49 protein-coding genes (1 of these 49 running past the window's edge) are annotated in these 57,671 nt (G+C 71.5%); 36 read left to right on the top strand and 13 right to left on the bottom strand.

Going from position 1 to position 57,671, the window contains the following annotated elements; translation table 11 throughout:
- Nucleotides 1–469, bottom strand: partial view of a hypothetical protein gene (locus ABZ956_RS27335; protein WP_361899028.1) — the start only. It extends 689 nt beyond the left edge of the window; 469 of the gene's 1,158 nt are visible here — the first part of the coding sequence; it begins with the start codon at nucleotides 467–469; the stop codon falls past the left edge of the window.
- 156 nt (nucleotides 470–625) lie between these two features.
- On the opposite strand from ABZ956_RS27335, the gene ABZ956_RS27330 reads away from it, so the two are divergent.
- Nucleotides 626–1,318: a UbiX family flavin prenyltransferase gene (locus ABZ956_RS27330; RefSeq protein WP_361899025.1), complete on the top strand. Its 693-nt coding sequence runs from the start codon at nucleotides 626–628 to the stop codon at nucleotides 1,316–1,318.
- Here the strand turns inward: ABZ956_RS27330 and ABZ956_RS27325 are convergent.
- Entirely contained in the window at nucleotides 1,315–1,449 is a 135-nt protein-coding gene (locus ABZ956_RS27325; RefSeq protein ID WP_360916677.1) for a hypothetical protein, read from the bottom strand. The two genes, ABZ956_RS27330 and ABZ956_RS27325, sit on opposite strands and share 4 nt — an antisense overlap.
- A gap of 139 nt (nucleotides 1,450–1,588) precedes the next feature.
- Here ABZ956_RS27325 and ABZ956_RS27320 point away from each other — a divergent pair, with 139 nt between their 5' ends.
- From ABZ956_RS27320 to ABZ956_RS27295, 6 genes are all read left to right on the top strand, one after another.
- Nucleotides 1,589–2,044: an Lrp/AsnC family transcriptional regulator gene (locus ABZ956_RS27320; RefSeq protein WP_099199332.1), complete on the top strand. Its 456-nt coding sequence runs from the start codon at nucleotides 1,589–1,591 to the stop codon at nucleotides 2,042–2,044.
- A gap of 58 nt (nucleotides 2,045–2,102) precedes the next feature.
- On the top strand, nucleotides 2,103–3,266 hold the full coding sequence (mqnE, locus tag ABZ956_RS27315; protein ID WP_361899021.1) for an aminofutalosine synthase MqnE: 1,164 nt from the start codon (nucleotides 2,103–2,105) through the stop codon (nucleotides 3,264–3,266).
- Between the two features lie 67 nt (nucleotides 3,267–3,333).
- Nucleotides 3,334–3,621, top strand: coding sequence for a DUF4229 domain-containing protein (locus ABZ956_RS27310; protein WP_071965545.1), 288 nt, complete (start codon nucleotides 3,334–3,336; stop codon nucleotides 3,619–3,621).
- A gap of 173 nt (nucleotides 3,622–3,794) precedes the next feature.
- The gene (locus ABZ956_RS27305) at nucleotides 3,795–5,114 is read left to right on the top strand and encodes a dicarboxylate/amino acid:cation symporter (RefSeq protein ID WP_361899018.1); all 1,320 of its coding nucleotides are present in this window, start codon (nucleotides 3,795–3,797) and stop codon (nucleotides 5,112–5,114) included.
- A 201-nt stretch (nucleotides 5,115–5,315) separates the two neighbouring features.
- Nucleotides 5,316–5,945 carry a TetR/AcrR family transcriptional regulator gene (locus ABZ956_RS27300; protein ID WP_361899144.1) on the top strand — a complete coding sequence of 210 codons (630 nt, stop codon included), beginning with the start codon at nucleotides 5,316–5,318 and terminating at the stop codon, nucleotides 5,943–5,945.
- Between the two features lie 330 nt (nucleotides 5,946–6,275).
- Complete coding sequence (locus ABZ956_RS27295) at nucleotides 6,276–8,105, top strand: AMP-dependent synthetase/ligase (protein ID WP_361899142.1); 1,830 nt, start codon at nucleotides 6,276–6,278, stop codon at nucleotides 8,103–8,105.
- Between the two features lie 47 nt (nucleotides 8,106–8,152).
- On the opposite strand, the gene ABZ956_RS27290 is transcribed toward ABZ956_RS27295, so the two are convergent.
- Complete coding sequence (locus ABZ956_RS27290; RefSeq protein ID WP_361899015.1) at nucleotides 8,153–9,304, bottom strand: lipase family protein; 1,152 nt, start codon at nucleotides 9,302–9,304, stop codon at nucleotides 8,153–8,155.
- Nucleotides 9,305–9,399: 95 nt separating this feature from the next.
- A complete protein-coding gene (locus ABZ956_RS27285; protein WP_361899012.1) occupies nucleotides 9,400–10,461 on the bottom strand; it encodes an AraC family transcriptional regulator in 1,062 nt (353 codons plus the stop codon).
- Between the two features lie 135 nt (nucleotides 10,462–10,596).
- Here ABZ956_RS27285 and ABZ956_RS27280 point away from each other — a divergent pair, with 135 nt between their 5' ends.
- Nucleotides 10,597–12,402, top strand: coding sequence for a long-chain fatty acid--CoA ligase (locus tag ABZ956_RS27280; protein ID WP_361899010.1), 1,806 nt, complete (start codon nucleotides 10,597–10,599; stop codon nucleotides 12,400–12,402).
- A gap of 196 nt (nucleotides 12,403–12,598) precedes the next feature.
- Here the strand turns inward: ABZ956_RS27280 and ABZ956_RS27275 are convergent, their stop codons facing one another.
- Nucleotides 12,599–12,802, bottom strand: a complete 204-nt coding sequence (locus tag ABZ956_RS27275; protein ID WP_003984261.1) for a cold-shock protein — start codon at nucleotides 12,800–12,802, stop codon at nucleotides 12,599–12,601.
- A 284-nt stretch (nucleotides 12,803–13,086) separates the two neighbouring features.
- On the opposite strand from ABZ956_RS27275, the gene ABZ956_RS27270 reads away from it, so the two are divergent.
- A complete protein-coding gene (locus tag ABZ956_RS27270; protein ID WP_361899007.1) occupies nucleotides 13,087–13,977 on the top strand; it encodes a menaquinone biosynthesis protein in 891 nt (296 codons plus the stop codon).
- Between the two features lie 86 nt (nucleotides 13,978–14,063).
- On the opposite strand, the gene ABZ956_RS27265 is transcribed toward ABZ956_RS27270, so the two are convergent.
- Nucleotides 14,064–15,089 carry an alpha/beta hydrolase-fold protein gene (locus ABZ956_RS27265; RefSeq protein WP_361899139.1) on the bottom strand — a complete coding sequence of 342 codons (1,026 nt, stop codon included), beginning with the start codon at nucleotides 15,087–15,089 and terminating at the stop codon, nucleotides 14,064–14,066.
- Between the two features lie 362 nt (nucleotides 15,090–15,451).
- Here ABZ956_RS27265 and ABZ956_RS27260 point away from each other — a divergent pair, with 362 nt between their 5' ends.
- From ABZ956_RS27260 to ABZ956_RS27230, 7 genes are all read left to right on the top strand, one after another.
- Nucleotides 15,452–17,029: a serine/threonine-protein kinase gene (locus ABZ956_RS27260; protein ID WP_361899004.1), complete on the top strand. Its 1,578-nt coding sequence runs from the start codon at nucleotides 15,452–15,454 to the stop codon at nucleotides 17,027–17,029.
- A gap of 80 nt (nucleotides 17,030–17,109) precedes the next feature.
- Nucleotides 17,110–18,306 carry a cyclic dehypoxanthinyl futalosine synthase gene (gene mqnC / locus ABZ956_RS27255; protein WP_361899001.1) on the top strand — a complete coding sequence of 399 codons (1,197 nt, stop codon included), beginning with the start codon at nucleotides 17,110–17,112 and terminating at the stop codon, nucleotides 18,304–18,306.
- Nucleotides 18,307–18,325: 19 nt separating this feature from the next.
- Nucleotides 18,326–18,886, top strand: a complete 561-nt coding sequence (locus tag ABZ956_RS27250) for a hypothetical protein (protein WP_361898998.1) — start codon at nucleotides 18,326–18,328, stop codon at nucleotides 18,884–18,886.
- Between the two features lie 87 nt (nucleotides 18,887–18,973).
- Entirely contained in the window at nucleotides 18,974–19,588 is a 615-nt protein-coding gene (locus ABZ956_RS27245) for a Uma2 family endonuclease (RefSeq protein ID WP_361898995.1), read from the top strand.
- A gap of 365 nt (nucleotides 19,589–19,953) precedes the next feature.
- Nucleotides 19,954–20,649: a demethylmenaquinone methyltransferase gene (locus ABZ956_RS27240; protein WP_361898992.1), complete on the top strand. Its 696-nt coding sequence runs from the start codon at nucleotides 19,954–19,956 to the stop codon at nucleotides 20,647–20,649.
- Nucleotides 20,650–20,779: 130 nt separating this feature from the next.
- Nucleotides 20,780–23,530 carry a zinc ribbon domain-containing protein gene (locus tag ABZ956_RS27235; RefSeq protein ID WP_361898989.1) on the top strand — a complete coding sequence of 917 codons (2,751 nt, stop codon included), beginning with the start codon at nucleotides 20,780–20,782 and terminating at the stop codon, nucleotides 23,528–23,530.
- A 101-nt stretch (nucleotides 23,531–23,631) separates the two neighbouring features.
- Nucleotides 23,632–24,918 (top strand): geranylgeranyl reductase family protein, encoded by a 1,287-nt coding sequence (locus tag ABZ956_RS27230; protein ID WP_361898986.1) that lies wholly within the window; start codon nucleotides 23,632–23,634, stop codon nucleotides 24,916–24,918.
- 495 nt (nucleotides 24,919–25,413) lie between these two features.
- On the opposite strand, the gene ABZ956_RS27225 is transcribed toward ABZ956_RS27230, so the two are convergent.
- Nucleotides 25,414–26,241: an NlpC/P60 family protein gene (locus tag ABZ956_RS27225; protein ID WP_361898983.1), complete on the bottom strand. Its 828-nt coding sequence runs from the start codon at nucleotides 26,239–26,241 to the stop codon at nucleotides 25,414–25,416.
- Between the two features lie 738 nt (nucleotides 26,242–26,979).
- Here ABZ956_RS27225 and ABZ956_RS27220 point away from each other — a divergent pair.
- The 14 genes from ABZ956_RS27220 to nuoN are packed head-to-tail and all read left to right on the top strand — an operon-like array spanning nucleotide 26,980 to nucleotide 42,943.
- Entirely contained in the window at nucleotides 26,980–27,339 is a 360-nt protein-coding gene (locus ABZ956_RS27220; RefSeq protein ID WP_071964090.1) for an NADH-quinone oxidoreductase subunit A, read from the top strand.
- A gap of 15 nt (nucleotides 27,340–27,354) precedes the next feature.
- The gene (locus tag ABZ956_RS27215; RefSeq protein WP_361898980.1) at nucleotides 27,355–27,909 is read left to right on the top strand and encodes an NADH-quinone oxidoreductase subunit B family protein; all 555 of its coding nucleotides are present in this window, start codon (nucleotides 27,355–27,357) and stop codon (nucleotides 27,907–27,909) included.
- Entirely contained in the window at nucleotides 27,906–28,655 is a 750-nt protein-coding gene (locus ABZ956_RS27210; RefSeq protein WP_361898977.1) for an NADH-quinone oxidoreductase subunit C, read from the top strand. The genes ABZ956_RS27215 and ABZ956_RS27210 overlap by 4 nt, the downstream gene beginning before the upstream one ends.
- Nucleotides 28,655–29,980 (top strand): NADH-quinone oxidoreductase subunit D, encoded by a 1,326-nt coding sequence (locus tag ABZ956_RS27205; protein WP_361898975.1) that lies wholly within the window; start codon nucleotides 28,655–28,657, stop codon nucleotides 29,978–29,980. Before ABZ956_RS27210 ends, ABZ956_RS27205 begins: the two co-directional genes overlap by 1 nt.
- A 17-nt stretch (nucleotides 29,981–29,997) precedes the next feature.
- Entirely contained in the window at nucleotides 29,998–30,807 is an 810-nt protein-coding gene (gene nuoE / locus ABZ956_RS27200) for an NADH-quinone oxidoreductase subunit NuoE (protein WP_361899136.1), read from the top strand.
- Nucleotides 30,804–32,174: an NADH-quinone oxidoreductase subunit NuoF gene (gene nuoF / locus ABZ956_RS27195; protein WP_361898972.1), complete on the top strand. Its 1,371-nt coding sequence runs from the start codon at nucleotides 30,804–30,806 to the stop codon at nucleotides 32,172–32,174. Before nuoE ends, nuoF begins: the two co-directional genes overlap by 4 nt.
- Nucleotides 32,171–34,681, top strand: a complete 2,511-nt coding sequence (locus ABZ956_RS27190) for an NADH-quinone oxidoreductase subunit G (protein WP_361898969.1) — start codon at nucleotides 32,171–32,173, stop codon at nucleotides 34,679–34,681. Before nuoF ends, ABZ956_RS27190 begins: the two co-directional genes overlap by 4 nt.
- Before the next feature lie 38 nt (nucleotides 34,682–34,719).
- Nucleotides 34,720–36,045, top strand: a complete 1,326-nt coding sequence (gene nuoH, locus ABZ956_RS27185; protein WP_361899133.1) for an NADH-quinone oxidoreductase subunit NuoH — start codon at nucleotides 34,720–34,722, stop codon at nucleotides 36,043–36,045.
- Entirely contained in the window at nucleotides 36,038–36,658 is a 621-nt protein-coding gene (nuoI, locus tag ABZ956_RS27180) for an NADH-quinone oxidoreductase subunit NuoI (RefSeq protein WP_361898966.1), read from the top strand. Before nuoH ends, nuoI begins: the two co-directional genes overlap by 8 nt.
- Nucleotides 36,655–37,476 (top strand): NADH-quinone oxidoreductase subunit J, encoded by an 822-nt coding sequence (locus tag ABZ956_RS27175; protein ID WP_361898963.1) that lies wholly within the window; start codon nucleotides 36,655–36,657, stop codon nucleotides 37,474–37,476. The genes nuoI and ABZ956_RS27175 overlap by 4 nt, the downstream gene beginning before the upstream one ends.
- Nucleotides 37,473–37,772 (top strand): NADH-quinone oxidoreductase subunit NuoK, encoded by a 300-nt coding sequence (gene nuoK / locus ABZ956_RS27170; protein WP_071964083.1) that lies wholly within the window; start codon nucleotides 37,473–37,475, stop codon nucleotides 37,770–37,772. The genes ABZ956_RS27175 and nuoK overlap by 4 nt, the downstream gene beginning before the upstream one ends.
- Nucleotides 37,773–37,785: 13 nt before the next feature.
- Complete coding sequence (gene nuoL / locus ABZ956_RS27165) at nucleotides 37,786–39,681, top strand: NADH-quinone oxidoreductase subunit L (protein ID WP_361898960.1); 1,896 nt, start codon at nucleotides 37,786–37,788, stop codon at nucleotides 39,679–39,681.
- Between the two features lie 2 nt (nucleotides 39,682–39,683).
- Nucleotides 39,684–41,291 carry an NADH-quinone oxidoreductase subunit M gene (locus tag ABZ956_RS27160; protein ID WP_361898957.1) on the top strand — a complete coding sequence of 536 codons (1,608 nt, stop codon included), beginning with the start codon at nucleotides 39,684–39,686 and terminating at the stop codon, nucleotides 41,289–41,291.
- Nucleotides 41,288–42,943 carry an NADH-quinone oxidoreductase subunit NuoN gene (gene nuoN / locus ABZ956_RS27155; RefSeq protein WP_361898953.1) on the top strand — a complete coding sequence of 552 codons (1,656 nt, stop codon included), beginning with the start codon at nucleotides 41,288–41,290 and terminating at the stop codon, nucleotides 42,941–42,943. The genes ABZ956_RS27160 and nuoN overlap by 4 nt, the downstream gene beginning before the upstream one ends.
- 91 nt (nucleotides 42,944–43,034) lie before the next feature.
- On the opposite strand, the gene ABZ956_RS27150 is transcribed toward nuoN, so the two are convergent.
- The 3 genes from ABZ956_RS27150 to fahA all read right to left on the bottom strand — a co-directional run bounded on the left by ABZ956_RS27150 (nucleotide 43,035) and on the right by fahA (nucleotide 45,517).
- A complete protein-coding gene (locus ABZ956_RS27150) occupies nucleotides 43,035–43,550 on the bottom strand; it encodes a hypothetical protein (protein WP_361898950.1) in 516 nt (171 codons plus the stop codon).
- A 63-nt stretch (nucleotides 43,551–43,613) separates the two neighbouring features.
- The gene (locus tag ABZ956_RS27145; RefSeq protein WP_361898947.1) at nucleotides 43,614–44,330 is read right to left on the bottom strand and encodes a GPP34 family phosphoprotein; all 717 of its coding nucleotides are present in this window, start codon (nucleotides 44,328–44,330) and stop codon (nucleotides 43,614–43,616) included.
- A 5-nt stretch (nucleotides 44,331–44,335) separates the two neighbouring features.
- Complete coding sequence (gene fahA / locus ABZ956_RS27140; RefSeq protein ID WP_361898944.1) at nucleotides 44,336–45,517, bottom strand: fumarylacetoacetase; 1,182 nt, start codon at nucleotides 45,515–45,517, stop codon at nucleotides 44,336–44,338.
- Nucleotides 45,518–45,749: 232 nt separating this feature from the next.
- On the opposite strand from fahA, the gene ABZ956_RS27135 reads away from it, so the two are divergent.
- The 6 genes from ABZ956_RS27135 to ABZ956_RS27110 all read left to right on the top strand — a co-directional run bounded on the left by ABZ956_RS27135 (nucleotide 45,750) and on the right by ABZ956_RS27110 (nucleotide 52,908).
- The gene (locus tag ABZ956_RS27135) at nucleotides 45,750–47,015 is read left to right on the top strand and encodes an ATP-grasp domain-containing protein (protein WP_361898941.1); all 1,266 of its coding nucleotides are present in this window, start codon (nucleotides 45,750–45,752) and stop codon (nucleotides 47,013–47,015) included.
- 57 nt (nucleotides 47,016–47,072) lie between these two features.
- Complete coding sequence (locus tag ABZ956_RS27130) at nucleotides 47,073–48,278, top strand: FAD-dependent oxidoreductase (RefSeq protein WP_361898938.1); 1,206 nt, start codon at nucleotides 47,073–47,075, stop codon at nucleotides 48,276–48,278.
- Between the two features lie 215 nt (nucleotides 48,279–48,493).
- Nucleotides 48,494–49,504: a polyprenyl synthetase family protein gene (locus ABZ956_RS27125; RefSeq protein WP_361898935.1), complete on the top strand. Its 1,011-nt coding sequence runs from the start codon at nucleotides 48,494–48,496 to the stop codon at nucleotides 49,502–49,504.
- A 241-nt stretch (nucleotides 49,505–49,745) separates the two neighbouring features.
- Complete coding sequence (locus tag ABZ956_RS27120) at nucleotides 49,746–51,041, top strand: DUF2092 domain-containing protein (protein ID WP_361898932.1); 1,296 nt, start codon at nucleotides 49,746–49,748, stop codon at nucleotides 51,039–51,041.
- Between the two features lie 36 nt (nucleotides 51,042–51,077).
- Nucleotides 51,078–52,040, top strand: a complete 963-nt coding sequence (locus ABZ956_RS27115; RefSeq protein ID WP_361898929.1) for an ABC transporter ATP-binding protein — start codon at nucleotides 51,078–51,080, stop codon at nucleotides 52,038–52,040.
- On the top strand, nucleotides 52,027–52,908 hold the full coding sequence (locus tag ABZ956_RS27110; protein WP_361898926.1) for an ABC transporter permease: 882 nt from the start codon (nucleotides 52,027–52,029) through the stop codon (nucleotides 52,906–52,908). Before ABZ956_RS27115 ends, ABZ956_RS27110 begins: the two co-directional genes overlap by 14 nt.
- Before the next feature lie 84 nt (nucleotides 52,909–52,992).
- Here ABZ956_RS27110 and ABZ956_RS27105 read toward each other — a convergent pair whose 3' ends face one another.
- The 3 genes from ABZ956_RS27105 to ABZ956_RS27095 all read right to left on the bottom strand — a co-directional run bounded on the left by ABZ956_RS27105 (nucleotide 52,993) and on the right by ABZ956_RS27095 (nucleotide 57,543).
- Entirely contained in the window at nucleotides 52,993–54,351 is a 1,359-nt protein-coding gene (locus tag ABZ956_RS27105; RefSeq protein WP_361898923.1) for a M20/M25/M40 family metallo-hydrolase, read from the bottom strand.
- Nucleotides 54,352–54,462: 111 nt separating this feature from the next.
- Nucleotides 54,463–55,455, bottom strand: a complete 993-nt coding sequence (gene rarD, locus ABZ956_RS27100; protein ID WP_361898921.1) for an EamA family transporter RarD — start codon at nucleotides 55,453–55,455, stop codon at nucleotides 54,463–54,465.
- Between the two features lie 108 nt (nucleotides 55,456–55,563).
- Complete coding sequence (locus ABZ956_RS27095) at nucleotides 55,564–57,543, bottom strand: APC family permease (protein ID WP_361898918.1); 1,980 nt, start codon at nucleotides 57,541–57,543, stop codon at nucleotides 55,564–55,566.
- Nucleotides 57,544–57,671: the final 128 nt, after the last annotated feature.

Below are 57,671 nucleotides of genomic sequence, written 5' to 3'. Positions count from 1 at the left end.
GCTCGTCGGCCTGCTTGAGCAGCTTCTCCATGGCCTCCGGGCCACGGGACTTGCTCTTGCCCTTGTCCTTGCCGTGCCGCTCGGCGAAGTCGGTGACCGACTTGAGGTCGAGGCGCACATAGCTCTTGCCGTCGACCTGGCGGGCCTCGAACACCGGCTTGGTGTCCTTGCGGGCCAGCCGGACGTCGTAGGTGAACGCCTTGTCGTCGGCCTTGGCGTCCTTGAGCGGCTTGTCGGCGCCGAAGGCGTAGGTCAGGCGCAGGGCGGCGAGCATGTCCGCGTCCTGGCGGGTGAAGTCGTCCGCGTCCTTCATGGCCGCGAATATCTGATCGGCGCCGCCGGTGAAGCCGATCTCCGTGGTGAGCGACTTCTGCTCGCCGAGCTTGTCGAACGCCTGCTTGACCTTGGCGGCCGTGCTGAGCTTGTTGCTCGGGTCGCAGGCGGTGGAACCCGCGGCGACGAGCGCCACGACACCGGCGGCGGCAAGAGCTTTTCGGGTGGTGTGGATGATGCGCTCCCCGTTTGACGGTCCTTGACAAAAGATCACTTAAATGCAAGCCGGTCGAACATGTCAAAGGGCTTTCACGACATCTTGCCGGGGAATGCCTGCGGATAGGCTCGGGGGGTGGAGCCGTACGAAGACAGAGCCCCTCGCCGACCCTGGGTGGTCGGTGTCTCCGGTGCGTCCGGGACGCCGTACGCGGCCGCCGTGGTGCGCGGACTGCTGGCGGCCGGTGAGGCGGTGGACCTCGTCGTCAGCCGGGCCGCGCGGCTGACGCTGCTGGACGAGACCGGGATCCGCTTCCGGGACGCGCACTGGCGGGAGGACCTGCGTGCCTGGCTGAGGCTGGGGGCGGACGGGAAGCCGCACTTCGACCCCGACATCTCGGGGGTGCGGTACTGGCCGGCGGGTGATCTGGCGGCGGGCCCGTCGTCGGGCTCGTACCCCGTGCGGGGGATGCTGATCGTGCCGGCGAGCACGGCGAGTGTGGCCGGAGTGGCCCTCGGCCTGTCGAAAGATCTGTTGCAGCGCGTGGCGAGCGTGACGCTCAAGGAGCGTCGGCCGTTGATCGTCGCGGTGCGGGAGACGCCGCTCAGCGGCCAGACGCTCAAGCAGCTCGTGGCGCTCGACGAAGCGGGAGCCGTGGTGCTGCCCGCCTCGCCGGCGTTCTACGCGGGGGCGACGCACATCCAGGATCTGGTGGACTTCGTCGCCGGGCGGGTGCTGGACGCGGCAGGGGTGCCGCACCGGCTGTACCGCCGTTGGGAAGGAGAGCTCGGTGGAGCGAGTGCGAGCGGGGCTCGCGATGCGGTCTAGCGCTTCTTCGCGCGCGGCAGGCGGAGCTTGGCCAGGGCGGCGCGCGGGTCGGGGGACTGGTGGGCACGCGAGCGGTTGGCCAGGTCCTGCAGCTCGCGCATACGGGCGTAGGCCATCTCGATCGAGTACACGGGGGCTTCACTCCTGAGGATCGAAGGATCGTCGTTGATTCACTGATCTGGTGAAAGATTTGCGGGGTACCAGGCCCCGTATGCCTTAGATTCTACACGCAAAACGGCGAGTTCGCTGATTATTGAAAGGTGCCAGGCAATGGACGCGGTGGACAGGCAGCTCATCCAGGCCCTGCGGGAGAACGGCCGGGCCTCGTACGCGGAGCTGGGCAGGCTGGTCGGCCTGTCCGGGCCGAGCGTCACGGACCGGATCAACCGCCTGGAAGCGGCGGGCGTCATCACCGGTTACCGGGCGACCGTCAACTCCGCGTCGCTCGGCCTCGGGGTCACGGCCCTGATCGGCATCCAGCTCTCGGACGCCGCCGACCACGAGGACGTGGCGCGCCGGCTGCGCGACCTGGAGGAGATCGAGGACTGCTGGTTCATCGCCGGCGACGACTCGTACATGCTCAAGGTCCGCGTGGGCGACGTCGACGGGCTGGAGCGCACCATCCGCCGCCTGTCCGGCACCAAGGGCGTCAGCCGCACCCGCACCACGATCGTGCTCTCCACCAAGTGGGAGAACCGGGTGGGTGAGCTGCCCGAGGACGTGTAAAAGCGGGGGAGTACGCTCGAAGCGGTCATCTGGAGCATCAGGAGAGGCGGGCGCACCCATGGACGCTGGGCTCAAGCGCGAGCTGGAGGAGAAGGTCTTCGCCGGGGAGCGGCTCACCCGTGAGGACGGCATCGCGCTCTACGAGTCCGACGACCTGGCCTGGCTGGGCGGGCTCGCGCACCACGTGCGCACCCGCAAGAACGGTGACGTCGTCCACTTCAACGTCAACCGGCACCTGAACATGACCAACGTGTGCACGGCGTCGTGCGCGTACTGCTCGTTCCAGCGCAAGCCGGGCGAGAAGGACGCGTACACGATGCGCATCGAGGAGGCCGTCCGCCTCGCCAAGGCGATGGAGAACGAGAACCTCACCGAGCTGCACATCGTCAACGGCCTGCACCCCACCCTGCCCTGGCGCTACTACCCGCGGTCGCTGAGGGCGCTCAAGGAGGCGCTGCCGAACGTCTCCCTGAAGGCCTTCACCGCCACCGAGATCCAGCACTTCGAGAAGATCTCCGGGCTGAGCGCCGACGAGATCCTCGACGAGCTGATCGACGCCGGTCTGGAGTCGCTGACCGGCGGTGGCGCGGAGATCTTCGACTGGGAGGTCCGCCAGCACATCGTCGACCACGACACCCACTGGGAGGACTGGTCGCGCATCCACCGCCTGGCGCACTCCAAGGGCCTCAAGGGTCCGTGCACGATGCTCTACGGGCACATCGAGGAGCCGCGTCACCGGGTGGACCACGTGCTGCGCCTGCGTGAGCTGCAGGACGAGACCGGCGGTTTCCATGTCTTCATCCCGCTGCGCTACCAGCACGACTTCGTGGACATGAAGGACGGCAAGGTCCGTAACCGCCTCCAGGCCCGGACCAGCATGGCCACCGGGGCCGAGGCGCTGAAGACCTTCGCCGTCTCGCGGCTGCTGTTCGACAACGTGCCGCACGTGAAGGTGTTCTGGGTCATGCACGGCGTCCAGACCGCCCAGCTCGCGCTGCAGCACGGCGCGGACGACATGGACGGCTCGGTCGTCGAGTACAAGATCACGCACGATGCCGACAACTACGGCACGCCGAACAAGCTGACCCGTGACGACCTGCTGGAGCTCATCCGCGAGGCGGGCTTCCGGCCGGTCGAGCGCAACACGCGCTACGAGATCATCCGTGAGTACCCGGGCCCGGACGCCTCGCTGCGCGAGTCGCCGCAGCCGATGCGCCTCTGAGATCCACTTCGGGTCGTGCTGTACTGAACAGACCCCCTTGGCCGCCGTTGAGAAGAAGGTCTTGTCCGTGAGTAGCCAGAAGTACGCCTCGCTCCGCTACACCGCTTCGCGTGTCGGACTGCTCATCGCCTGCTTCGCCTTCGTCTGGGTGCTCTGCTACGCGCGGATCATCCCGCTCGGTGTGGGCAGCTCGAACCTGGTGTGGATGGTGCTGCTCGCGCTCATCCTCTCCGCGCCGCTCAGCTGGGTGCTGCTGCGCAAGCAGCGCGACGCCATGTCCGAGCAGATCGTGGAGCGCGTGGACCGGGCGAAGGCGCGGATCAACGCGAACGCCGGCCAGGAGGACGGGGTGTAAATCACCCCAATCACGAGCAAGGCGTGTAAGTCTCCTCACACTCTCCTCACAGCTTCCCGACGCCCTGTGGCGGAACACCCGTTCCGCCGCAGGGCGTCGGCGCGTTTCGGGGCCGCGTGCGCCTCAAAGATTTCCTTTGAGTGCCCCAAAGCATGGGTGTTACCGTGTTCGGCATGTCGACGCCCCCGTCCAACCCGGCGTCCGCTCAGCGCGGGCGCATATCGCGCATCCTCAATGTCCCCTTCTGGGCCCAGATCCTGCTCGGCCTCGTGCTGGGCGCCCTGCTGGGCTGGGCCGCCAAGAGCGGTGACATCGGCTGGCTGCAGACCACCCTCGACAAGATCGGTGGCATCTTCGTCCAGCTGCTGATGGTCGTGGTCGCCCCCCTGGTCTTCTTCGCCATCCTGGTCTCGATCACCAACCTGCGGAACGTCTCCAACGCCGCCCGGCTGGCCACCCGGACCCTGCTCTGGTTCATGATCACGTCGCTGATCGCGGTCGTCATCGGCCTCGCCATCGGCCTGCTCACCGACCCGGGCTCCGGCACCGGCCTCACCGCCGCCGACGGCGCCGAGCCCAAGAAGCACGGCTCCTGGCTGGACTTCCTCACCGGGATCGTCCCCAAGGACGTCATCACGCCGTTCACCGAGCTGAACGTGCTGCAGATCGTCTTCATGGCCGCCGTCGCCGGCATCGCCGTCCTCCAGGTCGGCGAGAAGGCCCAGCCGCTGCTCGCCTTCAGCGAGTCCGTGCTGGAGCTGCTGCAGAAGGTCCTGTGGTGGGTCATCCGGCTCGCCCCGCTGGGCAGCCTCGGCCTGGTCGGCAAGGCCATCTACACCTACGGCTGGGGCCTGATCAGCAAGTACGCCACGTTCACGGCCGACATCTACGTGGGCTGCGCCATCGTGCTGTTCGGCGTCTACCCGCTGCTGCTGGCCACGGTCGCCAAGGTCAACCCGCTGCGCTTCTTCAAGGGCGCCTGGCCCGCGATCCAGCTGGCCTTCGTCTCCCGCTCCTCCGTCGGCACGATGCCGCTGACGCAGAAGGTCACCGAGCGGCTCGGCGTGCCCAAGGAGTACGCCTCCTTCGCGGTGCCGTTCGGCTCGACGACGAAGATGGACGGCTGCGCCTCGATCTACCCGGCCATCGCCGCGATCTTCGTGGCCCAGGTCTTCGACGTGCCGCTGGAGATCAAGGACTACGTCCTGATCGCCTTCGTCTCGGTGATCGGCTCGGCCGCGACCGCCGGTCTGACCGGCGCGACCGTGATGCTGACCCTGACGCTGTCGACGCTGGGCCTGCCGATGGCGGGTGTGGGTCTGCTGCTGGCCATAGACCCGATCGTCGACATGATGCGTACCGCCACCAATGTGGCCGGGCAGTCGGTCGTGCCGATCCTCGTGGCCGCCCGGGAGAACATCCTCGACCGGAAGGCCTACGAGAGCGCGGACGGCTCGCACCTGGAGCCGCAGCCGCAGCCCGCCGCCGCGTGACGGCTTGATCGGTACCCTTGACGTCCCTCCTCCCCGTGATATTACCTGCCGGTAATGTGACGGGGGGGAGGGATTTTTGTGGTGAATGTCGTAGATGACGCACAGGTGATACCGACCATGGGCCTCGCACCGGCCGGAGCCGGGCCCACCGCGCCGGAGCCCAAGGCGAAGCGGAGGGGCGGCAGCGGCAAGATCAGGCGCATGCCGCGGGAGGTACGCGAGCGGCAGATGCTCGACGCCGCCGTGGAGGTCTTCGCCCGGCGCGGCTACAGCGCGGCGTCCATGGACGAGATCGCGGAGCTTGCCGGGGCGTCGAAGCCGCTGGTCTACCTCTATCTGAACTCCAAGGAAGACCTCTTCAGCGCCTGCATCCGGCGCGAGGCCGAGGCGCTGATGGCGGCGGTCAAGGCCGCGAGCGAGCCGGACGCCCCCGCCGACGCCCGGCTGTGGAACGGGCTGCGCGCCTTCTTCGCGCACACCGCCGAGCACCCCTCGGGCTGGGCCGTGCTCAGCTGCCAGGCCCGTACGCACGGGGAGCCGTTCGCGGTCGTGGTGGCCGAGCTGCGGCAGGAGATCGTCCGGCTCGTCACCGCCCTCATCGCGGCCACGGCGGCCGCGGCCGGTTGCACCGCCCCGCCGGCCGGGCACGAGGTCTCCGGCCTGGCACACGCCCTCGTGGGCGCCGCCGAATCGCTCGCCTGCTGGGCCAATACGCGCGGGGACGCCGTCTCCTCGGCGCGGGAGACGGCCGAGACGCTGATGAACATCGCCTGGATGGGGCTGGAGAACCTCATGAACGGGCGCCGGTGGGTACCCGACGCCCGTTCATGACTCCCCTCCTGCCGCGGCGGCGGGCCGCCGCGGCCCGCCGCCCGGCTCCCGCCGCCCCGGCGGCGGGCCCTTCCGGTGCGCATCACCCTATTCCGGGCGCGAGGCGGCCTGTATCGGCCGAACGGGCAGGGCCGGACCGGCCGTGAGGACGAGGAGGCGCTCTGGTCGGAGGGGGCCCGGAGGCGTACCTTTACGGCCATAGTTTTACCGCTGAGTAAGGTTACTTATCGGTCTCTTGTGGGTCTGGAACAGGAGCCGCACGTGTCCGTACCGCGCAGCGAAGCCCTCGCCTTTCTCGTCCCGCCCCGCACGACGGCCGTCGCCGGCGTCGTGCGCGAGGCGTCCGTGCCCCCGCTGGCACCGCCCGTCCACGACGGCTCCCTCGGCGACCTGCCGTTCCACAACGCCGCCGTCGCCCCCGCCGACATCGTCCTGGGCCGCAAGCAGACCGACGGCCTCTGGCGCGACGTCAGCGCCGCCCGCTTCGCCGCCGAGGTGCTGGCCGTCGCCAAGGGCCTGATCGCCCACGGCCTGCGCCCCGGTGAACGGCTCGCCATCATGGCCCGCACCCGCTACGAGTGGACGCTGCTGGACTTCGCGGCCTGGGCGGCCGGCCTGGTCACCGTCCCCGTCTACCCCACCTCCTCCGCCGTGCAGGTCCGCTGGATCCTCGCCGACTCCCGGGCGGCCGCCTGCGTCGTCGAGAGCGCCGGGCAGATGAAGCTCGTCGGCGCCGAGCGCGCGGCGTTACCCGGCCTCGCCCACGTCTGGCAGATGGACGCCGGGGCGGTCGCTCTGCTCGCCGCCGCCGGCCGGTCCCTGCCGGACGACGCGGTCGCCGAACGCCGCGCCGCCCGCACCCCCGACGACATCGCCACCCTCATCTACACCTCCGGCACCACCGGCCGCCCCAAGGGCTGCGTCCTCACGCACGCCAACTTCTTCACCGAAGTCGACAACGCCACCGAACTGCTGCACCCCGTCTTCCGGGCCGTCAGCAAGGAACCCGCCGCCACACTCCTGTTCCTGCCGCTCGCGCACGTCTTCGGCCGCATGGTCGCGGTCGGCTGCCTGCGGGCGCGCGTACGGCTCGGCCACGCGCCGTCCCTCAGCGGCGACGAACTCCGCGCGGACCTCGCCGGCTTCCGGCCCACGTTCCTGCTGGCCATCCCCTACGTCCTGGAGCGGATCTACAACACCGGCCGGGCCACCGCCGAACAGCTCGGCCGCGCCGGTGCCTTCGACCGCGCCGCCCTCGTCGCCCGCCGCTACGCCGAGGCGAGCGCCGCCCGCGAGCACGGCACCGGCCCCGGCCCCGACCCACGCCTGCGGGCCGCCCGGGCCCTGTACGACGCGCTCGTCTACCGGCACATCCGCGCCGCCCTCGGGGGCAGGGTCCGCTACGTCATCAGCGGCGGCTCCCCGCTCGGCAGGCGGCTCGCCGCCTTCTACACGGGCGCCGGCGTCGAGGTCTTCGAGGGCTATGGCCTGACGGAGACCACGGCCGCCAGCACCCTCACCCCGCCGCTGCGCCCCCGGCCCGGCACGGTCGGCTGGCCGCTGCCCGGCAGCGCGGTGCGCATCGCCGGGGACGGGGAGGTGCTGCTGCGCGGCGGCCACGTCTTCGCCGGCTACTGGGACGCCGGCCGGCAGGAGGCCGTGCCGCCGGCGCCGGGGGAGTGGTTCGCCACCGGTGACCTGGGCACCCTCGACGAGGACGGCTACCTCACCATCACCGGCCGCAAGAAGGAGCTCATCGTCACCTCCAGCGGCAAGAACGTCGCCCCCGCCCCGCTGGAGGACCGGCTGCGCGCCCACCCCCTCGTCGAGCAGTGCGCGGTCGTCGGCGACAACCGCCCCTACCTCACCGCCCTGATCACCCTCGACCCCGAAGGGCTCGCGCACTGGCAGGGCATGCACGGCATGGAGGACGTGCCGGTCCACGAACTCGTCGGCGACAAGGCGCTGCTGGCCTTGCTGGGGGAGGCGGTGGAGGAGGTCAACAGGACCGTGTCGCGGGCGGAGGCGATCCGCCGGTTCGCGGTGCTGGCGGTGCGGTTCACCGAGGAGAGCGGGCATCTGACGCCGTCGATGAAGCTCAAGCGCGCCGTCGTCGAGCGGGACTTCGCGGCGGAGATCGAGGACCTGTACCGGTCGTGAGCGCGGGCCCCGGACGGTCCCGGGGCCCGCCTCCGGCGCGGTGTGGCCTAGCAGTTGCCGCCCGTCGCCCTGCCCGCGAAGCGGTCCGCGAGCCAGTTCGCGGCCGGCACCGATTCGCTGATCACGCCCAGGACGTGTTCCCCCAGCGGCAGCGACTTCCACTGCACCGAGGCCCCCTTGGCACACCAGTCCGCGCGCAGCTGCTTGCCGACCGCGTAGGGGACCAGCTCGTCGATGACCCCGTGGTAGAGGTACACGGGGCGGTCCGGGGCGCGCGTGCCCAGGCGCGAGGAGCGCAGTACGCGCTGCCAGTCGCTCTCGTACAGCGGGTTCTTGACCGTCACGTCCTCGATGCGTTTGAAGAGCCCGGCGACGGTGTCGACGACCACGCAGTGCTTCTTGAGGAAGTCGACGTAGGCGCGGCCCTTGTCGTTGAGGTAGCTGTCGAGCTTCAGCTCGGGGTAGGCCGCGTTCTGCCCGGTGGCGGCCATGAGGACCAGGCCCGCCCCGATGCCGCCGTTGTTGTAGTCGGCGGTCTTCAGCAGGTCGGCGGGTACGCCGCCGGTGGCCGTGCCGCGCAGGTCCAGTTCGGGGGCGTACGAGTCGTGGAGCTCGGCGGCCCAGCTGCTCGCCTGGCCGCCCTGGGAGTAGCCCATGATGCCGACCGGGGACTTCTTCCCCAGTCCGGCCGCGGGCAGCCGCTGGGCGGCGCGGGCGGCGTCGAGGACGGCGTGCCCCTCGGCGCGCCCGACGGCGTAGGTGTGCTCGCCCGGGGTGCCCAGGCCCTCGTAGTCGGTGACCGCCACGGCCCAGCCGCGCGCGGTCAGCAGCTGGATGAGGTTGGCCTCCATGGTGGTGCCGCGCGGGAAGCCGGCCGAGGGGGCGCAGTGGTCGGCGATGCCGACGGTGCCGACGGCGTAGCTGACCAGGGGGCGCGGGCCCGTCCGGCCGTCCTGGGGGACGATCACCGTGCCGGAGACGACGTTGGGGGCGCCCCTGGCGGTGGTGGAGCGGTAGGTGATGTGCCAGGCCTTGGTGTTGGTGGGCTGGCCCGGCAGGGGGTGGAAGGAGGTGGGGGCTGAGCTGACGATGTCGCCGGGTGCCCCGGCCCGTTCGTCGGCCGAGGCGGTGCCGCCCGCCAGGCCGAACGAGACGGCCAGCGCGGCGACGGCGGCGAGGGCTCTGGTGCGCAGGTGCATGCGGCTCTCCCAGCTGTTCCGGATGAAGCAGGTGGAGGTGAAGCACTGGAGCCGACCGTAGTGACGCGCCGGTAAGGCGGCGTTGGCCGGGACGCTCAGCTTTCCTGACCGCGAACGTCGCCGCCACAGGGCCCGCTCAGGCCGAGCCGGTAGGCACCCGGTGTGGTGCCCGTCCAACGGCGGAACGCCCGGTGGAAGGCGGTGTCCTCGGAGAACCCCAGCCGGGCCGCCAGCTGGGCGATCGGCTCCCGCCCCTCCGTGAGCCCGGTGAGCGCCGCCTCCCGCCGCACCTGGTCCTTGAGCCGCTGGTAGGAGGTGCCCTCCTCCTGCAGCCGGCGGCGCAGCGTCGCCGGGCTCACCGCCAGCCGCGCCGCCAGCTGCGCCGCCTCCGGCAGGCGTGCCGGCCGGCCCTCGCCCAGCGCCCGCAGGAAGGCGCGCCGCACCTGCTCGGCCACCGTCGTGCCGTACTCGTGCCGGCTCAGCAGCTCCGCCGGGGCCCGGCGCAGCAGCTCCCGCAGGCCGTCCTCGTCGCGCACCACGGGCGCCGCCAGCCACCGCGCGTCGAACCCGGCGGCGGCCATCGGGGCGGGCCCCGCCCCGAACCGCACGGGGCAGCCGAACATCAGCCCGTACTCGGCGGCGTAGGGCGGGGCGGAGTAGGCGAAGCCGGCCCAGCGCAGCGGGATGCGGCGGCCGATGAGCCAGCTCGCCAGCCGGTGCCAGATGAGCATCATGCATTCGGCGAGGAACCGGCCCTCCGCATGGCCGTGCAGGTCGTTGCGGACGGCGAACACCGCCTCGCGGTCGCGCTGTTCGAGGGCGAGGTCCGGGCCGCCGGGGAAGAGGCCGTAGAAGCGCGCCGCCCGTTCGAGCACCGCGCCCAGGTCGCGGCAGCCGACGCAGGCGTAGCACATCATCGCGAACGTCCCCGGCCTGCTGGGCGAGGGGCTCAGCCCCATGAACTCGTCCTGTGTCGCCCGGTGCAGCTCCCGCACCAGATGGGCGAACTGTTCGGGCGTCACCCTCGCCCGGTCGTCGCCGAGCAGCAGCGGGGGGATGCCCGCCCGTTGCAGCAGCGGCACGGTGTCGATGCCGAGCCCGCGCGCGCCGGCGAGCGCGGCCCGTACGTAGTGCACGGTGATCGTCCGCCTGCCCATGCCCTGCACGGTAACTCCGGTTGAGCGTCCGGGTCAGTGGTGCTGACGATTCCGGTCATCCCCGTGGGACGGGTGGGCTTCATAGCGTCGGCGTGTACGTCATCCGTACGTCCGTGCACCGACCAGGGAGGCGTCGTGGAGCAGCGGGAACCGCAACGGCCGGACACGCTCGCGCAATTCATCGAATGGGCGGCCGAACGGTACGGGGATCTGCCCGCGCTGCGCCACCGCCCACGGGCCGGTGACGGCCCCGGCGACGGCTGGACGGAGACCGGCTACGACCGGCTGCGGGAGATCGTACGGACCGTCGGGCGCGGCCTGCTCACCCTTGGGGTGCGCCCGGACGACCGGGTGGCGATCCTGTCGGAGACGCGGCCGGAGTGGACCCACGCCCACTTCGCGGTGCTGGCCGCCGGGGCGGTCGTGGTGCCGGTCTACCCGACGGCCAGTGAGGGCGAACTGGCCTGGGTGCTGGGGGACTCGGGCGTCTCGGTCGTCATCTGCGAGAACGCCGCCCAGGCGGCGCGCGTGGAGGCGGTCCGGGCGAAGCTGCCCCAGCTGCGGCAGGTGGTGCTCATCGACGGGGACGGGAGCGACGCCCCGGTGCTGGGGCGGTTGCCGGTGCGGGCGTCGCTCGCGGAATTCCTCGCGCGCGGCGCGGCCCGCCGGAGCGAGGACCTGTGCACCATCATCTACACCTCCGGCACCACCGGCCTGCCCAAGGGGTGCCGGCTCACGCACGGCAACATCGTCGCCAACCAGGACGCGACCGCCCACCTCTCCGAGGGCGGGCCGGGCGACACCACCTACCTCTACCTCCCGCTCGCCCACGTCTTCGGCCAGCTCGTCGAGCTGACGTCGCTGCGCCGTGGCGGCGCGCTGTGCTACTTCGGTGGCCGGGTCGAGAACGTCGTCGCCGAGCTGGCCGAGGTCAGGCCCACGCATCTGCCGTCCGTGCCCCGCCTGTTCGAGAAGGTGCACGCGGGCGTCGTCTCCCTGGCCGAGGCCCGGGGAGCGGAGGGAGCGGACCGTCTGGCGGCGGCGGTGCGGACCGGGCTGGCGGTGGCCGGGGCGCGCGAGAGGGGCGAGGGGATCACCGGGGAGCTGCGGGCGGCGTGGGAGGCGGCGGAGGAGAGCGTGTTCGCGCCGGTCCGGGCGGTCTTCGGCGGCCGGCTGCGCTGGGCCCTGACCGGGGCCGCGCCCATCGCGCCGCAGACCCTGGACTTCCTGCGTGCCTGCGGCATCGACGTCTACGAGGGCTACGGCATGACCGAGAGCTCGGGCGTGCTCACCCTCAACCGCCGGGGCGCGGTGCGCTACGGAACGGTCGGGCAGGCGGTGGAGGGGTGCGAGGTGCGGATCGCGGCGGACGGGGAGGTCCTGGCCCGGGGGCCGGGCGTCTTCCCCGGCTACCACGGCGACCCGGCGGCGAGCGCCGAGGCCGTCGACGCCGACGGCTGGCTGCACACCGGGGACATCGGCACGCTGGACGCGGACGGCTACCTCACCATCACCGGCCGCAAGAAGGACCTGATCATCACCTCGAGCGGCAAGAACCTCACGCCCTCGCTGGTGGAGTTCGCCCTCCAGCAGTCCCGCTGGATATCCCGCGCCGTCATGATCGGCGACCGTCGCCCGTACCCGGTGGCGCTGCTCACCCTCGACGCGGAGGAGATCGCGGCCTGGGCCGCCCGCGCGGGCGTGGACCTCGGGGACGGCCCCGCCGCCCGGCACCCGGCCGTGCGCGGGCTCTGCCAGGAGGCGGTGGACGCGGCCAACGAGCAGGTCTCCCGGCCGTCGCGGATCCGTGCGTTCACGGTCCTGGACGAGGACTTCACCGTCGCGAGCGGGGAGCTGACGCCCACCCTCAAAGTCCGGCGCGCGGCGATCTGCGAGCGCTATGCGGCGGAAATCGACGCGATGTACGAACGGGAGGAGTAAAGGGGCCCGTGTGAAAGAAGTGGCCCGAGTGACCTGAGTTGCCTCAGTGAAAGGGGTTAAGAATCCGGGTCCCGGGAACGGAAAGGGCCGGGAAAAGGCAGGAGCCCTGCCTTCCGCCGGAGCGGGAGGCAGGGCACCTTGGGTACAGCACGTCGACCGCGATCGGTCGAGCCGTCGTACCGGAAGGATCCGAGGATCAGACCGGGGTGACGTTCTCCGCCTGCGGACCCTTCGGGCCCTGCGTGACGTCGAAGTTGACCTGCTGGTTCTCCTCGAGGGAGCGGAAGCCAGAGGCGTTGATCGCGGAGTAGTGAACGAAGACGTCGGGGCCCCCGCCGTCCTGGGCGATGAAGCCAAAGCCCTTTTCAGCGTTGAACCACTTCACGGTTCCGGTAGCCATAAAGCCCTCCTTGGGCCCAAAGGGTTGCCCTGCTCCAGAACCTGCGAGAAGTCTGAAAACTACAAAAGCCTGCGGGTCACATGCTCCGCAGGCTCTGTACTGCAAGGGAAACCAAACTGCAACTTGCGGCGAGCCTAGCACGCGATGTTCTCGCGCGGAAGGAGTCGAAGATCACGCTCAAGGCGGGTTTTCGGGCCCTTCGCGACGGAAAAGATCGCTGGTCGGGCACCGGTCGGGCGGACCCCGGCCCGGCGGCCCCGACCGCCCGGGGCTAGCCTCCGGATGTGGACAATTCAGCCTCAGACGTAGCGATCGCCGACGACGTGCCGCAGCCGCTCCGCGCCCGCCCGCGCGTCGGCCACATCCAGTTCCTCAACTGCCTGCCCCTCTACTGGGGCCTGGCCCGGACCGGCACGCTGCTCGATCTGGATCTGACCAAGGACACCCCCGAGAAGCTCAGCGAGCAGCTCGTACGGGGCGAGCTCGACATCGCCCCCGTCACCCTGGTCGAGTTCCTGAAGAACGCCGACGAGCTCGTCGCGCTGCCCGACATCGCGGTCGGCTGCGACGGCCCCGTCATGTCGTGCGTGATCGTCTCGCAGCTGCCGCTGGACAGGCTGGACGGCGCCAGGGTCGCCCTCGGCTCCACCTCCCGCACCTCCGTGCGGCTGGCGCAGCTGCTGCTCGCCGAGCGCTACGGCGTGCGACCCGACTACTACAGCTGCCCGCCCGACCTCGCCGCGATGATGCAGGAGGCGGACGCCGCCGTCCTCATCGGTGACGCCGCCCTGCGGGCCTCGCTGCACGACGCGCCCCGGCTGGGCCTGGAGGTCCACGACCTCGGGCAGATGTGGAAGGACTGGACGGGCCTGCCGTTCGTCTTCGCCGTGTGGGCCGCCCGCCGCGACTACCTGGCCCGTGAGCCGCGCATCGTCGCCAAGGTGCACGAGGCGTTCCTGGCCTCCCGCGACCTGTCCCTGCAGGAGGTCGGCAAGGTCGCCGAGCAGGCCGCGCGCTGGGAGTCGTTCGACGCGGAGCTGCTGGAGCGCTACTTCACGACGCTGGACTTCCGCTTCGGCCCCGAGCAGCTGGCCGGAGTGGCGGAGTTCGCCCGCCGCACCGGGCCGACGACCGGCTTCCCCGCCGATGTGCGGGTGGAACTGCTGAAGCCCTGACCCCTCCGGGGAGGGATCAGGGCTTCAGCCGTGCGAGAGGTGCGGCGCCGGGCTCCCGTGGAACCACCGGGGCCCGGCGGCGCGGGTCAGGAGGAGGGCGTGGGGCCTTCCATGTGCTGACTGATGTACTGGATCAGGCCTTCGCCCATGTTCGGCACATAGGTCTTGGCGTTGTGCTTACCGCCGGGGATCTCCCGCAGCATGGTGTGCACCGGGCCCTTGCCGTACTGCGCCTGGAACTTCTTGACCTGGCTCATCACGATGGGCGGCTCCGCCGTGCCCACCTGGAAGGCGACGTAGACGTCCGGGCCCTTGGTGTCGATCAGGCGCTTGGCCAGGACCTCGGGGTTGTTCTCCGCCATCTCCTTCTCGTGGCCCTTCCACAGCGGGGAGTCGGGCACGATGTCGGGGCCGGAGGCGATGACGGCCTTGAACTTGTCCGGGTGCTTCAGCACGGCCTTGAAGCCGGCGAAGCCACCGGAGGAGGAGCCCATGAAGGCCCAGCCGTCACGCGACTTCAGGGTGCGGAAGTTCTGCTTCACCAGCTCCGGGACGTCCTCCGTCAGCCAGGTGCCCATCTTGGCCTGGCCGGGGATGTCACTGCCGTCGTAGTAGTACTTGTCGTCCGGGTTCAGGACCGGCATGGCAAGGATGAAGGGCAGGCTCTTGCCCTCCTGCGACCACTTGCTGATGCTCGACTGGAGGCCCAGGTCGGTGCCCATCCAGTAGTTGTTCGGGTAGCCGGGGCCACCGGGCAGCGCGATCATGACCGGGAAGCCGCTCTTGGCGTACTTCGGGTCGTCGTACTGCTTGGGCGCCCAGACCCAGACCTTGCCCTTGAAGCCGGACTTCTTGCCGTCCAGCGTCACGACGCCGATCTTCGTGCCGTCGCCCAGGGTGTTGGCGACGCGGAAGTCGGCCTTGGGGCCGGTCGGCATGAGCGTCTTGGAGTCGGCCGGCTTCGCACCGCCGGTGCCGCCCGCCTGGCCGCCCTTGTCGTCCTGGCCGAAGCTGACCGGCTTGCCCTTCTCGGAGAAGGGGCCGATCTCGAAGTACTTCAGGACGCCGCCCGCTATCAGACCGAGGGCGGCTATGGACGCCACCACGATCATCCACTTCTTGGCGCGCGAAGCACGCTGGCGGCCCTGGGACTGGTACGAGCCGTTGGGCGGGTAGTCCTGGTAGTCCCCCTGGTTGCCGTAGCCGCCACCCTGGGGGGGCTGCTGGTAACCGTTGGGGGGCGGCGGGTAGCCGCCCGGCTGCTGGTATCCCCCGTTGGGCTGGTAGCCCCCGTTGGGTGAGTGCGTCATCGCGTCGCTCCGGATGATGCTGCTGCCCCGAAGGACATGACGGTTTGTTCCGTCCTAGGGGATGGGCAAAGCAGGGGTCAGGGTTCCTGGGACGTCCCGTGAATTGAGTCATAGGCTCGAATACGGGGTCACAGGGCCCCTTCCAGGGGGAGGCGAAGGGCCCGATGCAAGCGTTGTCGGTCGAAGATCCGCAGGTCATAGGCGCATACCGGCTGCTGGGCAGGCTGGGCGCGGGCGGCATGGGCCGGGTGTATCTCGGGCGCAGCGCGGGCGGCCGCACGGTCGCCGTCAAGGTCGTCCATCCCCATTTCGCCCTCGATGAGCAGTTCCGCGCGCGCTTCCGCAGGGAGGTCGAGTCCGCCCGGCGGGTGGGCGGGGCCTGGACGGCTCCCGTGCTGGACGCCGATCCGGACGCCGCGGTGCCGTGGGTGGCGACGGGCTATGTGGCCGGGCCCTCGCTGACCCAGGCCGTCGCCGAGGTGGGGCCGCTGCCGCCGCACACGGTACGGGCGCTGGGCGCGGGCCTGGCGGAGGCGCTGGCGGCGGTGCACGGCCTGGGGCTGGTGCACCGGGACGTCAAGCCGTCGAACGTGCTGCTGGCCCTCGACGGCCCCCGCCTGATCGACTTCGGCATCGCCCGCGCCGTCGAGGGCACGGCCTCCCTGACCTCCACCGGTGTCTCGATCGGCTCCCCGGGCTACATGGCGCCCGAACAGATCCTGGGCAGGACGGTCACCGGGGCGGCGGACGTCTTCTCCCTGGGCGCGGTCCTGGCGTACGCGGCCACGGGCGAGCCGCCCTTCCCCGGCGACAGCTCGGCCGTGCTGCTCTACAAGGTCGTGCACGAGGACCCGGTGCTGGGCCCCGCCCTCACGGGCGCCCTGCGCGAGCTGGTGGCCGCCTGCCTGGCCAAGGCCCCGGAGGCCAGACCGGCCCCGGCGGAGGTGGCCCACCGCCTCGCCGCGGCGGGCGGTGCGAGCGCGCTGCTGGGCCAGGGGTGGCTGCCGGGGTCGCTGGTGGAGCGGGTGAGCCGGCAGGCGGTGGAACTGCTGGACCTGGAGGCCGCGGTGGCGCCGCCACAGGACGCGCCCGGGCCACCGCCGGCCGGAGCACCCCTCCGGCAGGGGCACGATCCGGCGCGGCTGCCCACCGAGACCGCCCCCGACGGCAAGCGGATCGGGCTGTCGGCCACCGCCGGCACCGGCAAGCGCCGCATCGGCTGCACCCTCGTCCTGAGCATCGCCGGCGTCCTGGCCGCGGCCACCACCGCCCTGTTCGTCTTCGACGTCCTGCCCGGCGACGGCGGCGACGGCGGCAACGCGGCCCGCCCGCCCGCCGCCAGCGGCGCCCCGAAGCCGGACACCGGCGCCCCGAAGCCGGCGGCCGGCACCGTCCCGAAGGAGTTCATCGGCACCTGGACCGGCTCCGTCATCCAGTCCGACGGCACCCCCAACGGCACCATGACCAGCACCGTCACCGCCGGCGGCACCGGCGCCTACGTCGTGCGGACGAGCTATTCCGTGCTCGGCGTCCTGGAGTGCCGCAGCAAGGCGAAGCTGACGTCCGCCACCAGCGGCAAAATCACGCTGGAGGAGGTCACCGACGGGGAGAAGAAGGCCCTGTGCACGGGCAATACGTCGACCGTGACGTACAGCCTCACCGAAGGCGGCAAGCTGGCCTTCACCTCCGACGACCCCCGCGGCGGCCGTCCCACCGCGACACTCACCAGGACCGGTGGCTGAACCGGCCCGGTCTCGGGCCCGCCACGGCCCCTCGCGTAGGCTGGCCCGGTATTCGCATACCCCCTCCGAAGGGACGCCCGGTGACCGAGAACGCCGACCTTCAGTTGGTCCTCGACCGTGCCGCAGCAGGTGGCCGGATCACCCCGGAGGAGGCGCTCGAGCTCTACCGGTCCGCGCCGCTGCACGCCCTGGGGCAGGCGGCCGACGCCGTGCGCCGCCGCCGCTACGCGGGCACCGAGCACATCGCGACGTACATCATCGAGCGGAACATCAACTACACGAACTCGTGCGTCACCGCGTGCAAGTTCTGCGCCTTCTACGCCCCGCCGAAGAGCGACAAGGTCTGGACCCGCCCCCTCGACGACATCCTGCGCCGCTGCGCGGAGACCGTGGAACTGGGCGGCACGCAGATCATGTTCCAGGGCGGCCACCACCCCGACTACGGCGTGGAGTACTACGAGGAGCACTTCTCGGCGATCAAGAAGGCGTTCCCGCAGCTGGTCATCCACTCCCTCGGCGCCTCCGAGATCGAGCACATGTCGCGGATCTCGGGCGTCAGCGCCGAGGAGGCCATCCGCCGTATCCACGCCGCCGGCCTCGACTCCTTCGCCGGCGCCGGTGCCGAGCTGCTGCCCGCGCGGCCGCGCAAGGCCATCGCGCCGCTGAAGGAGTCCGGCGAGCGCTGGCTGGAGATCATGGAGATCGCCCACAACCTGGGCGTCGAGTCGACCTCCACCATGCTGATGGGCACCGGCGAGACCAACGCCGAGCGGATCGAGCACCTGCGCATGATCCGCGACGTACAGGACCGTACGGGCGGCTTCCGCGCCTTCATCCCGTACACCTACCAGGCCGAGAACAACCACTTGAAGGGCCGCACGCAGGCCACCATCTTCGAGTACCTGCGGATGATCGCCATCGCCCGGCTCTTCCTCGACAACGTCGCCCACATCCAGGGCTCGTGGCTGACCACGGGCAAGGAGGTCGGCCAGCTCTCCCTGCACTACGGCGCCGACGACCTGGGCTCGATCATGCTGGAGGAGAACGTGGTCTCCTCGGCCGGTGCCAAGCACCGCTCCAACCGCATGGAGATCATCGACCTCATCCGCAAGGCCGGCCGCGTCCCCGCGCAGCGCGCCACCACCTACGAGCACCTGCTCGTGCACGACGACCCGGCGAACGACCCGGTCGACGACCGCGTCGTCTCGCACCTGTCCTCCACGGCCATCGAGGGCGGCACGGCCCACCCCGAGCTGAAGATCGTCCAGGCGAGCTGACGGGCGGTACGGGCGGACGATGTCCACGCTCCACCGCGTCCGCGCGGTCCGGCTGACGGAGGACGGTGAACTCCTCGAGGCCCCCGGCGGCTACGCCGTCGCCGTCTCCGGCGGCCGGATCGCCGCCATCGGCCCGTACGAGCTGGTACGCGCGGAAGCCGGCGAGCACGCGCGCGTGCGCGAGTGGGACGGCGTCCTGACGCCGGGCCGCTACGAGCCGGACGCCGCCGCGTACCTGGAAGCCATGTACCACCCGGACCCCCGCGAGGCGGACGAACTGGGCACGGAGCCCCTGACCGGGCCCGCACTGGCGGCCCTGGAGATGACGGACACCCGCTGGGGCCACAGCGCCCGCCGGGGCGTCCAGCGGCTGCTGGCGGCGGGGACGACGGCCCTGTCGGGCCCGTTCGCACGGCCGGCGGCGCGCACCGCCGTCGAACGCTCGGGCATCCGCGTGCTGCCCGGCCCCCGGCCCAGGGCCCTGGTGCTGTCCGGCGCGGCCGACTTCGCGGTGTTCGCGGACGACGGCACGGCGCTGGTGACGGTGCTGGACGGACGGCTGGTGTACCGGCGCCGCTGATGCGGCGTGGAGGCCCGTTCATTACTTCGGGTGACGCTACCGTCGTATATGGGACCGCGATCCGCACCCGCGTCCACACTCGCGTCCATGGGAGCAGTGATGATCGCAGAACGGCTGGAGAAGGCCACTCCTGAGAACTGGATGTTCCCGCCTGCGGAAGGCTGGACGGTTGACCAGGTGGAGGACCTGGAACTTCCGTTCGACTGGGAACTCGTGGACGGAGTGGTCGTGGTTCGGGGGAGGACGGTGCTGTGGCACAACCACGTGCGGAGCAGGATTGAGAGGCGCCTGGCGGAATGCCTGCAGGAGCCGTACGACGTTGTCGCTGAACAGTGTGTCCTGATCGACAAGTACAACCCGCCGGTACCTGACGTCGTCGTTTACGACAAGCGTGGCATCGATCTGTTCGAGGCGAAGTACATCCCCGTGGAGAAAGCCGTCCTAGTGGTGGAGGTGGTCTCTCCGGGTTCGCGTCAGGACGACCGGGTGCGTAAGCCGGCCATGTACGCGGCCGCGGGTGTGAAGAACTACTGGCGCGTGGAGCGGGGTGAGGACGGCCTTCCTGAGGTGCACGAGTTCTGGCTCCACAGCGAGACAGGTCAGTACATCTCCGCGTTCGACCGTCCCGTGCACACCCGGAAGCTGGAGACCGACCGCCCGTTCTCCGTCGTGATCGACCTGGCGAGCCTGGTCGGGTTCTGACCCGACCTCCGTTGTCTGTCAGCGATCCGTCAGGACCCCCGCCCCCCGCGTCAGGTCGGCATCAAGGGGAGCCGTCCGTACCCCTTCCACCCGGCAGGATGAGCGGCGCGGGGACGGCCGCTTCGGTTCGTCCCGCGGTGCGAAATGTAGGGCCCAGTCGTACAGGCGGGCCGTGAGGACGCGCGCTGCCGGCAGGTAGCCATGTTGCCGAGGGGGCGACGGGCAGGGGGCCGGCAGTCCTCGGGGTGGGGGCCCACAGGAGCGAGCGCAATCGGCACCGCGGGACGGCCGGTCCTTCCCGGGCGCGCCGTCCCCGTCCAGTCCCCGTCCGATGTCCCGCGAGGTCCGTGGTGAACAATGGCTTCGTGACCCGAGCATCCCTGGACAAGCAGCCGCACGAAGTCGCCGCGATGTTCGACGACGTGGCGGCGAAGTACGACCTGACCAACGACGTCATCTCGCTCGGCCAGGCCCGCCAGTGGCGCAAGGCCGTGGCGCAGGCCGTCGCCGCCCGCCCCGGCGAGAAGGTCCTGGACCTCGCGGCCGGCACCGGCACCTCCTCCCTCCCCTTCGTCGCCGACGGCGCGTACGTCGTGCCGTGCGACTTCTCGATCGGGATGCTGCGCGAGGGCAAGAAGCGCAACCCCTGGCTGCCGCTGACCGCCGGGGACGCGACGAAGCTGCCCTTCGCGGACGGGGTCTTCGACGCCGTCACGATCTCCTTCGGGCTGCGCAACGTCCAGGACACCGACGCCGCGCTGCGTGAGCTGCTGCGGGTGACGAAGCCCGGCGGGCGCGTGGTGATCTGCGAGTTCAGCCATCCCACGTGGGCGCCGTTCCGCACCGTCTACAGCGAGTACCTGATGCGCGCGCTGCCGCCGATCGCGCGGACGGTGTGCAGCAGCCCGGACGCCTACGTCTACCTCGCCGAGTCGATCCGCGAGTGGCCCGACCAGCCGCGGCTCGCGGCCCGTCTGCAGCAGGCCGGCTGGTCGAAGGTGGCCTGGCGCAACCTCACCGGCGGAGTCGTCGCGCTGCACCGGGGCACCAAGCTCGCGTAGGGCCGCGGAACGGGCAATTACCGGGCAGGGCGCGCTTATCGCGCGTCCTGTTCGTTGTCATGGCCAGGCGGTCCGTGATCGGTACGATCTTGACCTTCCCCGGTCGTGATCACCGAATCCCGGAGGCCCTATGCCCTCGTTCTGTCCCGCCTGTGGTTCCGGGTTCGTACCGGACGCGCGCTTCTGCATGAAGTGCGGCAAGGAACGGCCGGAGGCGGAGAGGGCGGCGGCCGGGGCAGCCGCCGCCGGCACGGCCACCGCTCCCGCCATGCCGCCGGCACCCCCGCCTCCGGCCGTGCCCCCGCCGCTGCCCGGTGGCCCGCCGTCGTACGCCCCCTACGCCCCGCCCTCGCGCGGGGCGCTGTTCCTGCGCCGGACCTTCACCGGCGACTGGGCGGGCTCCGCGAAGGCGGCGGCGTGGCCGTCGGCCCTGCTGCTCGTCCTCGCGCTCGCCGTCTCGCTGCCGTCCCCCGGCGACTACGAGGCACTGGGCCTCGGCAATTGGTCCGACCGCTTCCCGGCCGCCATCGCCCTGCTGCTGCAGGGGCTGGGCGCGGGCCTGGAGGTCGAGTCGCGCAGCGGCGGCGGTCTGCTGTCGATGTTCATACGGGGCAGCGGCTCGGTGTCCGTATGGCCGCTGACCATCACCGCCCTGTGGGCCGGCGCGACGGCCCTCGGCGCCAGGCGACTGCGCCGTACGCCGCCGGCCGGCCCCGGCGGCGGCGCGGAGGCCACCGTGCGCATCGCCCTGATCTGCGCGGCGGTCGTGCTCGTCCTCGGCCTCTACGGACAACCGGACCTTGCCCTCTTCTCCGTCTCCACCACTCCCGTGCTCGCCGCGCTGTTCTCGGGCGCGCTCGCGGGCGTGGTGAGCGGCGCGGTGCTGTGCCGCGACGAGGCGGCCGCACGCCTCGGCGCCGGCGCACAGATGGCCGTACGGGCGTGGGGCACGGCCCTGCGCGCCCTTGGCCTGTCGGTGGCGCTGTGCGGGCTGATCGTGTTCTTCGTCATCGCCTCCCACCCGGACGAGGCGGGCGACTGGGCCTGGGCCGGTTCCCTGCCCGTCCTGGCCAACCTCGGCCTCATGGCGCTCGGGCTGTCCTGGGGCGCGGGCGTGGAGAGCTCCTCCACCGAGCGCGGGCGCCACACCGGTGACACCCTCGGCCTCTCCGAGATCGGTGACCTGGCGGGCGGCTGGGCCCAGGCCGGTGCCGTGGCGGTGGGCCTGGCCTGCGCGGTGATCCTGGCCGTGACGGCGGCGAGGCGCTCGGCGGACCGTACCGAGCAGGTGCTCTCCGGGGTCTTCTTCCTGGCCACGCTGTGGCTGCTGTCGTTCGTCTCCGGCGGCGCGATGGAGATGACGACGGGCACGTCCTTCTCGTCCCGCCCCCGGGGCACGGACGCCTCGATCGCCACGAACGCCGGCGAACTACTGCTCTTCGGCCTCCTGTGGACCGCCGGCGCGATCCTTCTGGCCGGAGCCCTGGGCCACACCCGAGGCCCGGCTTTCATGAGCCGACCCAACCCGCTCGGGCCGCCACTGCCGACTCCGGCGCCCCCGATGCCGACGGCACCCCACCGTGCCGATCAGCCGCCCGCTGCCGCCGCACCGGGCGCCGCCTCGGCGGCGGGCTCGGCGGGTGCGCAGCCTGCGTCGCCGGCCGGCGGCCGGCCGACTGCGGAGGCGTCCGGTGCTGCCGTGCCGGGCACCCCCTCTGTAGCGCCTGCGGCGGGCTCGGCTGCCGCGCAGCCCGCGGCTCATCCCGCGCCTGCGGCTGCGCCGCAGCCCATGGCGGCCGCCCCTTCCGTGGCGCCTGTGGCGACCCCGGCTGCCGCGCAGCCTGCGGCTGAGCCCGCGTCTGCGGCTGCGCCGCAGTCGACGGCGGCTGCCTTCTCGGTCGCGCCTGCGGCGACCCCGGCTGCCGCGCAGCCCGCGGCTGAGCCCGCGCCTGCTGAGTCGGCGGCCGGCCCCGCTGTCGCTCAACCCGCCGCCCCCGCAGGCGCACGGGCCGCCGCTCACTCCGCCCCGCACCTCACCGCGCCCGCGGCGGGTCCCGCGTCCCACACCGGCACGCAGCCGCTCGCCTACGCCGCGCAACACGCCCCGTTCGCCCCTGCCCCCGCCCACTTCACCGCGACCGCCACCACCACCGGCGCCCTCCCGCCCGCGCGCTCCGTGCGGCGGCCGCTTGTGTGGGGGGCCATCGGGCTGGCGGCCTTTCTGGTCGGCGGGGCCGCTATGGCGGGGGTGATGCTCGTCGGCAACAGCAAGAGTGGTGGCGACGGCGGCGAGGACGCCAAGGGGCCCGCCGCTCGCAGTCAGGCGCCGTCCGGTGCTCCCACCGGAGGGGGCGACGCCCCCACCGTTGCGCCCTCGGCATCGGCCTCCGCGACTCCCGGCCCCCGGCCCCAGCCTCCCAAGGGTGAAGTGCCCAAGGGCTTCCAGCGGATGACCTCCCCCGAGGGCTTCTCGCTCGCCGTGCCCGAGTACTGGCGGCGCGAGAACCGGGGCAGCAACCAGATCGACTACGCCGGCCCCACCGGCCCCGGCCACATCCGGGTCGGCATCGTGCCGAGCGGAGGCACGTCGGCGTACGACCACTTCCGGGAGATGGAGAAGACGGTCGGCAGGCAGGAGGGCTACACGCGGGTCCAGATGACCGCGAACACCTTCCTGGGCAGGCCCGGCGCGCTGTGGGAGTGGACCTGGAAGGAGAAGAACGGCGAGGTCATGCGCGCCCTGAACCAGGCGTACGTGGACGAGAAGGGCACCGAGTACGCGATCATGTACACCGAGCGCGAGCGCTTCCACCCCGACGCGCGGAAGGTCTTCGACACCGCCCTGCGGTTCTGGTGGGTCGGCCCCTACGACGTCCGCTGACGCCTGCCGCCCGCGGCGGGAACGGGCGGTCGCCGACCTGCCGTTCCCGCCCGGCTCATAGACTCGACAGCGACCCTTCCCTCGCCGAACGGAGAGCCGCCGTGACCGAGTCCCCAACCGAACACAGCGCTGATGTGATCGTCGTCGGGGCCGGCCCGTCCGGCTCCACGACCGCGTACCACCTCGCCAAGGCCGGCCTGGACGTCCTCCTCCTGGAGAAGACGGCCTTCCCGCGCGAGAAGGTGTGCGGCGACGGCCTGACGCCGCGCGCCACCAAGCAGCTCGTGTCGATGGGCATCGACATCTCCGAGGAGGCGGGCTGGCTGCGCAACAAGGGCCTGCGCATCATCGGCGGCGGCGTCCGGCTCGAGCTCGACTGGCCGGACCTGGCCTCGTTCCCCGACTACGGACTGGTCCGCAAGCGCGACGACTTCGACGAGCAGCTCGCCCAGCACGCCGTGAAGGCGGGGGCCCGCCTGTACGAGCGCTGCAACGTGGGCGCGCCCGTCGTCGACGACCGCACCGGCCGCATCGTCGGCGTGGAGGCCCGGCTCGGCGAGGAGAAGAAGCCGGTCACCTTCCACGCGCCCCTGGTCGTCGCGGCCGACGGCAACTCCACCCGGCTGTCCCTGGCCATGGGCCTGCACCGGCGCGAGGACCGCCCGATGGGCGTGGCCGTCCGTACGTACTTCACTTCCCCGCGCCACGACGACGACTACCTCGAGTCGTGGCTGGAGCTGTGGGACCGGCGCGGTCCCGGCCCGGACCGGCTGCTGCCCGGCTACGGCTGGATCTTCGGCATGGGCGACGGTACGAGCAACGTGGGTCTGGGCGTGCTGAACACCTCCAACTCCTTCAAGGAGCTGGACTGGCGCGAGATTCTCAAGGCCTGGTGCGCCTCCATGCCGGCGGACTGGGGCTACACGCCGGAGAACATGACCGGCCCCATCCGCGGCGCCGCCCTGCCGATGGCCTTCAACCGCCAGCCGCACTACACGCGCGGCCTGCTGCTCGTCGGCGACGCGGGCGGCCTGGTCAACCCCTTCAACGGCGAGGGCATCGCCTACGCGATGGAGTCGGGCCAGATCGCCGCCGACGTCATCGTCCAGGCGCACGCCCGCGCCACGTACGCCCAGCGGGAGCTGGCGCTGCAGCGCTACCCGAAGATCCTCAAGGACACCTACGGGGGCTACTACACGCTCGGCCGGGCGTTCGTGAAGCTCATCGGCAACCCGAAGGTGATGAAGCTGGCGACGGAGCGGGGGCTGACGCATCCGCTGCTGATGAAGTTCACGCTGAAGATGCTGGCGAACCTGACCGATCCGACGGGCGGCGATGCGATGGACCGCATCATCAACGGCCTGAGCAAGGTGGCGCCGCGCTCCTAGATTCACCCTTTCGAGTAGCTTTCGCGTCGTTTCGGCGTGTTGGCTTTACGGAAGTAATGAGGGGAGCCCAATTCCGGTTGGGTACGGAACGGTTCCCTTGTGAAGGGGAGGTGCGGTTCGTGGAGGAACGCGTCACGGGCCCGGTCGGCGGGCCCGCCGTCGGCCGCCTTCCCTGACCCGGGGGGACCCGTCCCCCGCGCCGCCCGCCGTGCGAACGCCCCCGCCCGGCGGGCGGTCCCATATCCGGCCGTTCGCCGCCGCTGCCTGCGGTTTCCCGCCCCGACGGCCCTTCCGCCGGCTGTCCGGATTCGACCCGGACCGAAGGGGTTTGCTCTTCGGCCGGACATCCGCCCAGACTCGGTTACCGGCACAGGGGACCGGGTGCCCGTGGACAACGGGGGTGGGCACCCGGGCATGCCGAAGGGCCGCCGTCCCGAGCGGGGGGAACGGCGGCCCTTCTGCGTGGTTTCCGTGTGCGCTCCGGGCGCACGCGCGTCACATGACGCGGACGGCACCCGTGGGCGGGGAGTAGCTCATGTCGCGCTCGACGATGCCCGTGCTGGGGTTCTGCGCGCCGATGAACTTGCCGCCGCCGATGTAGACGGCCACGTGGTACGCGCTGCCCGCGGAGCCCCAGTAGAGGATGTCGCCGACCTTGAGGTTGGAGGTCGACACCTGGGTGCCGGCCGTCGACTGGTCCTGGGAGACGCGGGGCAGGTCGATGCCGATCTGGCTGTAGGCAGCCATGACCAGGCCCGAGCAGTCGTAGGAGGACGGGCCGGTGGAGCCCATCACGTAGGCCTTGCCGACCTGCGCGCGCAGGAAGTTCACCAGGGACGCGGAGCTGCCCGTGGCCGTGGAGGAGGACGACGCGGACGAGCCGGACTCGCTGCCGGAGGCGGACGTCGACTTGGTGCCCAGGGAGCCGCGCTCGCTGGTGCGGGAGGCGCGGGCCTCGTCCGCCTCGCGCTTCTCCTTCGCCTTGCGCTCGGCCTCGGCCTTGCGCTCAGCCTCCTCCTTGGCCTTCTTGGCGTCGGCCTTGGCCTGGTCGAGGGCCTCCTCGACCTGTGCGCGGACCTGGTAGTCCACAGCGGTCTGCTGCGTGGCGACCGCGCTCTGCGCGATGGAGGTGGACAGCGCCGCGTTGAACGCGGGCATCTCCATGGTCGCCTCGGTGGGCTTCTCGGCGGTGGTGGCGGAAGCGGTGCCGGCCACAGCCAGGGTGCTGAGGACGCCACCGGCAACACCCGTGCGGACGACCCACGACTGGGTCGCGGGGCGACGGGGCTTCCGGTGGCTGGTTATGTGCGCGTTCGGGGACATGGGACAACGGACTATCAGTCCGCACAGGTTGAGTTCAAGATAAGTGACGTGCGTCACAATTGGCGTGAACGCGCCCAGAATTCGGGCCTTCGGATCACGGGAGGGTCACGGCGCGCCCCCGGCCGCGAGGGGCCAACAGCCGCCTCAGCACGGCATTTGGCCATCGGATCGACGGCCGGCAGGCGTCTTATCACCTTTACGGTCCGCCCGTCGAGGCTACCCAGCAAAACCGGATCCCGAACCTCTCGGCGCGTGGCGGAACTCACGCAACGCCCGTCCCGTCCGGCTCCTCGGCGGTCCCGCGGTGAAGGGTGAGTACCGACGGCCGTCGCCCCAGCGGGTGCGGCCCCCTTATCAGTTGACCGGGCAGTCATGCCAATTTGCGTGAACCAGCCACGGCTTGATAGTGCCTCACCGCTCCGACCAGCGCTTCGGCCCTCGAATGTCACCTCTGGTGATCACTCAACCGCTTCGCGTACGAAGATCACCGCTCATCCGACTTGATGATCGTTCGTCAGGTGGTGGAGATCACAAACGCGGTCGTGTTCGCCGTGTCGCAGATCACAGACCGACGGGCATAGGATGCAATCGACCCGGGCTTGTGAACTGCCTCACATGCCGGCGATCTTCGCGGTGATCCCGCCGAGGACGGCTCGCCGGCGGCAGGGGGCGGTGAGCCCGCCACCGGGTCCGGTCAGCCAGCAGTCAGCGTCGACAGACTGGAAGGAGCGAGGAGCGGTGAACGCCTACGCGCCCATCCTCGTACTGGGAGCCCTCGGTGCAGGCTTCGCGATCTTCTCCGTGGTCATGGCATCGATCATCGGGCCCAAGCGGTACAACCGCGCCAAGCTCGAGGCGTACGAATGCGGCATCGAGCCGACCCCGCACCCGGCCGGTGGCGGCCGCTTCCCGATCAAGTACTACCTGACGGCGATGCTCTTCATCGTCTTCGACATCGAGATCGTCTTCCTCTACCCCTGGGCCGTCACCTTCGACTCCCTGGGGCTGTTCGGGCTCGTGGAGATGCTCCTCTTCGTGCTCACCGTCTTCGTCGCCTACGCCTACGTATGGCGTCGCGGCGGCCTGGAATGGGACTAGGGGGCTTCACGGGACATGGGACTCGAGGAAAAGCTGCCCAGCGGGTTTCTGCTGACCACCGTGGAACAGGCCGCGGGATGGGTGCGCAAGGCATCCGTCTTCCCGGCCACCTTCGGCCTGGCCTGCTGCGCCATCGAGATGATGACCACCGGCGCCGGCCGCTACGACCTGGCCCGCTTCGGCATGGAGGTCTTCCGCGGCTCGCCCCGCCAGGCCGATCTCATGATCGTGGCCGGCCGGGTCAGCCAGAAGATGGCGCCCGTGCTGCGGCAGGTCTACGACCAGATGCCGAACCCCAAGTGGGTGATCTCCATGGGCGTCTGTGCGTCCAGCGGCGGCATGTTCAACAACTACGCGATCGTGCAGGGCGTCGACCACATCGTGCCGGTCGACATCTACCTGCCCGGCTGCCCGCCCCGGCCCGAGATGCTCCTGGACTCGATCCTCAAGCTGCACAAGAAGATCCAGTCCGAGAAGCTCGGCGCCCACCGCGAGGAGGCGGAGCGGGAAGCGGAGGTGAGGGCGCTCAAGGCCCTGCCGCTGATCGAGATGAAGGGGCTGCTCCGGTGAGCGAGACGAACCCCAAGGGCCCCAACGGGGTCAACCCCGACAAGGACCTGGGCGCCCAGAACCTGCCCGGCCAGCGCCTGGACCACGGCGAGGTCATCGGCGTCCGGCACGGCATGTTCGGCGCGAACAACGGCGGCGACACCTCCGGCTACAGCCGGCTCGTGCGCACCGTACGGCTGCCCGGCGGGACCTCCCGCCCCTACGGCGGCTGGTTCGACGAGGTGGCCGACGAGCTGGAGGGCGCCCTGGAGGAACAGGGGCTGCTCCCGGGCAACGCGATCGAGAAGACGGTCGTGGACCGCGACGAGCTCACCTTCCACATCGCCCGTGAGCACCTGCCGGTCGTCGCCCGCACCCTGCGCGACGACCCCGCGCTCCGCTTCGAGCTGTGCACGGGCGTGAGCGCTGTGCACTACCCCGGCGACAAGAGCCGCGAGCTGCACGCGGTCTACCACCTGCGTTCGATCACCCACAACCGGCTGATCAGGCTGGAGGTCGGCGTCCCCGACGACGACCGGCACCTGCCGTCCCTCGTCGGCGTCTACCCGACCAACGACTGGCACGAGCGCGAGACGTACGACTTCTTCGGCCTGATCTTCGACGGCCACCCGGCGCTCACGCGGATCATGATGCCGGACGACTGGCAGGGCTTCCCGCAGCGCAAGGACTACCCCCTCGGCGGCATCCCCGTCGAGTACAAGGGCGCCCAGATCCCGGCTCCGGACCAGCGGAGGTCGTACAGCTGATGACCACTCCGAACGACGCCGGCCCCCGCGAGACCACCGAGGGCCCGGTCTACACCGTCACCGGCGGCGACTGGGACGAGATCGCCTCCGCCGCCAAGCAGGCCGACGACGAGCGCATCGTCGTCAACATGGGCCCCCAGCACCCGTCCACCCACGGCGTGCTCCGGCTCATCCTGGAGATCGACGGCGAGACGGTCACCGAGGCCCGCTGCGGCATCGGCTATCTGCACACCGGCATCGAGAAGAACCTCGAATTCCGGAACTGGACCCAGGGCACCACCTTCGTCACGCGCATGGATTACCTGACGCCCTTCTTCAACGAGGCGGCGTACTGCCTGGGCGTGGAGAAGCTCCTGGGCATCGAGGAGCAGATCCCCGACCGCGCCTCGGTCGTGCGGGTCATGCTCATGGAGCTGAACCGAATCTCCTCCCACCTGGTGGCCATCGCCACCGGCGGCATGGAGCTCGGCGCCACCACGATCATGATCTACGGCTTCCGGGACCGCGAGCTCGTCCTCGACATCTTCGAGCTGATCACCGGCCTGCGCATGAACCACGCCTATGTACGCCCCGGCGGCCTCGCCCAGGACCTGCCGCCCGGCGCCGTGGACCAGGTGCGCGAGTTCGTGAAGAAGATGCGCAGGAACCTCCCCGAGTACGACAAGCTCGCCACCGGGAACCCCATCTTCAAGGGCCGCATGCAGAACGTCGGCCACCTCGACCTCACCGGCTGCATGGCGCTGGGCGCCACCGGGCCCATCCTGCGCTCCGCGGGTCTCCCGCACGACCTGCGCAAGGCCCAGCCGTACTGCGGCTACGAGCACTACGACTTCGAGGTCCCCACCGCCGACACCTGCGACGCCTACGGGCGCTTCCTGATCCGCCTGGAGGAGATGCGCCAGTCGCTGCGGATCATCGAACAGTGCCTGGACCGGCTCCAGCCCGGCCCGGTCATGGTCGCGGACAAGAAGATCGCCTGGCCCGCCCAGCTGGCCCTCGGCCCGGACGGGCTCGGCAACTCCCTCGACCACATCAAGAAGATCATGGGCACCTCGATGGAGGCCCTGATCCACCACTTCAAGCTGGTGACGGAGGGCTTCCGGGTGCCGCCCGGGCAGGCGTACGCGGCCGTGGAGTCCCCCAGGGGCGAACTCGGCGTGCACGTGGTCAGCGACGGCGGCACCCGCCCCTACCGGGTCCACTTCCGCGACCCCTCCTTCACCAACCTGCAGGCCATGGCGGCGATGTGCGAAGGCGGCCAGGTCGCCGACGTCATCGTCGCCGTCGCGTCCATCGACCCCGTGATGGGAGGCGTCGACCGGTGACGGACGTACAACTGGGGATGCCCTCGCTCCCCGCACCCGACTACCCCGCGGACGTACGGGAGCGGCTCGAGGCGGACGCCCGGGAGGTGATCGCCCGCTACCCCGACAGCCGCAGCGCCCTGCTGCCGCTGCTGCACCTCGTGCAGGCCGAGGAGGGATACGTCACCCGCACCGGCATCCGCCTGTGCGCCGAGCTCCTCGGGCTCACCACGGCCGAGGTCACGGCGGTGGCGACCTTCTACACCATGTACCGGCGCAAGCCCGGCGGCGACTACCAGGTCGGCGTCTGCACCAACACGCTGTGCGCGGTGCTGGGCGGCGACGCCATCTTCGACGCGCTCAAGCGCCACCTGGACGTCGGCAACGGCGAGACCACCGACGACGGCAAGGTCACCCTCGAACACATCGAGTGCAACGCCGCCTGCGACTTCGCGCCCGTGGTGATGGTCAACTGGGAGTTCTTCGACAACCAGACGCCCGAGAGCGCCATCCGGCTCGTCGAGGACCTACGGGCCGGCCGGGGTGCCGAGCCCACGCGCGGCGCCCCCCTGTGCACGTACCGGGAGACGGCCCGCATCCTGGCCGGCTTCCCCGACCAGCGCCCCGGCGCGGTCGAGGCGAGCGGCGGCGCCGGCCCCGCCTCGCTGGCCGGCCTGCGGCTGGCCAAGGGCGAGAACGGCACCGCCCGGGTCGGTCCCCCCAGGGGCGCGCCCCCGCGCGACGAGCGCCCCCCCGAGCACCTGAGCTCCCACGACGCTCCCCAGCAGACATCCGCCTCGGACCCCGAGCACCCCAGCGGACCGGTCACCGAGGAGGGGGAGGAATGACCATGGCGCCCGCCATCTTCGAGACCAGCCCGGAAAAGCTGCTCTCGCCCGTCCTCAGCGCCTTCTGGGACGAGCCCCGCTCCTGGACGCTGGAGACCTACCTCCGGCACGAGGGGTACGAGGGCGCGCGCAAGGCCCTCGCGATGACCCCCGACGACGTCATCGCCTACGTCAAGGACTCCGGGCTGCGCGGCCGCGGCGGCGCCGGCTTCCCCACCGGGATGAAGTGGCAGTTCATCCCCCAGGGCGACGGCAAGCCGCACTACCTCGTCGTCAACGCCGACGAGTCCGAGCCCGGCACCTGCAAGGACATCCCCCTCCTCTTCGCCAACCCGCACTCCCTCATCGAGGGCATGGTCATCGCCTGCTGGGCGATCCGCTCCCACCGCGCCTTCATCTATCTGCGCGGCGAGACCGTACCCGTGCTGCGCCGGCTGCACGAGGCCGTGCGCGAGGCGTACGCGGCGGGCTACCTCGGCCGCGACGTCCTCGGCAGCGGACTCGACCTCGACATCACCGTGCACGCGGGGGCGGGCGCCTACATCTGCGGCGAGGAGACGGCCCTCCTCGACTCGCTCGAAGGCCGGCGCGGCCAGCCCCGGCTGAGGCCCCCCTTCCCCGCTGTCGCGGGCCTGTACGCGTGCCCCACCGTGGTGAACAACGTCGAGTCCATCGCCTCCGTTCCCGCGATCCTCAACCGGGGCAAGGAGTGGTTCCGTTCGATGGGCAGCGAGAAGTCCCCCGGCTTCACGCTCTACTCCCTCAGCGGCCATGTCGCCGGCCCCGGCCAGTACGAGGCGCCCCTGGGCGTCACGCTGGGCCAGCTGCTCGGCATGAGCGGCGGCATGCGCCCCGGCCACCGGCTCAAGTTCTGGACGCCGGGCGGCTCCTCGACCCCGCTGCTGACCGACGAGCACCTGGACGTACCGCTCGACTACGAGGCCGTGGGCGCCGCCGGCTCGATGCTCGGCACCAAGGCGCTGCAGTGCTTCGACGAGACGACGTGCGTCGTGCGGGCGGTCACCCGCTGGACGGAGTTCTACGCCCACGAGTCCTGCGGCAAGTGCACGCCCTGCCGCGAAGGCACCTACTGGCTGGTGCAGTTGCTGCGCGACATCGAGGCCGGCAAGGGCCGCATGAGCGACCTCGACAAGCTCGCCGACATCGCCGACAACATCAACGGCAAGTCCTTCTGCGCGCTGGGCGACGGCGCCGCCAGCCCCATCTTCTCCTCGCTGAAGTACTTCCGCGGCGAGTACGAGCAGCACATCAAGGGCCGCGGCTGCCCCTTCGACCCGGCGAAGTCGACGGTGTGGGCCGACGGCCCCGCCAACCACCAGCACGCTCACCTGGGGGTGAACGCATGACCGTCACCACGTCCGCCCCCTCCCCGGGAGGGAACGCGGCCGTCCCACCGGAGGACCTGGTGTCCGTCACCATCGACGGCATCCAGATCTCCGTGCCCAAGGGCACGCTCGTCATCCGGGCGGCAGAGCTGCTCGGCATCGAGATCCCGCGCTTCTGCGACCATCCGCTGCTGGACCCGGCGGGCGCCTGCCGGCAGTGCATCGTCGAGGTCGAGGGCCAGCGCAAGCCGATGGCCTCCTGCACGATCACCTGCACGGACGGCATGGTCGTCAAGTCGCAGCTGACCTCGCCCGTCGCCGAGAAGGCCCAGCGCGGCGTGATGGAGCTGCTGCTGATCAACCATCCGCTCGACTGCCCCGTCTGCGACAAGGGCGGCGAGTGCCCGCTGCAGAACCAGGCCATGAGCGCCGGGCAGGCCGACAGCCGCTTCGAGGGCCGCAAGCGCACCTACGCCAAGCCGGTCCCCATCTCCCCGCAGATCCTGCTGGACCGCGAGCGCTGTGTGCTGTGCGCGCGCTGCACCCGCTTCTCCAACGAGATCGCGGGCGACCCGATGATCGAGCTGCTGGAGCGCGGGGCGCTGGAACAGGTGGGCACGGGCGAGGGCGACCCCTTCCGGTCGTACTTCTCCGGCAACACCATCCAGATCTGCCCGGTGGGCGCGCTGACGTCGGCGGCGTACCGATTCCGCGCGCGCCCCTTCGACCTCGTCTCCTCCCCCTCGGTGTGCGAACACTGCGCGGGCGGCTGCGCGATGCGCACGGACCACCGGCGCGGCAAGGTCATGCGGCGCCTGGCGGCCGAGGACCCCGAGGTCAACGAGGAGTGGGTGTGCGACAAGGGCCGCTTCGCGTTCCGCTACGCGCAGCGGCCGGAGCGCATCGAGACGCCCCTGGTCCGTAACGAGGCCGGGGCGCTGGAGCCCGCGAGCTGGCCGGAGGCGCTCGAGGCCGCGGCCCGGGGGCTCGCGGCGGCGCGGGGCCGGGCCGGGGTGCTGGCGGGCGGCCGGCTGACTGTGGAGGACGCCTACGGCTACGCCAAGTTCGCGCGCGTGGCGCTTGATACGCACGACGTGGACTTCCGGGCGCGGGTGCACAGCGGTGAGGAGGCCGACTTCCTCAGCTCCCACGTGGCGGGCCACGGCCGGGACCTGGACGGCCTCGGAGTGACGTACGGGGCGCTGGAGAAGGCGCCCGCCGTCCTGCTGGCGGGCCTGGAGCCCGAGGAGGAGGCCCCCGGCGTCTTCCTGCGGCTGCGCAAGTCCTGGCGCAAGCGGGGGCAGCGCACGTTCGCGCTGGCCACGCACGCGAGTGACGGCCTGCGCAAGGCGGGCGGCACGCTGCTGCCGGCCGCGCCCGGCACCGAGACCGAGTGGCTGCGGGCGCTGGCCGGGGGCTCGGGCCTGGACGCCGACGGCCGGGCGGCCGCGGAGGCGCTGCGCACCGCCGGCTCGGTGATCGTGGTCGGCGAGCGGCTGGCGGGTGTGCCGGGCGCGCTGACGGCCGCGGTCGCGGCGGCCGCGGAGACGGGCGCGGAGCTGGTGTGGATGCCGCGCCGGGCGGGCGAGCGGGGCGCGGTCGAGGCGGGGGCCCTGCCGGGGCTGCTGCCGGGCGGCCGGCCGGCCACCGATCCGCGGGCGCGGGAGGAGACGGCGGCCGCCTGGGGCGTCGCCGAACTGCCCCGCAGCCCCGGCCGGGACACCGGCCAGATCGTCGAGGCGGCCGTCACGGGCGAGCTGGCGGCCCTGGTCGTGGGCGGTGTGGAGGTCGCGGACCTGCCCGACCCGGCGCGCGCCCGGGAGGCGCTGGACGCGGTGGGCTTCCTCGTCAGCCTGGAACAGCGGCCGGGCGAGGTGACGGACCGGGCGGACGTGGTGCTGCCCGTCGCGGCCGTTGTGGAGAAGTCCGGGACGTTCCTCAACTGGGAGGGCCGGGCACGGCCGTTCGAGGCCGCCGTCAAGCCGGACCAGCTGACCCGGCGGCACGCCCTGCCGGACGCGCGCGTGCTGCACATGCTCGCCGACGCGATGGGCGTCGACCTCGCCCTGCCCGACGTGCCCGCGGTACGGGCGGAGATGGCGCGGCTGGGCTGCTGGAACGGTGAGCGGGCCGCCGGCCCGTCGGAGCCGGGCCGGCCGCTGCCGCGCCCCGAGCGCGGCGAGGCGGTGCTGGCCGGGCACCGGCTGCTGCTCGACCTGGGCCGGCTGCAGGAGGGCGACGACGCGCTGGCCGGCACCCGGCACGCCGCGCTCGCCCGCCTCTCGGCGGCCACGGCGGCCGAGGCGGGCGTGCGCGACGGCGAGTACCTGGCGGTGACCGGCCCGGCCGGCACGGTGCGGCTGCCGCTGTGCGTCACACCGATGCCGGACCGGGTGGTGTGGCTGCCGCTGAACTCGGTGGGCGGCGGCGTCGCCTCCGACACCGGGGCGCGGCCGGGAGAGCTCGTACGGATCGGCGCGTCCGCCGACGAGGGCGCCGAGGGCGCGGGACGGGAGGTGCGGTCGTGAACCCTGCGCTGAGCCGACTGGCCGTCGAGGACCTGTCGATGTTCGGCAGGGACCCGTGGTGGCTGGTGGTCGTCAAGGCCGTCTTCTGCTTCGCGTTCCTGATGCTGACCGTGCTCTTCTCCATCGTCTGGGAGCGCAAGGTCGTCGCCTGGATGCAGCTGCGCATCGGCCCCAACCGGCACGGCCCCTGGGGCATGCTGCAGTCGCTGGCCGACGGCATCAAGCTGATGCTGAAGGAGGACCTGGTCGTCCGGCGCGCCGACAAGGTCGTCTACGTCCTCGCGCCGATCGTCGCCGCCATCCCGGCGTTCATGGCCATCGCGGTGATCCCCTTCGGCCCGGCGGGCAACGAGGTCTCCGTCTTCGGCCACCGCACGACGATGCAGCTGACCGACCTGCCGATCGCGATCCTGTACATCCTCGCGGTCGCCTCGATCGGCATCTACGGCATCGTGCTGGCCGGCTGGTCCTCCGGCTCGACCTATCCGCTGCTCGGCGGGTTGCGTTCGTGCGCGCAGATGATCTCGTACGAGATCGCGATGGGCGCGGCGTTCGCGTCGGTCTTCCTCTACTCCGGCTCGATGTCGACGTCGACGATCGTCGAGGCCCAGCACGACCGGTGGTACGTGCTGCTGCTGCCTGTCTCGTTCCTGGTCTACATCGCGACGATGGTGGGCGAGACGAACCGGGCCCCCTTCGACATGCCGGAGTCCGAGGGCGACCTGGTGGGCGGCTTCAACACCGAGTACTCCTCGATCAAGTTCGCGATGTTCATGCTGGCCGAGTACGTGAACATGGTGACGGTCTCGGCGGTGGCGGTCACGCTCTTCCTGGGCGGCTGGCAGGCGCCGTACCCGCTCTCCGCGTTCTGGGAGGGCGCCAACCACGGCTGGTGGCCGATGCTGTGGTTCGTCATCAAGGTGCAGCTGCTGCTGTTCTTCTTCATCTGGCTGCGCGGCACGCTGCCCCGGGTGCGCTACGACCAGCTGATGAAGCTCGGCTGGAAGGTGCTCATCCCGGTCTCGCTGGTGTGGCTGATGCTCGTGGCGACCGTACGGGCACTGCGCAACGAGAACTACGACTTCCAGGACATCGTGCTGTACGTGGGGGGCGCGGTCCTCGCGATCCTGCTGCTCTCGCTCCTCGTCGACGTCTTCCGCGGCCGCGACGGCGGCAAGGCCGGCGAGGGCGCCGCGGAGCCGGCGCCTCCGTTCGACCCGATGGCGGGCGGCTTCCCCGTGCCGCCGCTGCCCGGTCAGACGCTGCCACCCGTGCCCCGGCGCCGCTCGCGCCGTGACGGAGAGTTGATTGTCAGTGGCGGGGTGGACACTCACAGTGACCGAGAGGAGGCCGACGGTGTCTAGCGAGTCTTCCCGGGGGGACGCCCCCCGGGCCCCCTTCCAGAATCCCGTGGCCGGCTTCGGCGTGACCTTCAAGGCCATGTTCAAGAAGCGGCTGACCGAGCAGTACCCGGAGGAGAAGAAGCACACGGCGCCGCGCTTCCACGGCCGCCACCAGCTCAACCGGCACCCCGACGGCCTGGAGAAGTGCATCGGCTGCGAGCTGTGCGCCTGGGCCTGCCCGGCGGACGCGATCTACGTCGAGGGCGCGGACAACACCGACGAGGAGCGCTACTCCCCGGGGGAGCGCTACGGCCGCGTCTACCAGATCAACTACCTCCGCTGCATCCTGTGCGGCCTGTGCGTCGAGGCGTGCCCGACCCGGGCGCTGACGATGACGAACGAGTACGAACTGGCCGACGCCAGCCGCGAGTCGCTCATCTATACGAAGGAGCAGCTGCTGGCGGGGCTGGAGGACCGCATGGTCGACACCCCGCACGCGATCTACCCCGGCATGACCGAACAGGACTACTACCGGGGCCTGGTGACCGAGGCCGCGCCGGGCACGGTGCGGCAGGTCGCCGTCTCCAAGGGCGAGAAGCCGAAGGAGAACCACGAGGAAGAGGTGGAGGCATGAACGTCGCTGCCGCCGCCTCGACGACGTCGACCGGCGAGGCGGTCCAGTTCTGGCTGCTGGCGGTCGTCGCCGTGGCCGGCGCCCTGGGCGCGGTGCTGATGAAGAAGGCCGTGCACAGCGCGCTGTCGCTCGCCGGGACGATGATCGTCCTGGCGGTCTTCTACCTCGCCAACGGCGCCTACTTCCTGGGCATCGTGCAGATCGTCGTCTACACCGGCGCGATCATGATGCTGTTCCTGTTCGTCGTGATGCTGGTGGGCGTCACGGCCGCGGATTCGCTGAAGGAGACGATCAGGGGCCAGCGCTGGCTGGCGGGGCTGTGCGTGCTGGGCTTCGGCATCCTGCTCATGGCCGGCATCGCCAACGCCTCGCTGCGCCGGTTCAACGGCCTGGGCCAGGCCAACTCCGGCGGCAACGTCCAGGGGCTGGCGGCGCTGATCTTCACCAAGTACGTCTTCGCCTTCGAGATCACCGGGGCGCTGCTCATCACCGCGGCCGTGGGGGCCATGGTCCTCACCCACCGCGAGCGCACCGAACGGGCCGCCACCCAGCGCGAGATGTCCGACGCGCGCGTGCGCGGCAAGCACCTGCCGCCGCTGCCCGCACCCGGCGTCTACGCCCGGCACAACGCCGTCGACGTCCCCGGTCTGCTGCCCGACGGGACGCCGTCCGAGCTCACCGTCAACCCCACGCTGCGCTCGCGCGGTCAGATCCGTGACGTGTCCGCCGACGCGCTCGCGGACCTGGCGGCGCTGGAGCAGCGCGCGGAGGAGCGGCTGGGCCGGCACACGGACCGTCCGCAGGAGGGCGCCAAGTGAACCCGGTCAACTACCTCTACCTGGCGGCGTTGTTGTTCACCATCGGTGCCGCCGGCGTGCTCATCCGGCGGAACGCGATCGTCATCTTCATGTGTGTGGAGCTGATGCTGAACGCCTGCAACCTGGCGTTCGTCACCTTCTCCCGGATGCACGGCAATCTCGACGGCCAGATCATCGCCTTCTTCACGATGGTCGTGGCCGCCGCCGAAGTCGTGATCGGTCTCGCGATCATCGTGACGATCTTCCGCTCCCGCCACTCGGCCTCGGTCGACGACGCCGGCCTGCTGAAGCTGTAAGGGGACACTGACGGTGGAGAACCTCATCGGATTGCTCGTCCTGGTGCCCCTGCTGGGCGCGGGCGTGCTGCTCTGCGGCGGCCGCCGGCTCGACAGCAGCGCCCCCTGGATCGGCACGCTGCTGGCCGCCCTGTCCTTCGTCATCGGCGCGGTGCTCTTCGCCGGCATGCTGGGCCGCGACGCCGAGGACCGCGAGCTGGCCACGACCGTCTTCAGCTGGGTGCCCGTCGGCGGCTTCCGCGCCGACGTCGGCTTCCAGCTCGACCAGCTGTCGATGACCTTCGTGCTGCTGATCACGGGCGTGGGCTCGCTGATCCATCTGTACTCGGTCGGCTATATGGCGCACGACGAGCGCCGGCGGCGCTTCTTCGGCTATCTGAACCTCTTCCTCGCCGCGATGCTGCTCCTGGTGGTCGCCGACAACTACCTCCTGCTGTACGTGGGCTGGGAGGGCGTCGGCCTCGCCTCGTACCTGCTGATCGGCTTCTGGCAGCACAAGCCGAGCGCGGCGACGGCCGCCAAGAAGGCGTTCCTGGTCAACCGCGTCGGCGACGCCGGGCTGTCGATCGCGATCATGCTGATGTTCACGACGTTCGGGACCTTCGCCTTCGGGCCCGTGCTCGAGAGCGCGGACCGGGCCGGCGAGGGCAAGCTGACCGCCATCGGGCTCATGCTCCTGCTCGCCGCCTGCGGCAAGTCGGCCCAGGTGCCGCTGCAGAGCTGGCTCGGGGACGCGATGGAGGGCCCGACGCCGGTCTCCGCGCTCATCCACGCGGCGACGATGGTGACCGCCGGCGTGTATCTGATCACCCGGTCCGGGGCGATCTTCGACGGGGCGCCGGACGCCCAGACCGCGGTCGTCACGGTGGGCGCGGTCACGCTGCTCTTCGGTGCGATCGTCGGTTGCGCGAAGGACGACATCAAGAAGGCCCTGGCGGGCTCGACGATGTCCCAGATCGGCTACATGATCCTCGCGGCCGGGCTGGGCCCGGTCGGCTACGCCTTCGCGATCATGCACCTGGTCACCCACGGCTTCTTCAAGGCCGGGCTCTTCCTCGGCGCCGGCTCGGTGATGCACGGCATGAACGACGAGGTCGACATGCGGCGTTACGGCGGCCTGCGGTCGTACATGCCCATCACGTTCGTGACCTTCGGCCTCGGCTACCTCGCGATCATCGGCTTCCCGGGCCTGTCGGGCTTCTTCTCCAAGGACAAGATCATCGAGGCGGCCTTCGCCAAGGGCGGCACCGAGGGCTGGATCCTGGGCGGGGCCGCCCTGCTGGGCGCCGCCATCACCGCGTACTACATGACGCGGGTGATGCTGCTGACGTTCTTCGGCGAGAAGCGGTGGCAGCCGGACGAGCGGGGCGAGCTGCCGCACCCGCACGAGTCGCCGCGGACCATGACCGTCCCGATGATCGTGCTCGCCTTCGGATCGGTCCTCGCCGGCGGCCTGTTCAGCGTCAACGACGCCTTCCTGAACTGGCTCGAGCCCGTCACCGGGCACGCGGAGGGCCACTCGCCGGTCACGGCCGTGCAGGTCACCGCGGCCACCATGGTCGTCCTCTTCGTCGGCGTCGCGCTCGCCTGGGCGCAGTACGGACGCGGGCCGGTGCCGGTCACCGCGCCGCGCGGCAACGTGCTCGTGCGGGCCGCCCGCCGCGACCTGCTGCAGGACGACTTCAACCACGTCGTGCTGGTCCGCGGCGGCGAGCACCTGACCCGCAGCCTGGTCTACGTCGACCACACGCTGGTCGACGGCGTCGTCAACGGCACCGCCGCCTCCGTCGGCGGGCTGTCGGGCCGGATGCGCAGGCTGCAGAACGGCTTCGCACGGTCGTACGCGGTCTCGATGTTCGGCGGTGCGGCGCTGCTCATCGCCGCGACCCTGCTGATGAGGGCGGTCTAGTCATGTCATTTCCCCTGCTGACGGCCACGGCGGCGGTGCCCGCACTGGGCGCGGTCGCCACCGCCGCCGTCCCGGCCGCGCGCCGCACGGCCGCCAAGTGGCTGGCCCTGGCCTTCTCGCTCGCCACGCTGGCGCTCGCGGCGGCCCAGCTCGTGCGCTTCGACCCGGGCGCCGAGGGCCCCTTCCAGCTCACCGAGTCGCACGCCTGGATCAAGGACTTCGGGGTCCGCTACGACTTGGGCGTGGACGGCATCTCGGTGGTGCTCATCGCGCTCACCGCGCTGCTGGTCCCCTTCATCGTCCTGGCCGGCTGGCACGACGCCGACCCGCTCGAGGGCGCCTCGACGCGCTGGCGGCCCACCCAGGGCTTCTTCGCGCTGATCCTCATGGTCGAGGCGATGGTGGTGATCGCCTTCGAGGCCACCGACGTCTTCCTCTTCTACATCTTCTTCGAAGCCATGCTCATCCCGATGTACTTCCTCATCGGCGGCTTCGGCGACCGGGCGGGCGAGCGCGGCGAGGCCGAGACCGCGGCCCAGCGCAGCTACGCCGCCGTGAAGTTCCTGCTCTACAACCTCGTCGGCGGCCTGATCATGCTCGCCGCCGTCATCGGGCTCTACGCGGTCACCGCCCACCAGCTGGGCACCGGCACCTTCTCCCTCACCGAGATCGTCCAGGCCCGCGCCGAGGGGAAGCTGGAGTTCGCGACCACCACCGAACGCGCCCTGTTCCTCGGCTTCTTCTTCGCCTTCGCCGTCAAGGCGCCGCTGTGGCCGCTGCACACCTGGCTGCCCAACGCCATGGGCGAGGCCACCGCCCCCGTCGCGGTGCTGATCACCGCGGTGGTGGACAAGGTCGGCACGTTCGCCATGCTCCGCTTCTGCCTCCAGCTGTTCCCGGAGGCGTCGAAGTGGGCCACGCCGGTGATCCTGGTGCTGTCGCTGGTCAGCATCCTCTACGGGGCGCTGCTCGCGGTCGGGCAGCGCGACATCAAACGCCTGATCGCCTACGCCTCGATCTCCCACTTCGGCTTCATCGTCCTGGGCATCTTCGCGATGACCTCCCAGGGCCAGGGCGGCGCCACGCTCTACATGGTCAACCACGGGATCTCCACGGCCGCGCTGATGCTGGTCGCGGGTTTCCTGATCTCCCGGCGCGGCTCCCGGCTCATCGCCGACTACGGCGGCGTCCAGAGCGTGGCCCCGGTCCTGGCGGGCACCTTCCTCGTCGGCGGTCTGGCCACGCTGTCGCTGCCCGGGCTCGCGCCCTTCGTCTCCGAATTCCTCGTCCTGGCCGGGACGTTCAGCCGCTATCCGGTCGTCGGCATCATCGCGACCTCCGGCATCGTGCTGGCCGCGCTGTACGTACTGGTGCTCTACCAGCGCACCATGACCGGCCCCGTCAAGGAGCCGGTGCGCACGATGCCCGACCTGCGGGTGCGCGAGCTCGTGGTCGTCGCACCACTGATCGCGCTGCTGCTCTTCCTCGGCATCTACCCCAAGCCGGTGACCCGGATTCTGGATCCCGCGGTCGAGCACACGCTGTCGCAGGTGGAGAAGGGCGACCCCAAGCCCGATGTTCGCGTGAACGATGTGGAGGCCGCGAAGTGAGCCACGCAGCATCTGTCCACAGCCTGTGGACACTGGCGGCGGCCGAGGCGCCGAAGAAGATCCCCGGCCCGCACTTCGAGTACGCCCAGCTGTCGCCGACGCTGATCGTGCTCGGCGCCGCCGTCCTGGGCATCCTCATCGAGGCATTCCTGCCGCGCCGGGCCCGCTACCACGCCCAGCTGCTGCTGACCGTCCTCGCCCTGGCCGCCGCCTTCTCCGCCGTCGTCGCGCTGGCGGCGAGCGGCTACGCCTCGGACAAGGCGCGCATCGCGGCCATGGGGGCGGTCGCCGTCGACGGACCCGCGCTGTTCCTCCAGGGCACCGTGCTCCTGGTCGGCGTGGTCGCGGTGTTCACCTTCGCCGAGCGCCGGCTCGACCCGGCGGCGCACGGCCGGCCCGTGGACTCCTTCGCCGCCCAGGCCGCCGCCGTGCCGGGCGGGGACGCCGAGCGCAAGGCCGTCCGGGCGGGCCTGACGACCACCGAGGTCTTCCCGATCACGCTCTTCGCGATCGGCGGCATGATCGTCTTCCCGGCCGCCAACGACCTGCTGACGCTCTTCGTCGCGCTGGAGGTCTTCTCCCTCCCGCTGTACGTGCTGTGCGCCCTGGCCCGCCGCCAGCGGCTGCTCTCGCAGGAGTCGGCGGTCAAGTACTTCCTCCTGGGCGCCTTCTCCTCCGCCTTCCTGCTGTTCGGGGTGGCGCTGCTGTACGGCTACGCCGGCACGGTCACCTACTCCGGCATCGCGGACGTCGTCAGCGGTGCCACCCGCACCCTCGACCCCGCGCTGGCCGGCACGATGGGCAACGACGCGCTGCTGCTGGTCGGCGGCGCCCTGGTGCTGATGGGGCTGCTGTTCAAGGTGGGCGCGGTGCCGTTCCACATGTGGACGCCCGACGTCTACCAAGGCGCCCCCACACCGGTCACCGGCTTCATGGCGGCCGCGACGAAGGTCGCCGCCTTCGGCGCGCTGCTGCGGCTGCTGTACGTCGTCCTGCCGGGGCTGCGCTGGGACTGGCGGCCCGTGATGTGGGGCGTCGCGATCGTCACGATGCTGGTCGGCGCGATCGTGGCCATCACCCAGACCGATGTGAAGCGGCTGCTGGCCTACTCCTCCATCGCCCACGCCGGCTTCATCCTCGCCGGCGTCATCGCCACCACCCCCGACGGCATCTCCTCGGTGCTCTTCTACCTGGCCGCGTACTCCTTCGTCACCGTCGGCGCCTTCGCGGTGGTGACGCTGGTGCGCGACGCGGGCGGCGAGGCGACCCACCTGGCCAAGTGGGCGGGGCTCGGGCGCCGTTCGCCGCTGGTCGCGGCGGTGTTCGCGGTCTTCCTGCTGGCCTTCGCGGGCATCCCGCTCACCAGCGGATTCGCGGGGAAGTTCGCCGTCTTCAAGGCGGCGGCGCAGGGCGGGGCGGCGCCGCTGGTCATCGTCGGCGTGGTGTCGTCGGCGATCGCCGCGTTCTTCTACATCCGGGTGATCGTGCTGATGTTCTTCAGCGAGCCGAAGGCCGACGGCCCGACCGTGGCCGTGCCGAGCCCGCTGACGTCCACGGCCGTCGCCGTGGGCGTCGCGGTCACGGTCGTCCTCGGTGTGGCGCCTCAGTACTTCCTCGAGCTGGCAGGCCAGGCGGGGACGTTCGTGAGGTAGCCGCCCGGCATCCCGGCGCCCGCCGCCCGGCGTCCCCGTGCAGGGGAGCCGGGCGGTGGCATGCCTGCGGGTGCCGGTGATGCCGGTGAGTTCAGCCGGCCGGCTTCGCGGGGACGGGGACGACGGGCTTGCCGTCGCCGCCCACGGCCTTGGACATCTTGTCCTCCTTGCCGGAGGCCCAGGCCACTGTGAAGGACTTGCCGTCGAAGTTCTTGATGGTGCCCTTGGCGTAGTCGGTGCTGCCGTCCTGGCAGTGCTTGATGGTGATCGTCGCCGGCTGGGAGTTGTCGACGAGCGTGCCCGAGCAGGCGGTCTTGCCGCTGAGCATCACCGTGTTCTGGGCGAACGACAGGATGACGATGCTCTTGTCGGTCAGCTTGCCGCCGTTCGACCAGCCGCCCGCGAGCTCGGCGGCCGTGACGGGCTTGCCCTCCGGCTTGTCCGCCGGCTTGTCCTTCGGGGCCTCGCCTACGGGCGTCTGCTGCCCGGCGTCCGCGCTGGGCTTCGCGTCCGTCTTCTTGTCACCGTCGTCGCTGCTCTTGCTGCAACCGGTCATCAGCACAGCGGCGATGATCGCCGCCCCCGTGATCTGTACTGCCTTGCGCACGTGCGCTCTCTCCTTCGTCGTGTCCAGCCCCGGTTGGAACTGGACACGACAAGCTAGCAGCGCTCAGTCGCCTCCGCCGCCCCCGCAGCCGCCTCCGCCACCGCAGCTGCTGCCACCGCCGCAGCTGTCCCCACCGCCTCCGTCACCGCCGCTGCCGCCGTCGGACGAGCCGGAACCCGCCACGACGTTGAGGTGCACGGCGTAGGCGATCCAGTGGCGGCGCCGAAGGCGACGCATGGCCTTGCGGTCCCGGCGCGCGCCCCAACCGGGGTAGAGCGCCTTGGCGATGCCGGTCGCGGACGCCAGCGCGGCCAGCGCCCGGTCGCGCGGCTCGGGGAAGCCCGCGCGCAGGGCCGCGTCGAAGGAGGCGCGCGCCGGGGTGGTGAGGTCGACCGCGTCCACCGGGTAGCGCAGCCGCCGGACGATGCCGACGAACCGCCGCTCCACCCGCAGGGCCCGCCTCTGCAGCAGCCCCATCACCCAGGACTCCTCCTGGCCCTTGGCGTTGCCCCGTATCCACTTGTAGGTCTTCGGGCCCTCGCCGGGTGGGCGCAGCATCCACAGCGGCACGGAGAGCAGGGCGTTGGCCGGCCGGGCCGCCCCGGCGACCGCCACGGGCCGCCCGTCCTCCTCCCGTACGCACCCGAGCAGTTCCAGCTCCGCCAGGACGGCCCCGGCCAGGCCGTACTCGAGGTCCCGGGACGGGCACAGCTTCTTGCCGTCCGCCGGGTCGTGCGCGAGCAACAGCAGTTCCTCGGGCAGCGTCAGTCCCCCGTTCACGCGCCCTACCCCGCCGTGCGCGCCGGCACGATGCGGCCGGTGACCTCGCCGAGGCCGATGCGGGCGCCGTCCGGGCCGGGGGCCCATGCCGTGAGGGTGACCTCGTCGCCGTCGGCGAGCCAGGGGCCCTTGCCCTGGGTGAGCTCGAGCAGGCAGCCCAGCTGGTCGGGCTCGGGGCCGCTGACCGTGCCGGAGGCGTAGAGGTCGCCGGTGCGCAGGGAGGCGCCGTTGACCGTCATGTGGGCGAGCTGCTGGGCGGCCGTCCAGTACATGGCGGCGAACGGCGGCCGGGAGACCGTCTCACCGTTGATGGTCACCTCGATGCGCAGGTCGATGCCGCCGGGCTCGGCGTCGGAGTCGTCGAGGTAGGGCAGCAGCGGGTGCGTGCGCCGCGGCGGCGCCGTGCGCGCCTCGTCGAAGGCGTCCAGCGGCGTGATCCACGCCGAGACGGACGTCGCGAAGGACTTGCCCAGGAACGGGCCGAGCGGCACGTACTCCCAGGCCTGGATGTCGCGGGCCGACCAGTCGTTGAGGAGGCAGACGCCGAAGACGTGCTCGCGGAAGGCGTCGAGCGGCACGGGCGTGTGGTCCGGCGCGGGGGTGCCGACGACGAAGGCGACCTCGGCCTCGATGTCCAGGCGGAGGGAGGGGCCGAAGGAGGGCGCCTCGTCGGTCGGGGCCTTGCGCTGGCCCTGGGGGCGTACGACGTCGGTGCCGGAGACCACGACGGTGCCGGCGCGGCCGTGGTAACCGATCGGCAGGTGCTTCCAGTTGGGGGTGAGCGCCTCGCCGTTCGGGCGGAAGATGCGGCCGACGTTGGTGGCGTGGTGCTCGCTCGCGTAGAAGTCGACGTAGTCGGCGACCTCGAACGGCAGGCGCAGCGTCACGTCCGTCAGCGGGTGGAAGTGCGCCTCGCCGGTGATCCAGTCGCGGATCTCGGCGCGTACCGCCTGCCACACCCGCCGTCCCGCGGCCATCAGCGGGTTGAGGGTCGGCGCGGCCAGCAGCGGGGCGTAAGCGGAACCGTGCTCGGCGGCCGCGGCGGCGGCGTCGAGGACGTGTGCGCCGTAGCGGACGCCGATGCGCGGGCGGTCGGGCGCGTCGGGGGTGGTGAAGACGCCGTACGGGAGAGTGTGTGCGCCGAAGGGGTCGCCTTCGGGCAGCTCACGGGGGTGGTGCTGGGGCATGGGACGCTGCCTCGCCTTCTCCTGGACGCTCCGTGTGGGCTGGTGGGCCGTGCCACACATTACGTGCTGACCGCTCTTGGGCAAGAGCTGTCCGACAGGTGTCCGACCGGAGGCCAATGGGAAGGCAATGTCCGGTAACTCCTTGCTGGACGTAGCGATTCCGAAGTAGCGTCCTAAGTCGGGTCACACACAGTGGGGGGCCGCTGAGGCTGGGTGGCCGAGGGGGGTGCTGGTGGCGAGCAGGAGCGCGCCCGTAGCGGCGGACCGGTCCGTACCCGGGCTGATTGTGAAGATCGGCGACTATCCCCTGCACCACGGCGGGGTGGGCGCGATCCGCAGCCTGGGCCGGCTGGGCGTCCCGATGTACGCCGTCACCGAGGACAGATGGACCCCCGCGGCCCTCTCCCGCTATCTGCGCTCCGGCTTCGTCTGGCCGACCACCGGCACCGAGCGGCCCGAGGAGCTGGTGGCGGGGCTGCTGCGGATCGGCGGCAGGATCGGCCGGCCGGCGGTGCTGATCCCCACCGACGAGGAAGCGGCCGTGCTGATCGCCGAGCACGCCGAGGCCCTGGCGGGCTCCTTCCTCTTCCCGCCCGTCGAGCGGGCGCTGCCGCGCCGGCTGGCGAGCAAGCAGGGGCTGCACGAGCTGTGCGCGGAGCACGGCGTGCCCTCCCCGTCGGCGCTGTTCCCGGCCTCGTACGAGGAGATCGAGAAGTACGCGTCGGCCGCGTCCTTCCCGCTGGTGGCCAAGAACCGCGAGGCATTCGAGCGGCGGGCGCGCCCCGCCGTGCACGGCACGACCCGCATCGGCGGGCCGCGCGAGCTGCTGGAGCTGGCGCGCGGCTGGGGGCCCTCGCCGGGGGTGATCCTGCAGGAGTACCTGCCGCGCGAGGAGGCCGAGGACTGGATCGTCCACGCCTACTTCGACGCCGAGAGCACCCCGCTGGCGATGTTCACGGGCGTGAAGGTGCGCTCCTGGCCGCCCCACGCCGGCATGACCGCCAACGCCTACGTCGTGGACAATCCGGAACTGGCCGCCATGGCGGCGCAGTTCATCAAGCAGATCGGCTTCAGCGGGATCGTCGACCTGGACTGGCGGTTCGACCGGCGTGACGGCCGGTACAAGCTGCTGGACTTCAACCCCCGGATGGGAGCCCAGTTCCGGCTTTTCGAGAACGAGGCCGGCATCGACGTCGTCCGGGCCCAGCACCTGGACCTGACCGGCCGGCCCGTCCCGGAGGCCGAGCAGCGCGCGGGCCGCCGCTTCATCGTGGAGAACATCGACCTGCCCGCCTTCGCCGCCTACCGCCGCAGCGGCTACACCACCCCGCACGCCCCCGCCCGGGCGAGCGGCACGGAACTGGCCTGGGCCGCCCGTGACGACATGAAGCCGTTCTTCACCATGCTCGCCCGGTTCGTGCGGCCGGGCGCGCGGCATCTGTGGCAGCTGTGGCGCTCCAGGCGCCGCTCCGCCGCCGTCGCCGAGCAAGCCGACTGAAAACCGCGTATCGACGTCGCCCGGCCCACCGCCGGGCCACGCCCTGGGAGGGGACCCGTGACACTTCCCGTAGCCGTCATCGGGGCCGGTCCGTACGGCCTCTCGACCGCAGCTCACCTGAAGGCGCGCTCCGTGCCCACCCGCGTCTTCGGCTCGCCGATGGTGAGCTGGCGGGAGCACATGCCCGCCGGGATGCTGCTGAAATCCACCCCCGTCGCCTCGAACATCGACGCCCCCCAGCCGGGCCACACCCTCTTCGACTTCTGCCAGGACGTGGGGGAGCGGCGGTACGAATCGGACTGGGACGCCATCCCCGTCGAGACCTTCGCCCGCTACGGCCTGTGGTTCCAGCAGCGGCTGGTGCCCGCCCTGGAGCAGGAGCGCGTGGTGTCGGTGGAGCGGCGCGCCTCGGGCTCGGGCTTCGAGCTGAAGCTGGACTCGGGGGAACAGTTCGCCGCGCGGGCCGTGGTGGTGGCCACGGGCCTGAGCGGGTTCGCGCAGCTGCCGCCCGAGCTGGCCGCGGCCGTGCCGGACGGGCCCTCGGTGACCGGCCCCGTCTCCCACAGCTCGCTCCACCGCGACCTGTCGGCCTTCGCCGGGCGGGACGTGGTGGTCGTCGGCGCCGGGCAGTCCGGACTGGAGACGGCGGTGCTGCTGGCGGAGGCGGGCGCCGGCTCGGTGCGGGTCGTCGCCCGGCGGCGCGGGGCGGTGCGGTTCGGGGCGGCCCCGGACGGGCAGTCGCCACTGAAGCCGGACACCCCGTTCGGGCGGGCCTGGTCGCTGTACGCGTTCTCGTACCACGCGGACGGCTTCCGCCACCTGCCGGCGCCGACCCGGGCCTACCTGGTGCGCCGGGTGCTGGGGCCGCTGGGCGCCTGGTGGCTGCGGGAGCGGTTCGTGGGCCGGGTGCAGGTGACCGAGGGCAAGCGGATCGTGCGGGCGCGGGTGGAGTCGGGGCGCCCGGTGCTGACCCTGGCGGGCGACGCGGACGGCCCGGAGAACGAGCTGCGCGCCGACCACGTCATCGCGGCGACGGGCTACCGCGTGGACGTGGCGGCCCTGGACTTCCTCGGGCCCGGGCTGCGCACCCGGCTCGCGGTGAGCGCCGGCGGCCCCCGGCTCGGGGCCGGTTACCGGTCCTCGGTGCCGGGGCTGTTCTTCACGGGGCTGCCGGCGGCGGCCAGCTTCGGCCCGGTGATGCGGTTCGTGTGCGGGACCGAGTACGCCTCACCGCGGCTGGCGAGGGCGGTGGCGGCGATGTGATCCGGGCCCCGACCCGGGCGGGCCGGATTTCCGGCCCGCCCGGGTCCGGGGCCCCGCCCCCGGACAAGGGGTACCCGGCACGGGGACAGTCGGCGGAGAGCGATCGAAAAGGCAGGCGCCCACGGTGATCGACAGCCGACCGGATACGCTGACTTTTGGCAAGACAGCGACACATCGACAATCCCCGTGTTCGCAGGCAGACAGGAGTACCCCTCGTGACCGTCGTCGGGCCTTTCGGGCTGAGCGTGCGGGACCAGGCTCTTGAAGCCGATGTCCAGGCCGGGTTGGCCGCCGTCGAGGAGGGACTCCTCGAGGCCACGAAGAGCGGCGTCCCCTTCATCAACGAAGCGGCCCAGCACCTCGTGCAGGCCGGGGGCAAGCGGTTCCGCCCGCTGCTGGTGATGCTGGCCGCCCAGTTCGGCGACCCGTACGCCCCGGGCGTGGTGCCGTCGGCCGTGGTCGTCGAGCTCACCCACCTGGCGACGCTCTACCACGACGACGTCATGGACGAGGCCGAGGTGCGGCGCGGCGTGGACAGCGCCAACGCCCGCTGGGGCAACTCCGTGGCGGTCCTCACGGGCGACTTCCTCTTCTCCCGCGCCTCGCGGATACTCGCCGACCTGGGACCGGAGGCCGTCCGCATCCAGGCCGAGGCGTTCGAGCGCCTGGTGACCGGCCAGATCCTGGAGACGGCGGGGCCGCGCGACGGGCGCGACCCGATCGAGCACTACCTGGACGTCCTCGCCGGCAAGACCGGCTCCCTCGTCGCCGTCTCCGGGCGGTACGGCGCGATGATGTCCGGCGCCGACGAGCGCATCGTCGAGATCCTCACCCACTACGGGGAGCGGCTCGGCGTGGCCTTCCAGCTCGCCGACGACGTACTGGACATCGCCAGCGACTCCCACGAGTCCGGCAAGACCCCCGGCACGGACCTGCGCGAGGGCATCCCCACCCTGCCGGTGCTGCACCTGCGCGCGAGAGCCGCGGCCACGGGCGCCCCGGAGGACCTGGAGCTGTGCGAGATGCTCGCCGGCGACCTGGCCGACGACGACCTCCTCGCCGAGGTGCTGCGCCGGCTGCGCGCCCACCCGGCCCTGGAGCAGGCGCGGCGCGACACCGTCCGCTACGCCCAGGAGGCCCGCGCCACGCTGGCGCCGCTGCCCGACTGCCCCGCGAAGGCGGCGCTCGAGCAGCTCTGCGACGCGGTGGTGCACCGGGCCGGCTGAGGCCCGGTCAGCTCCGCCTCGCGGCGGTGGTGCCCTTAGGGGGCGTCATACCGGAGACGTACGGTGACTTGATCCCGTCGGCTGACGACTACGCGTGTCCGCTTTGGTGGAATGGAAGGCGTCTTCTCCGGGAAGAACCCCGGACTCCCGCGCCACCATCGAGCGGTCGGGCCACCATGAGCCTGGTTGTGGGGCGAGTGCACGACGCGACAGACCGCCGCCGACGACGGAGGTAGAGCACATGTCACGGATCCAGCCGACACCGGGCACCGACGGGGCCGACGGTACGGGCGAGGGCGGCGCGTCCCGGGCGGCCACGGGCCGCCGCAAGGCCGTCCGTTACGCGGTACCGGTCGCGGTGGCCGGCATCGCCGCCGCCACGATCGGCATAGGGTCGGCGCTCGCCAGCACCGGCGACCCGGACCTGCCCAAGATCAGCGCGCAGGACCTCATAGCCAGGATGGCCGCCTCGGACACCCAGCGGCTGTCCGGCTCGGTCAAGATCACCACCGATCTGGGGCTGCCCTCGCTGCCCTCTGGCTTCGGCCTGGACAGCGGGAGCGGCGGCAAGAAGGACGGCCCGGCCCCCACCCCGGAGAGCAAGCTGAGCGCTCTGACCTCCGGCACGCACACCCTGCGCGTGGCCGTGGACGGCCCCGACAAGCAGCGCCTGTCGCTCGTCGAGCGCGCCGCCGAGTACAGCGTCATCCACAACGGCGACGAGGTCTGGGCGTACGACAGCGCCAGCAACACCGCCGTGCACTCCAAGGCCCCCCGGGGCAAGGGCGCCGACAGCGCGCACAAGCCCGCCGGCGAGCTGCCCCGGGACCTGGCCGGCGCCTCGCCGCAGGAGCTGGCCAAGAAGGTCGTCGAGGCCGCGGACTCCTCGACGACGATGACCGTCGACGGCACGGCCAAGGTGGCCGGCCGGGACGCCTACCAGCTGGTGATCAAGCCGAAGCAGGCCGAATCCACGGTCGGCTCCGTGCGGATCGCCGTCGACGCGAAGAACGGCGTGCCGCTGAAGTTCACGCTCGCCCCGAAGAGCGGCGGCAAGGCGGTCCTCGACGCCGGCTTCACCAAGGTCGACTTCGGCAGGCCGGGCGCGGACACCTTCGCCTTCACCCCGCCCAAGGGCGCCAAGGTGACCGAGCGCGACGCCAAGGACGCCCCGTCCGCCGACCGCGAGGGCAAGGGCAAGGGCACGCTGCCCGAGGCGCTGGGCCTGCCCGGCACGGGCGGCGGCGAGCCGAAGGTCACCGGCGAGGGCTGGGCCTCCATCGCCGCCTTCGACGCGGGCAAGGACGCCGGTGGCGCCCTGGCCGGCAAGGGCAAGAGCGCGGGCAAGGGCGCCGGCAAGAACGGCGACGCCGCGGCGCTGCTGGACAGCTTCGGCTCCAAGGTCTCGGGCGACTTCGGCTCCGGCCGCGTCTTCAGCACCCGGATCGTCAACGCCCTGATGACCGACGACGGCAAGGTCTACTTCGGCGCCGTCTCCAAGGACGCGCTGGTCAAGGCGGCGAACGCGGCCAAGTAGGCCCGCGCGAGGAGAGCCCGGCACAGGGGGAATGCGATGCAGGAGCCGTCCGCCGCCACAGAAGCGGTGATCGCCACGCGTGGCCTCACCAAGCGCTACGGCGGCGGGCAGCTCGCGGTCGACGGGCTCGACCTCGTCGTGCCGCGCGGCAGCGTCTTCGGCTTCCTCGGCCCCAACGGGTCGGGGAAGACCACCACCATCCGGATGCTGATGGGCCTGATCGAGCCGACCTCCGGCAGCGCCCGGGTGCTCGGCGAGGAGATGCCACGGGCCGGCCGGCGGGTGCTGCCCCGCGTCGGGGCGCTGATCGAGGGGCCGGCGCTGTACGGCTTCCTCACCGGCCGCGACAATCTGCTGCGGTTCGACGCCGCCGACCCGCAGGCCGACCCCCGCACCCGGGCGGCCCGGGTGGCCCTCGCCCTGGAACGGGTGGGGCTCACGGGCGCCGCGGGCAAGAAGGCACGGGCGTACTCCCTGGGCATGAAGCAGCGCCTCGGGCTGGCCGCCGCCCTGCTCCAGCCCCGAGAGCTGCTGGTCCTGGACGAGCCGACCAACGGCCTCGACCCCCAGGGCATGCGCGAGATCCGGTCCCTGGTGCGCGCCCTGGCCTCGGAGGGCACCACCGTCTTCCTCTCCTCCCACCTCCTCGACGAGATCGAGCAGGTCTGCACGCACGCCGCCGTCATGGCCCGGGGCCGGCTGGTGACCCAGGGCCCCGTCGCCGAGCTGGCCTCCTCCGCCCGCGGCCGGCTGACCGTCACCACCCCCGACACGGCGGACGCCGTCCGCGTCCTCAAGGAGCACGGAGTGAACGACCTGGCGGTCCAGGACGACCGCGTGAGCGGCGAGCTGCCGGCCGGGGAGGCCGTGGAGCTCGCCGACCTCAACGCCGCGCTCGTCCGGGCGGACGTGCGCGTACGGGCCTTCGGCACCGAGCGGGCCTCGCTGGAGGACGCCTTCGTCGCCCTGACCGGGGAGGGCTTCGATGTCGCGGGCTGAGCCGGCCGGCGTGCCCGCGGGCCGCGCACCGAGCCCGCTGTGGGCGCTCTCCCTCTTCCACAGCGAGATCACCACCGTCTTCCGGCGCTGGCGCACCCTCGCCCTGCTCGGGGTGCTGGCCGCCGTGCCGGCGCTGGTGGGCATCGCGGTGAAGGTCCAGACCGGCGACGGCGGCGCGGCCGGCCACGGTGGCGGCGGCCCGGCCTTCATCAGCCAGGTCACCAACAACGGCCTCTTCCTGGTCTTCACCTCGCTCGCCGCGACCTTGCCGTTCTTCCTGCCGATGGCCATCGGTGTGATCGCCGGGGACTCCATCGCCGGCGAGGCGGGCTCCGGCACGCTGCGCTATCTGCTGGTGGCCCCCGCGGGGCGGACCAGGCTGCTGCTCGCCAAGTTCACCTCCGTGGTCGCCTTCTGCTGCGCGGCCACGCTCGTCGTCGCCCTCTCCGCGCTGGCGGTGGGCGCGCTGCTCTTTCCCGTCGGCGAGGTCACGCTGATCAGCGGCACGACCGTGCCGTTCACGCAGGGGCTGCTGCGCATGCTGCTGGTCGCGGCGGTGGTGGCCGCCTCGCTGACCGGCCTCGCCGCGCTGGGCCTGTTCGTCTCCACGCTCACCGGCAGCGGCATCGCCGCGATGGCCACGACGGTGGGGCTGCTGATCACGGTCCAGATCCTCGACCAGTTCCCACAGCTGAGCGCCGTCCAGCCCTATCTCTTCCCGCACTACTGGCTGAGCTTCGCCGACCTGCTGCGCGACCCGGTCTACTGGGACCAGCTGCTGCGCAATCTCGGCCTGCAGGCGCTGTACGTGGCGGTGTTCGGCTCGGCCGCGTGGGCGCGCTTCACGGCGAAGGACGTCACGGCGTGAGCCGGTGCCGGGCGGGGCGCCGTACGGCCCGCCCGGCACCGGTACCGCGGGTGCCGTGGGTATGCGCTCGGGCTGGAAGGTGGGCTAGAAGGTGAGCTTCCAGCCGCTGATGCTGCCGGTGTCCTGGGCCGCGACGTCCTGGACGCGGAGCTTCCACGTGCCGTTCGCCGGCTCGGCCGAGGCGTTGACCGTGTACGTGGCCACGACGTTCGCCGCCGAGTCGGTGCTGCTCGAGTCCTTCAGCCGGTAGCTGCGGTTGCTCGGCCCGACGAGGTCGACGACCAGGTCACCGCGGTAGCTGTGCTTGATGTCGACCCCGGCCTTGAGGGCCGCGGAGGCGTTGCCCGGCACACCGCTGACGGTGATCGGGGACTCGACGGCCGGGCCCGCGTCGGGGATGGCGACCGCGGACTTGCTCTCGAAGACCTTTCCGCCGGGCGGGGTGGTGGAGCCGCCGCTCAGCGTCCAGACCGCGTGGGCGATGGCGTCGCTGTTGTTGTCGAGCGCGGTGTCGTTGATGTTCGCCGTGGTGTCGCAGGAGGAGTGGTAGCAGCGGTCGAACGGCTGGCCTGCCGTGCCGCCCCACTTGGCCGCCTGCGAGGCCGTCTTGGTGTAGTCGGCGCCGCTGAAGAGACCGCCGACGGCGACGCCCGCGTTCTTGAAGGGCGCGTGGTCGGAGCGGCCGTCGCCCTCGGTCTCGATCTCGGTCTGGATGTTCCGGGTGGCGAAGAAGTCCTTGAAGACGCCCTCCAGCCTGGTGTCGTCGTCGTAGACGAAGTAGCCGGGGTTGGGGGAGCCGATCATGTCGAAGTTCAGATAGGCGTCGATCTTCCGGCGCTCGGTGGCGGGCAGCTGCCGCACGTAGTGCTGCGAGCCCACCAGGCCCAGCTCCTCGGCTCCCCACCAGGCGAACCGCAGGTGCTTGTCGGGCTTGTAGCCCTGCTTGGCGACGGTGAGGGCGACCTCGAGGATGCCGGCCGACCCCGAGCCGTTGTCGTTGATGCCGGCGCCCCGGGAGACCGAGTCGAGGTGGGATCCGGCGAAGACGATGTGGTCGGCGTCGCCGCCGGGCCAGTCGGCGATGAGGTTGTAGCCGACGGCGCCGTTCGAGGTGAACTGCTGGACGGTGGTGGTGAAGCCGGCGGCGTCGAGCTTGCCCTTCACGTAGTCCAGGGAGGCTTTGTAGCCACTGCGGCCGTGCGCGCGGTTGCCGCCGTTGGCGGTGGCTATCGACTGCAGCTGGTTGAGATGCGCCTTGACGTTGGCGACGGATATGTCGGGTGCGGCGGCGCTCCTGGCCGTGGCGACCGCGGCGGTGGGAACCGCGTGCGCCGGGACCGTGGAGACGCCGAGCAGGGTGGCGGTGACGGCCGCGCCGGCGGTGAGCAGGGCGGCGCCACGTCGGGATCTTCGGGGCAGGGTGGGTCCGTTGAGTTCACGCATGGGGGGCTCCCAACTCCATTTGACGTGGCCATGATGTTGAGGGCCCCCTGACGCTCCGTCAAGGGCGGATTTCGGACACCGAACACCGCTTTCCGGATATCGGGCGCGGGCTCAACCGCGCTGAGCTGTGGCTTCTGTTTCCTGAGTGGTGATTGTGTTTTCTGTGTTACCGATGGCCGCCCGCTCCTGAGCCGCCTTCAGCTCTGCCCGAGCGTGACGGGCCGTACGCAGCGCGTCCCACGTCAGCACCGCCAGCGCCAGCCACACCAGCGCGAAGCCCGCCCAGCGCTCGGCCGGCATCGCCTCGTGGAAGACCGTCAGACCCAGCGCGAACTGGAAGACCGGGGCGAGGTACTGCAGCATGCCGATCACCGACAGCGGCAGCCGCACGGCCGCCGCCCCGAAGGAGATCAGCGGCAGCGCGGTGATGGCGCCGGTGCCAAGCAGGAGCAGCAGGTGACCGGTGCCCTCGGTGGCGAAGGTCGACTCGCCCCGCGCGCCCAGGAAGAGCAGCAGGCCCAGCGCCGGCAGGAACTGCACGGCCGTCTCGGCGGCCATCGACTCCAGGCCGTCCAGCCCGACCTTCTTCTTGACGAGGCTGTACGTGCTGAACGTGGCCGCGATCGCGAGGGCGATCCACGGCGGCTTGCCGTAACCGACGGCCAGCACGACGACGGCGGCCACGCCGACTCCCACCGCGGCCCACTGCGCGGGGCGCAGCCGCTCGCGCAGCACCAGGACGCCCAGGGCGATGGTGACCAGCGGGTTGATGAAGTACCCCAGGGACGTCTCCACCACGTGCCCGGAGTTCACGGCCCAGATGTAGATCCCCCAGTTCGCGGAGATGACCAGCGCGCCGAGCGCGACCATCCCCAGCCGCCGCGGCTGCCGCAGCAGCGGGCGTATCCATCCCCAGCGCCGCGTCACGGCCAGCACGACCACGACGGCGCCCAGCGACCACACCATGCGGTGCGCGAGTATCTCGAGCGCGCCCGCCGGTTCCAGCAGCGGCCAGTAGAGGGGGAACAACCCCCAGATTCCATAGGCCAGAACGCCGCACAGCAGCCCGGTGCGGGTCTCGTTCCTCGACTTCTGCGGCTCCACGTATTTCCTCCCAGGGGGCGCCGATGCCCACGACGACCTTGCGAAGGTAACGCCGCACCCGCACATGTGTCATACGCGTATCGCATGACGGTCATGACAGGGGCGTGATCAACCGGCGGAACCACCCGTGGCCTTCAGCCGTTCGATGGCCGTCGCGACGTCGAACGGAAGGATCGTCACGGCGACGTTCGGCAGCTGCTCCAGCGTCTTCGCCATCTGCTCGCCGGTGTCGCGGTGCAGGAGCTTGCCCAGCGGCAGCGCGTAGGTGCGGCGCGGGATGAGCAGCGTCAGGGCGGTCGTGCCGTCGGCCGTCACCCGGGCGGCCAGGGACGCCACGGCGTGGCGCAGCCGGCGGTCGGGACAGTCGACGAGCTCCAGGGGGACGGTGGTGCCCGCGGACGCGTCCCACCGCCCGAGCAGGCGCCGGGCCCGGGCCTCGTCGATGACGAAGTGCACCGCCCGCACCCCGTCGGGCCGCAGTTCGTGCGCGTACCGCAGCGCCTTGATGGTGGCGAGGTCGAGGTTTTCGACGAGGACGTAGACGACGTGGCGCCGCCAGTGCGGACGGTCCGTGGTGTACGCGGGGACGTTCTCCAGGGCCGCGGCCTCCTCCCGGTACTCGCGGTTGATGCGGATCAGGGCCCACACCCCGACCGGGAAGACCACCACGACCAGCCACGCGCCCTCGGTGAACTTCGTGATGGCGAAGACCACGACCACCAGTGCCGAGACCACGGCGGCGATCAGGTTCACCGCGATCTTCCAGTGGCTCTGCCGGCGCCGCCAGTAATGGGCGGTCATGCCGGCCGCGGCCATGGTGAAGCCGGTGAAGACGCCGATGGCGTACAGCGCGACGAGCTTGTCGACGTTGGCGCGCGTCACCAGCAGCAGCGCCAGCGAGACGATGGTGAGCCAGATGATGCCGTTGGAGAAGGCGAGCCGGTGTCCGCGCCGGGTCAGCTGCCGGGGCAGGAAGCGGTCCTCGGCGACGAAGCTGGCGAGGAAGGGGAAGCCGGTGAAGGGCGTGTTGGCGCCCGTGTACAGGATGAGGGCCGTGGCCAGCTGGACGTACACGAGCCCGGTGGTCCCCAGCCAGCCGCCGCCGAAGACCAGGTGGGCCTCCTGGGCGATGGCGGTCGGATTGCCGTCCACGTAGGGAATGGCGTGCGTGTAGTGCGCGAGCGTGGAGACGCCCAGCACCATGACGCCCAGGACGCAGCTCATGACGGTCAGGGTGTGGCGGGCGTTGACGCCCTGGGGCCGGCGGAACGCGGAGACGCTGTTGGAGATCGCCTCCAGGCCCGTCAGCGAGGAGCCGCCGTTGGCGAACGCGCGCAGCACCATGAACAGCGAGACCCCGTACAGCCAGCCCGACCCCGGCGAGCCGAGCGGCACGGCCCCCGGCGCGTGGACGTCCGCGTGCGGCAGCCCGCCGTCCAGGGCCCGGGCGAGGCCCACGGTCAGCATCAGGGCGACCGCGAGCATGAACAGGTACGCGGGCGCGGCGAACGCCCGCCCCGCCTCCCGCACCCCGCGCAGGTTCCCGTACGCCAGCAGCAGCACCACGCCCGCCGTGATGGGCAGCTTGAGGTGGTCGATGCCGGTGTAGCCCTTGCCGATGAGATGCGCGAGGGAGATCAGCGCGTCGGTGCCGGCGGCGGTCTGCACGGCGACGGTGACGATGTAGTCGACGAGCAGCGCCACCGCCGCGATCTGCGCGACGCGCGGCCCGAAGTTCTCCCGGGCCACGACGTACGAGCCCCCGGCGCGCGTGTAGACGGAGACGACGTCGCGGTAGGAGAGCGTCAGCAGGAGCAGGACGAACAGGATCGCGCCGGTCACCGGCATCAGCAGCGTGAACGCGGCGACCCCGGCCACCGGCACCAGGATGCGCAGCATCTCCTCGCTGCCGTAAGCGGTCGAGGACATGCAGTCGGAGGCCAGGACGCCGAGCGCCATCGGCTTGGAGAGCTTCTCGCGGGAGAGCTGCTCGGTGACGAGCGGCGGGCCCAGCAGCAGCCGTTTGACGCGGTAGGCGAGCCGGTCGCGTACGACGAGGGGTTCGGGGGTGGGGGTGGCATCGGCCATGCCCCTTATGAGAGCGCGTGCCCCTGCCGCCGGGCCGTCCGGCGCTCCGACGGGCGGGATCTTTCCCCCACCCCGCCCCTTCCCGTAACCGGGGGCTCCGCCCCCGGACCCCCGGTCCTCAATCGCCG

The organism is Streptomyces sp. NPDC046261 (genome assembly GCF_040646235.1).
Taxonomy (GTDB): domain Bacteria; phylum Actinomycetota; class Actinomycetes; order Streptomycetales; family Streptomycetaceae; genus Streptomyces.
Note: the sequence above shows the minus strand (reverse complement) of the source record. Positions and strands in the feature narration are given on the sequence as shown.

Bases quoted from the DNA above. Each gene is read 5' to 3' on its own strand.
- ABZ956_RS27190 (WP_361898969.1), top strand. From the start codon at position 32,171: ATGACCGTCACCACGTCCGCCCCCTCCCCGGGAGGGAACGCGGCCGTC.
- ABZ956_RS27215 (WP_361898980.1), top strand. From the start codon at position 27,355: ATGGGACTCGAGGAAAAGCTGCCCAGCGGGTTTCTGCTGACCACCGTG.
- ABZ956_RS27225 (WP_361898983.1), bottom strand. From the start codon at position 26,241: ATGTCCCCGAACGCGCACATAACCAGCCACCGGAAGCCCCGTCGCCCC.
- ABZ956_RS27290 (WP_361899015.1), bottom strand. From the start codon at position 9,304: ATGCACCTGCGCACCAGAGCCCTCGCCGCCGTCGCCGCGCTGGCCGTC.
- ABZ956_RS27095 (WP_361898918.1), bottom strand. From the start codon at position 57,543: ATGGCCGATGCCACCCCCACCCCCGAACCCCTCGTCGTACGCGACCGG.
- ABZ956_RS27245 (WP_361898995.1), top strand. From the start codon at position 18,974: ATGGGAGCAGTGATGATCGCAGAACGGCTGGAGAAGGCCACTCCTGAG.
- ABZ956_RS27160 (WP_361898957.1), top strand. From the start codon at position 39,684: ATGTCATTTCCCCTGCTGACGGCCACGGCGGCGGTGCCCGCACTGGGC.
- ABZ956_RS27300 (WP_361899144.1), top strand. From the start codon at position 5,316: ATGCCGCGGGAGGTACGCGAGCGGCAGATGCTCGACGCCGCCGTGGAG.
- ABZ956_RS27265 (WP_361899139.1), bottom strand. From the start codon at position 15,089: ATGATCGTGGTGGCGTCCATAGCCGCCCTCGGTCTGATAGCGGGCGGC.
- ABZ956_RS27285 (WP_361899012.1), bottom strand. From the start codon at position 10,461: ATGGGCAGGCGGACGATCACCGTGCACTACGTACGGGCCGCGCTCGCC.
- ABZ956_RS27175 (WP_361898963.1), top strand. From the start codon at position 36,655: ATGAACGTCGCTGCCGCCGCCTCGACGACGTCGACCGGCGAGGCGGTC.
- ABZ956_RS27235 (WP_361898989.1), top strand. From the start codon at position 20,780: ATGCCCTCGTTCTGTCCCGCCTGTGGTTCCGGGTTCGTACCGGACGCG.
- ABZ956_RS27115 (WP_361898929.1), top strand. From the start codon at position 51,078: ATGCAGGAGCCGTCCGCCGCCACAGAAGCGGTGATCGCCACGCGTGGC.
- nuoF (WP_361898972.1), top strand. From the start codon at position 30,804: ATGACCATGGCGCCCGCCATCTTCGAGACCAGCCCGGAAAAGCTGCTC.
- ABZ956_RS27320 (WP_099199332.1), top strand. From the start codon at position 1,589: ATGGACGCGGTGGACAGGCAGCTCATCCAGGCCCTGCGGGAGAACGGC.
- fahA (WP_361898944.1), bottom strand. From the start codon at position 45,517: ATGCCCCAGCACCACCCCCGTGAGCTGCCCGAAGGCGACCCCTTCGGC.
- nuoE (WP_361899136.1), top strand. From the start codon at position 29,998: ATGCCCTCGCTCCCCGCACCCGACTACCCCGCGGACGTACGGGAGCGG.
- ABZ956_RS27305 (WP_361899018.1), top strand. From the start codon at position 3,795: ATGTCGACGCCCCCGTCCAACCCGGCGTCCGCTCAGCGCGGGCGCATA.
- ABZ956_RS27250 (WP_361898998.1), top strand. From the start codon at position 18,326: ATGTCCACGCTCCACCGCGTCCGCGCGGTCCGGCTGACGGAGGACGGT.
- nuoH (WP_361899133.1), top strand. From the start codon at position 34,720: ATGTTCGGCAGGGACCCGTGGTGGCTGGTGGTCGTCAAGGCCGTCTTC.
- ABZ956_RS27110 (WP_361898926.1), top strand. From the start codon at position 52,027: ATGTCGCGGGCTGAGCCGGCCGGCGTGCCCGCGGGCCGCGCACCGAGC.
- ABZ956_RS27260 (WP_361899004.1), top strand. From the start codon at position 15,452: ATGCAAGCGTTGTCGGTCGAAGATCCGCAGGTCATAGGCGCATACCGG.
- ABZ956_RS27205 (WP_361898975.1), top strand. From the start codon at position 28,655: ATGACCACTCCGAACGACGCCGGCCCCCGCGAGACCACCGAGGGCCCG.
- ABZ956_RS27120 (WP_361898932.1), top strand. From the start codon at position 49,746: ATGTCACGGATCCAGCCGACACCGGGCACCGACGGGGCCGACGGTACG.
- mqnE (WP_361899021.1), top strand. From the start codon at position 2,103: ATGGACGCTGGGCTCAAGCGCGAGCTGGAGGAGAAGGTCTTCGCCGGG.
- ABZ956_RS27105 (WP_361898923.1), bottom strand. From the start codon at position 54,351: ATGCGTGAACTCAACGGACCCACCCTGCCCCGAAGATCCCGACGTGGC.
- ABZ956_RS27275 (WP_003984261.1), bottom strand. From the start codon at position 12,802: ATGGCTACCGGAACCGTGAAGTGGTTCAACGCTGAAAAGGGCTTTGGC.